Raw genomic sequence first — 54218 nt, forward strand, 5'->3', positions numbered from 1 at the left:
CATCCAGATGGCCTCGCCGTCCATGGCGTTGGGCAGCTGGTTGTCGCCGGCGGCCTTCTGGCCGCGCTGGCCGTCAAAACGCACCTCGTTGCTGCCGCTGCCGAACTCCTGCACGAACGGCACGGGCGAGCCGCCCAGTCCGCCGAAGAGGCTCTGCCCGGCGCTGTTCTGGCGGTTCACCGCCGCGAACAGCTGCTCGCGCAGCCCCTCGATTTCCTTGGCCAGGGCCTGGCGCTCGGTGGAGCCGTAGCCGGCGTTGCCGCCCGCGATGATCAGCTCGCGCACCCGCTGCACGAGGTCGCCCGCCTCACCCAGCGCGCTCTCGGCCTGCTGGATGCTGGTGCGCGAGGACTCCAGCGCGCGCTGGTCGGTCTGCACCCGCGAGAGCCGGGTCTGCACCGCTTCGGACAGGGCGGCGGCCACCGGGTCGTCGCTGGCGCGCAGCACCCGCTTGCCGCTGGAGATGCGCTCCTGCTGCGCGGCCAGCTCCGCCTGGCGCTTGGTGATCTGCGCAATGGTGGTGTCGTAGGTGTGGGCGGTGGCGACTCTCATGTCGGGGCTCCCCTGGGTCAGCGCATGGTGTGCAGCAGGGTGTCGAAGGTGCCCTGGGCGATTTGCATGTATTTGGCGGCGGCCTGGTAGGCCTGCTGGTACTGCAGCAGGCGCGCGGCTTCCTCGTCCAGGTTGACACCCGAGACCGCGGCGCGTGCGGCTTCGTTGCTGGCGGCCACCTGGCCGGAGTAGCTGGCGGCGAACTGCGCGCCCTGCACCCGTGTGCCGATGTCGGAGAGCACGGCGCTGTAGCCATTGGAGAGCGAGACGCCGTCGAAGGTGGCGAGGTCGCGCAGCGCCAGCATGCCGCCGGCGTTGCCGCCGTTCTGACCGTAGTTGGAGCTGGGCGCTGCGGTGATGGCGAAGCTGTCGCCGGCGGACGGGTTGCCGCGCAGCGTGAGACTCCAGCCATTGAGCACGATGGGCTGACCCGGCGTGTAGTTGTAGCTCGCGGGCGGACCCGCGTTGTCCGGCGGCGGGTTGCCCGGGCCCAGGCCGGTGGCGGTGAAGCTGCCGTCGGCCAGGAAGGTCAGGGTCACCGGGTCGGTGAGGTTGGCCGAGGGCTCCACCGGATACAGGCTGACGATGCCCATGCCGCTGGTGTTGCCGCTGCCGGGCGTGACCATCACCGGGCTGGCTGCGGCCAGGCGGTCGGCCGCGCTCACGGCCATCTGCATGTTGCGGGCCACCGCTGCGAACGGGCGCACGAGGAAGCCGTCGCCCGTGGCCGCGGCACCGCTGTCGATCTGGAAGCTCAGGCCGTCGAGCTCGGCGGGCAGGCCGGCGAAGGAACTGATCTGGCCGTCGGAGAGGCGCACGATGTCGACGCCGGTGGCCGTGAAGTTGACCTGGTAGTCCGACGGCTGGAGGGCCGTGGGGTCGCTGACCTCGGCGTGCATCGCCGCATTGCCCGTGTTGGTGGGCACGGGCAGGCCGGCCACATCGGCCGGCGGCACGAAGAAGGGCTCGCCGGTGCCACCCTGCAGGTTCACGCCGAGCGCGTGCTGGGTGTTCACCGTCGTGGCCAGCGCCAGCGCCATGCGGCCGATCTGGTTGGTGACATCCTTCAGGTCTTCGTCGATGAACTGCACGACGCCGCCCAGCTTGCCGCCCAGGGCGCTGCCGTCGAGCTCCATGGTGGAGCTGCCCTGCTGGAACTGGATGCGCTGCTGCGAGCCGTCGGTGCTGTCGGGCACCACCGCCAGGCGGGCGGCGCCGCTGCCCAACACCAGCGGCTGGCTGCCGGCGACGAACACATTGATGCGGCCGTCGTCGGCGTTCACCGTGCTCACCTGTACCAGCTTGCTGAGCTCGCCGATGAGCTGGTCGCGCTGGTCCAGCAGGTCGTTGGGTTCGCCGGCGCTGCCCTGGTTCTCCAGGATCTTCTGGTTGATCTTGGCAATGTCCTCGGCCAGCCGGTTGATGTTGTTCACCGTGTCGCCCACCTGCTGGCGGGCGCTGGTGGTGAGGATGTCCAGCTGGCCGGCGGTGTCGCGCAGGCGCGAGGCGATCTCCTCGCCTCGCCCGATCACCACCGAACGAGCGGCCATGTTGGTGGGCGACGAGGCCACGTCGGACCAGGCGTTGAGCAGGTCGTTCATCGCTGCGCCCAGACCGCCTTCACCGGTCGGGAAGATGTTTTCCAGCTGCGCCAGCCGCGCCAGGCGTTCGCTGTCGGCCGAAGCCACCGAGCTGGAGAGCTGGGCCTCGCGCGTGAGGTAGGCGTCGTGCATGCGGGCCACGGTGCCCAGCTCGACCCCTTTGCCGAGAAAGAAGCCGCCCAGCGGCTGGTAACCGGCGCTGCGCATCTCCACCGTCTGGCGCGAGTAGCCGGCGGTGTTGACGTTGGCGATGTTGTGCCCGATGACCTGCAGCGCCGAAAGATTGGCGGTGAGGGCCTGGCTGCCGATGTTGAGTGCGGATGACATGGCGGTGTTCCTGCGCTCAGTTCAGCGCCGACATCTGAGCGCGTTGCAGGCTCAGCGCCGTGTTGATCGACCGGCTGAGCTTGGCCGCGTACTGCGGATCGGTGGCGTAACCGGCGCGCTGCAGGCTGCTGGCAAAGCCGTTCACCGAGCCGATCTGGTCCATGGCCTTGTCGTAGCGCGGGCTGCGCGTGATCAGGCGCGCGTAGTCGCGGAAGGAGTCGGCGTAGGAGTCGTAGGCGCGAAAGCGTGCGGTGGTCTTGCGCGGCACGCCATTGACGTATTCGGTGGTGGTCACCTCGGCCACCTTGCCCTTCCACGAGGACGTGGCCTTGATGCCGAACAGGTTGTGGGACGGCGTGCCGTCGCGCATGCGGATCTCGCTCTTGCCCCAGCCGGTCTCGTGGCCGGCCTGGCCGATCATGTATCCGGCCGGGATGCCCGATTCGCGCGCCACGGTGGCGGCGGCCTGGTGGTGCTGCTGCACGAAGTCGGCCTGGCGCTGGCTGGGCGACATCGCGCGGCGGGCGGCGGCCGACGGCTGGGCAGCCGACGCCGCGGCCTCGGCCCCGGTGGTGGTCGCCGGTGGAGCGTACTTGAGCAGGTTGCGCAGGTCCGAGCGCTTGAGCGGCTTGAACTCCATGGCGTCGCCGGTGCCCGGGGTGCCGGTGCTGGTGGCCGACGGGTCGGCCGCGGCGGCCTTGCCGTCCGCGGTGGCGCCGGCCTTGGCCTGCGCCGCGTTCATCTGGCGGCTGAGCTGGCGCTCGATCGACTCGCTCAAGCCCCCGGGCAGGCCCGAGAGCTGCACCGCCAGCTGCTGGTCGAGCAGGTCGGTGCCCAGGTCGCTGCCCTCGCCTTCGAGCAGGCCGGACTTCTGGGTCGCGTCGCGCATGCTCTTGATCAGCTCGCGCATGAACAGCGACTCGAACTGCTTGGCCGCTTCCTTGAGCGCACCCTTGCCACCGTCGCCATCGCGCGCCGCGCCGTACTTCAGCGCGTTGAGCGCGCCCGGGTCGGCGGCCAGGCCTTGGGTGGTGGGCTGCAGCGAAGACATGGCGTCAGATCACTTCAAGCTCGGCGTTCATGGCGCCGGCGGCCTTGATCGCCTGCAGGATGGCGAGCAGGTCCTGCGGCGTGGCGCCCAGGCCGTTGAGCATGCGCACCAGGTCGGCGAGCTGCGGCGCGGCGTCCATCTTGATGAGCGCGCCGCCGTCCTGGCTGATCTTGATGTCGGTCTTCTCGGCCACCACGGTCTGGCCCTGCGACAGCGGGTTGGGCTGGCTGACCACCGGGGTCGAGCTGATGCTCACCGAGAGGTTGCCATGCGCCACCGCAACGGGACCGAGCGTGACGGCCTGGTTCATGACGATGGAGCCGGTGCGGGTGTTGATGATCACCTTGGCCACCGGCACCGTGGCCTCCAGCGGAATCTCTTCGATCTCGGCCATGAAGCTCACGCGGGCGTCGGGGTTGGCCGGCGCGCGCAGGCGCACCAGGCGACCGTCCACCGCGCTGGCCACGCCGGTGCCCATGCGGTCATTGATCGCCTGCGCCACGCGGCGCGCGGTCTGGAAATCGGCCGAGTTCAGGCCCAGGTCGATGGTGTCGCCGAAGGCGAACGCGGTCGGCACCGCGCGCTCGACCTGCGCCCCCGCGGGGATGCGGCCGGCGCTCAGGTGGTTGATCTGCACCTTGCTGCCGCCGCCCGAGGCGCCGGCGCCGCCGACCAGCAGGTTGCCCTGGGCCAGCGCGTAGATCTCGCCGTCGGCACCCTTGAGCGGCGTGGTGATGAGGGTGCCGCCGCGCAGCGACTTGGCATTGCCCATGGACGAGACGGTGACGTCGATCATCTGGCCCGGCTGGGCGAACGGCGGCAGCTGCGCGGTGACCATCACGGCCGCCACATTCTTCATCTGCACCTTGGCGTCGGCCGGCAGGGTCAGGCCCAGCTGCTGCAGGTAGTTGTTCATGCCCTGCGAGGTGTAGGGCATCTGCGTGGTCTGGTCGCCCGTGCCGTCCAGGCCCACCACCAGACCGAAGCCGGTGAGCTGGTTGCTGCGCACGCCCTGCACCGCCGCGATCTCCTTGATGCGCATGGCGTTCGCATTCAGCGGCCAGCCCAGCCAGACCAGCAGGCCGATGGCCAGCACGGACCAGGCCAGCAGGCGGTGCCAGCCGGCGTCGAGGGGGATGGAGCGGTGCTGCGGGTTCATGAGAACAATGCTAGGCAGCCTCAGAACGGGAAAACATTCAAAAAGAACCGTCCCAACCAGCCTATTGAGAGCGCTTCGTCCACGGCGCCTCGTCCTCGCGACTCGATGCGCGCGTTGGCCACCTGGGTCGATGCGACCGTGTTGCCCGGGCGGATGTGGCGCGGGTCGATGGTGCCGGAGAACTTGAGCACGTCGACGTTGCTGTTGATGCCGATCTGCTTCTCGCCCGCCACCAGCAGGTGGCCGTTGGGCAGCACTTCCTGCACCGTGACCGTGATGACACCCGAGAAGTCGTTCTTGTTGGCGTTGTCGCCCTTGCCCGCGAACTCGTTGCCCGACTCGCCGCCGAGGTTGAAGTTGCGGTCGCGCGTGAGTTCCTTGGCCACGATGCCGGGAATGGCCGTGACCGACCCCGAGGCGCTGCCGCTGCGGTTGATGTTGGCCGAGGACGACTGGCTGGCGCTGACCTTCTCGGTGATCTGGATGGTCAGCGTGTCGCCCGGCAGGCGCGCGCGCGGGTCCTCGAACGCGGGCCGGTAGCGCGCCGCCGAGAACAGGCTGCCGCCGGTCTGCGCGGGCGTGGTGGTCTGCGCATAGTTGATGGGCCGCACCGGCACCACGTCGACCGGTTTGGTCATGCAGCCGGTGAGCGCGACCGCGGCGAGCAACAGGAGGTGTTTCATGGCCGTCATCACAGCTGGCCCAGACGCTGCAGCATCTGGTCGGACGTCTGGATCGCCTTGGAGTTCATCTCGTAGGCGCGTTGGGTCTGGATCATGGTCACCAGCTCCTGCACCACGTTGACGTTGGAGGTTTCGACATAGCCCTGCATCAGAGTGCCCATGCCGGCCGTGCCGGGCGCACCCGTCACCGGGTTGCCCGAGGCCACGGTCTCGGTGTAGAGGTTCTGGCCCTTGGGCTCCAGGCCGGCCGGGTTGATGAAGGTGGCCAGCTCGATGTTGCCCAGCTGCTGCGGCTGGGCGTTGCCCGGCACCTTGGCGGTGACCACGCCGTCGCTGCCGATGGTCACGCTCTGCGCTTCGGCGGGCACGGTGATGTCGCCCGCGATCGCCAGGCCGCTGGAAGTCACCAGGCGGCCCTGCGAATCGACCTGCAGGCTGCCGTCGCGGGTGTAGCCGGTGGTGCCGTCGGGCAGCGCCACCTGCAGGAAGCCTTGGCCGTTGACGGCGATGTCCAGCTGGTTGCCCGACTGCTGCAGGCTGCCCTGGCTGAACTGGCGCGAGGTGGCCACGGTGCGCACGCCCAGGCCGATCTGCAGGCCGGTGGGCAGGTTGTTCTGCTCGGTGTCGGCGGCGCCGACCTGGCGCAGGTTCTGGTACATCAGGTCCTCGAACACGGCGCTGGCGCGCTTGAAGCCGTTCGTGGACACGTTGGCCATGTTGTTCGAGATCACGTCCAGCTGCGTCTGCTGGGCCTGCATGCCGGTCTTGGAAATCCAGAGGGAATTGATCATGGTGTTCTCCTGATGGCGTTCAGCCGTTCATGTTGAGCAGCCGCGACGCGGTCTGGTCGTTCTTTTCACCGTTCTGCAGCATGCGCATCTGCTGCTCGAACTGGCGCGAGACCGCGATCATTCCGACCATGGCCTCGATGGGGTTCACGTTGCTGCCTTCCAGGGCCCCGCCCTGCACGCGGGCGTTGGCATCGGCGTCCAGCGCCTCGCCCACCACCGGGCGGAACAGCCCGTCCTCGCTGCGCTTGAGGCGGTTCTCGTCGTTGGGCGTGACCAGCTTGAGCTTGGCCACGCGCTGCGGCGCCTGGTCGCCAACGCGGGCGGTGAGCGTGCCGTCGGCGCCGAAGGACAGCTGGGCGTTGGCCGGCACGCTGATGGGCGAGCCGCCGTCGTCGAGCACCGGCAGGCCGTGGGCGTTGACCAGGGCGCCGTCGGCGCTGACCTCGAAGGCGCCGCCGCGGGTGTAGGCCTCGGTGCCGTCCAGGCCCTGCACCGAAAACCAGGCGTTGCTGCGCGCGGCCACGTCCAGGCTGCGGCCGGTCGGGTTGATCGGGCCGGAGACCTCGGAGTGGCCGGCGCTGGCTTCGAGGGCGAACACCCGGGAGCTGGTGCCGTCGCCGCGCACCGGCACCGCGCGGAAGGTCGCCAGCTCGGCGCGGAAGCCCGGCGTGGACGCATTGGCCAGGTTGTTCGCCAGCAGCTGCTGCCGGTGGGCAGCGGCGTTGGCGCCGGTCATGGCGGTGTAGATCATGCGGTCCATGCAGGGCTCCTAGAGAGGTGGTGTCCGCCGATCAGCGCATGTTCAGCAGGGTCGACAGGACCTGGTCCTGCGTCTTGATGGTCTGCGCGTTGGCCTGGTAGGCGCGCTGCGCGGTCATCATGTTCACCAGCTCGGCGGTGAGGTCGACGTTGGAATCCTCCAGCGCGCCGGAGCGCAGCAGGCCCATGTTGCCCTCGCCCGGCGCGCCGCGCACCGGCTCGCCCGAGGCGAAGGTCTGGGTCCAGTTGCCACCGCCGTTGGGCTGAAGGCCCTGCACGTTGCGGAAGTTGACCAGCGCGATCTGGCCGGCCGCCTGCGACTGGCCGTTGGAGTACTTGGCCATGATCACGCCCGCGTCGCTGATGTTCAGGCTGGTGAGTTCGCCGGGGCGGTAGCCGTCCTGCGTGAGCTCGTTGACCGCGAAGTCGACACCGAACTGGGTGGTGGCGCCGAAATCGAGGTCGACCATGAAGGTCTGGGCCGGGTCGTTGGGCGAGGCCAGCTGCAGCTGCGGGATGACGGTGGCCGGGTCCAGGGTGCCATCGGGCATGAAGTTCAGCGCGAACGGCGCCGACAGCGCCGGGTCGGCGCCGTTGACGCCGGTGTAGACGTTCCACTGGTTGTTGCCGATCTTCTCGAACACCAGGCTGACCGGAATCTCCAGGCCCTGCTGGTCGTAGGCGATGACGGAGGTGCCGTAGGTGCCAAACGGCGTGGGCGGCACGGCGGCGGCGGCGATCGGCGCCCGCGCGTCCAGGTTCACTTCGGTCGCGATGCCGGTGGTCGCCCGGGCCGGGATCGGGCCACCGGTGGGCAAGGTCAGGGGCGCCGACTCGAAGCCCTGGCGCACGCCGTTGACATCGGTGGGATAACCCATGAGCTGGCCCCCGAGGTTGTTCACGATCTCGCCGTCGCGGTTGAGCTTGAACATGCCGGCGCGCGAGTAGGCCAGCGAGCCGTCGGGCATGGTGAGTTCGAAGAAGCCGTTGCCGTTGATGGCCACGTCCAGCGAGTTGCCCGTGACCGAGATGTTGCCCTGCGTGAACTGTTGCGCCACGGCGGACACCTGCACGCCGATGCCGGCGTTGACGCTGCCCGCCGCGTTGATGGAGCTGGCATAGATCTCGCCGAATTCGGCGCGGGAGGCCTTCATGCCGACGGTGTTGGCGTTGGCGATGTTGTGGCCGATCACGTCCAGGTTGCGGCTGGAGGCGTTCAGACCGGAGAGTCCTTGCTGGAATGCCATGGTGGTGTCCTTCGGGGTGGGAGTCGGGAATGGGGCTTACATGAAGCCGCGCACCTGGTCGTAGCCCAGGGAACGGCCGTTGCTCAGCTGGATGCTCATGGCGCCGTTGGACAGGCCCACGGAAGCGATGCGCACACGCTGCAGTTCGGTGTCGGTGACGGGGGTGCTGCCGTTGCTGGCGCGCACGGAGAACTTGGCCACCTGGTTCGGGTCGACCGAGCCGGCGGGCCATTCGAAGCCGTGCTGGCCGGCCTCGCGCGCGCCCAGGTCGAGGGTCTGCAGGGTCTCGCCGTTCTTGCCGATGATGTCGACCTTGACGCTGGTGGCGGCGCCGTCGAGCGTGAAGGCGCCCTTGCCCGTGCTGCCGGTGAAGGCCAGTGTGTCGCCCTCGATCAGCGCGTCCTTGCCGATCAGCGTGGTGCCCTGCATCGCCTGGGACGAGGCCATCTGGTCGGCCATGCCCTTGAGGGTCTGGTTGAGCTGCTGGATGCCGCTGACCGTGTTGATCTGCGCCATCTGCGTGGTCATCTGGGCGTTGTCCATCGGGTTGAGCGGGTCCTGGTTGTTGATCTGCGCGACCAGCAACTTGAGGAAACGGTCCTGCATCGCCTGCGGATCGTTGGTGGTGTTGCCACCGGCGCCGGTGGTGCTGCCCACGGTGGTGCCGAGGTTGGAGAGGTCCAGGGGGGACATCAGGCTCATGGTTCAGTTCCCTTTCACTGGCCCATCTGCAGGGTCTTGAGCAGCAGCGACTTGGCCGTGTTCATGACCTCGACGTTGTTCTGGTAGGCGCGCGAGGCGGAGATCATGTTGACCATCTCCTCCACCGGGTTCACGTTGGAGTGCGTCACATAGCCCTCGGCGTCGGCGCTGGGGTGGTGCGGGTTGTGCACCCGGCGGCCCGGCGCCTCGCTCTCGGTGATGTCCTTCACCTTCACGCCGGCCGTGGCCTGGTCGCCCATGGGCACGGTCTGGAACACCACCTGGCGCGCCTTGTAGCTCTGGCCGTCGGGGCCGGCCACGGCGTCGGCGTTGGCCAGGTTGCTGGCCACCACGTTGAGGCGCTGGGCCTGCGAGCTGATCGCACTGCCGGAGACGCCGAAGATCGAAAACATGGACATGAGGCTCTCCTTACTGGCCGGTGATGGCGGACAGCATGGTCTTCACGTTGGAGTTGATGAAGCGCAGCGTCGACTCGTAGCGGATGCTGTTGTCGACGAAGTTGGCACGCTCGCGGTCGAGGTCGACCGAGTTGCCGTCCTGGCTGGGCTGGGTCTGCACGGCATAGCCCATCTTCGGGTCGCCGGGCTGCGGGCCCGACAGGCGCATGTGGCCGGCCGCGGTCTGCGCCAGACCCTGGCGGTTCGTGCCCCCGGTGGCGTCCTTCAGCGCGGCGGCGAAATCGAAGTCGCGCGCGATGTAGCCCGGGGTGTCGGCGTTGGCGATGTTGCTGGCGATCACCTGCTGGCGGTGTGAACGCAGCATCAGCGACTGGCCATAGGCGTCGAGCCGGGCGGTCATCTGTTCGAGCATGTCGTTCTCCAGCGGGTTGAAGGAAGGCGGCGCCACAGGGGATGGCACCGGGTTGCGGACAAGTGTGCGAAAACTTGAGGGTCGGCAGCGCCGAAAGAAAGCGCGGGTTTGACCCGCATTTCGGTCCTTAGCAAGTCCGGTTCAGGACCTACAGTGGCCCTATGCGAAATTGCCTCCACCCCCTTTCACGCGCCCTCGGCTGGCTGCTGGCCGGCCTGATGGCCACCGGCCTGGCGCGCGCCCAGGCGGTGGCCTCGCAGAGCGAATTTGCACAGCTCGAACAGATGGCGCGCGAATGGGTGCAGCCCGCGCTGGCTTCGGTCACCGGACCGGACGGCGGCGGCGCTCTGCGCCCCGAGATCCTGTTCGGCTCGCTGGACGCGCGCCTGAAGCTCACGCCCTGCACCCACATCGAGCCCTACCTGCCGCCGGGCACGCGGCTGTGGGGCCGCAGCCGGATCGGCCTGCGCTGCCTGGACGGCCCGGTGCGCTGGAACGTGTTCATGCCGGTCACCGTCAAGGCCTGGGGGCCGGGCTGGGTGCTCAAGCGCCCGGTGCCGGCCGGCTCGGTGCTGGCTCAGGACGACGCCGAACTGGCCGATATGGACTGGGCGGAGCAGCCCTACGCGGTGCTGGCCAATCCGGACCGCTGGGTCGGCCAGCAGGCGGCCTACGCGCTGCAGCCCGGCCAGGCCATCCGCCAGAACATGGTGCGGCCGGTGCCCGCCTTCGGACCGGGCGCCCAGGTGCGGGTCAGCAGCGTCGGCGCCGGCTTCCAGGTGGTGGTCAGCGGCGAGGCCCTGACCGCCGGGATTCCGGGGCAGAGCGTGCGGGTGCGCCTCAACGGCGGCCGCATCGTGACGGGCACCGTGCGCGACGGCCAGACGGTCGACGTGCGTTTGTGAAACCTTTTTTATCCAGATTTCGCGGGGCTTTTGTGATGTACTCCACAAAAAAGGGCTCAAGTCCCCCCGCTTTTGAGCCGATAGTCATTCCACAACGCCCCGAATGCGGGGTCTGGAGAGTGAAATGAAAGTCGAATCTTCTGCACCGGATTCCTATATCGGCTCCGTGGCGGGCGGCCCCCAGAAGGCCGCCGAGAAGCCGAACGCGGGCGCTGAAGCGGCTGCGGCCGGAGGTCTGGCTGCGGCAACGGCCCAGCCCCAGGCCGGCGTGACCGTCACGCTCTCGTCGTCCGCCTCGCAGGCCCTGTCCAGCGGCGGTGGCAGCGACGTGTTCAACGCCGAGAAGGTGGAGGCCATGAAACAGGCCATCGCCGACGGCAGCTTCAAGGTCAACGCCGAAGCCATCGCCGACAAGATGTTGTCCAACGCCGCCGAAATGCTCAGCGCCAACACCGGCGCGCCACGCGGCTGATCGTTCCCCCAGGAGCCCGCCATGAACCAGCGCCCCGCCCTCCACCCCTGGATCGCCGCCCTGCAGGTCGGGCTGGACGGGCTGGAAAAGGCGCTGCTGCAGGGCGATGCCCCGGCCGTCGAGCGCGCCAGCCTGCATGTCCAGACGGTGCTGAAGAAGGCCCCCCGCACTGCGGACTTCAGCGTGCCGGGCAGCACCCTGCGCGAAGACATGCTCCAGGCCGCCCAGCGCTTCGGCCAGCTGCGCCAGGCCGTGCTGCGCGCCCAGGCACAGAGCCAGCGCGCCGTGCGCAGCCTGCTGCCCCAGCAGGTGCCCGGCACCTACGGCCGCCTCGCCGGCCAGAACCCGTCCACCGGCGGCGCCGGACAGGCCTACCTCTCGGCCTGAGGCGCATCTCCCCATCCGCCGCCACCCGGCGTGCGGATGACGAACACATCCCCCGGCTGCATGTTCACCTCCCCGATGTGTGAGAGGTCCGTCACCTTGCCGTCGGCCCGCTCCACCCAGTTGGCGCCGGGCCTGCCCGCCTGACCACCCGCGGCGCCGAAGGCGCCGTGGCGCCGGCCGTTGCTGAGGATCGAAGCGGTCATCGGCGCGAGGAAGCGGATGCGCCGCTCGCCGCCGTCACCGCCCCTCCAGCGCCCGGCCCCGCCAGTGCCCCGGGCGATCGAGTACTCGTCGACCCGCACCGGGAAGCGCCACTCCAGCACCTCGGGGTCGGTCATGCGCGAGTTGGTCATGTGGGTCTGCACCACCGACGTGCCGTCGAACCCCGGGCCGGCGCCGGAGCCTCCGGCGATGGTTTCGTAGTACTGACGCTCGTGGTCGCCGAAGGTGAAGTTGTTCATGGTGCACTGGCTGGCCGCCATCACGCCCAGGGCCCCGTAGAGCGCGTTGGTCACGCAGGACGACACTTCCACATTACCGGCCACCACCGCCGCCGGGTGGCGCGGATTGAGCAGGCAGCCCTCGGGCACGATCACCTCGATCGGCTTCAGGCACCCGGCGTTGAGCGGGATCGCGTCGTCGACCAGGGTGCGGAACACGTAGAGCACGGCCGCCATGGTGATCGAGCGCGGGGCGTTGAAGTTGCTCGGCTGCTGTTCGCTGGTGCCGCTGAAGTCGATCACCGCCGAGCGCCGGGCGCTGTCCACGCGCACCGCCACCCGGATGCGGGCGCCGTTGTCCATCGGCAGTTCGAACTGGCCGTCGCGCAGCGCGGTGATGGCCCGGCGCACGCACTCCTCGGCGTTGTCCTGCACGTGCTGCATGTAGGCCCGCACGGTGTCCTGGCCGTACTGGGCCACCATGGCCAGCAGTTCCTCCTGCCCCTTGCGGTTGGCGGCGATCTGGGCGCGCAGGTCGGCGATGTTCTGTTCGGGGTTGCGGCTGGGGTGCGGTCCCGAGCGCAGCAGCGACAGCAGGGCGCCCTCCTGCAGGCGGCCGGCGCGCACCAGCTTCATGTTGTCGATCAGCACCCCCTCGTCCTCGATGGTGCTCGAAAACGGTGGCATCGACCCGGGCGTGATGCCGCCGATGTCCGCATGGTGTCCGCGGCTGGCCACATAGAAGGCGGGACTGCGGTCCGCGACCGACAGGAACACCGGCGTCACCACCGTGATGTCGGGCAGGTGCGTGCCGCCGTGGTAGGGGTCGTTGAGCACGAACACGTCGTCGGGCCGCATGCCCGGGTTGCGCTCGATCACCGAGCGGATGGACTCGCTCATGGAGCCCAGGTGCACCGGCACGTGCGGTGCGTTGGCGATCAGCTGGCCCTGGCCGTCGAAGATCGCGCAGGAAAAATCCAGCCGCTCCTTGATGTTCACCGACTGCGCCGTGTTCTGCAGCCGCAGGCCCATCTGCTCGGCGATGTTCATGAACAGGTTGTTGAACACCTCCAGCATCACCGGGTCCACCTGCGTGCCCACCGCCGCCGCCTGCACACGCGGCCGTGTGCGCTGCAGCAGCAGGTTGCCGCGCCCGGTCATCACCGCCTGCCAGCCGGCATCGACCACGGTGGTGGCGTTGCGCTCGGCCACCACGGCCGGCCCGTCGATGGTGGCCCCCACCTGCAGCGCCTCGCGCTGGAACAGCTGTGCGTCGCGCCAGCCGGCGGGTTGTTCGTCGGCCAGGCAGTACATGCGGATGGTGGCCACCGGGTCGGGCCGGTGCGCGGTGCCCGCCGCTGTGGCCCCGCCGCCCTGCACCGGTTCGCCGGCGAGGCTGGCCTCCACGCTGACCGACTCGATCACCAGCGCTCGGTCCGCCATCAGGAAGGAAAAGCGCTGGCGGTAGGCGGTCTCGAAGGCATCGCGCAAGGCCGTCATCTCGTGCGCGGGCGCTTCGTGGAGTCCGAGCGCGCAGGGCAGCGCGGTGTCGGTGCCCTCGTAGCGGACCAGGGCCTTGAAGCCGGTGGTCACCGCCTGCGTGTCGATGCCCTGGGACCGCATCTCTTCCAGCGCGTCCTCGCGCAGCGCGAGCGCGCGCCCGCGCGCCGCGGCCAGGCCGGCCTCGTCCAGCGTGCGCTCCACCGAGCCCTCCCGCATCACCGTGCGGTCGGCCAGCCCCATGCCGTAGGCGCTGAGCACACCGGCCAGCGGGTGCGCCAGGATGCGCCCCATGCCCAGTGCGTCCGCCACCAGGCAGGCGGCCTGGCCACCGGCCCCGCCGAAGCACTGCAGCGCGTAGTCGGCCAGGTCGTAGCCCCGGGCCACGGAGATCTTCTTGACCGCATTGGCCATGCTGGCCACCGCGATCTGCAGCGCCCCGGCGGCCACCTCTTCGGCGGTCACCGCGGGCGTTCCCGCCTCGGTGCGGGCCGCATTCATTTCCCGGGCCAGGTCCGCGAAGCGGTCCACCACCACCTCCCGGTCCAGCGGCTGGTCGGCGCCAGGGCCGAACACCTTGGGAAAGTGCTCGGGCTGGATGCGGCCGAGCATCACATTGGCGTCGGTGGTGGCGAGCGGGCCGCCGCGGCGGTAGCTGGCCGGCCCCGGGTTCGCGCCGGCCGATTCGGGGCCGACGCGCAGCCGGTGCCCGTCGAAGCGGATGACCGATCCGCCCCCGGCGGCCACGGTGTGGATGCTCATCATCGGCGCGCGCATGCGCACGCCCGCCACCTCGGTGTCGAAGGCGCGCTCGAACTCGCCCGCGAAGTGGCTGACGTCGGTCGACGTGCCGCCCATGTCGAAGCCGATCACCTTGTGCAGGCCGGCGGCCTGGGCGGTGCGCACCATGCCGACGATGCCGCCGGCAGGGCCGCTGAGGATGGCGTCCTTGCCCTGGAAGTGGTCGGCCTGGGTGAGGCCGCCCGAGCTCTGCATGAACAGCAGCGGCACGCCGGGCATCTGCTCGGCCACCTGCTGCACGTAGCGCCGCAGGATCGGGCTGAGGTAGGCGTCCACCACGGTCGTGTCGCCGCGCGGCACGAACTTCATCAGCGGGCTGACCTCGTGCGACACCGAGATCTGGGTGAAACCGATGGCCCGCGCCATGATCCGGGCCGCCATCTCGTGCCCCGGCGAGCGCCAGCCGTGCAGGAACACGATGGCGCAGGCGCGGATGCCCTGGTCATAGGCCTTCTGCAGGTCCTCGCGCAGCGCGGCCTCGTTCAGTGGCGTCACGCAGACGCCGTCGGCGCCCACCCGCTCCTCGGCCTCGATGACCCGCTCATACAGCAGTTCGGGCAGCACGATGTGGCGGTCGAACAGGCGCGGCCGGGCCTGGGTCGCGATGCGCAGCGCGTCGCGGAAGCCCTGCGTCGTCACCAGCACGGTGCGGTCGCCCTTGCGTTCGAGCAGCGCGTTGGTGGCCACGGTGGTGCCCATCTTCACGCACTCCACCCACTCGGGCGTGATGGGCACGCCCGGCGCCAGACCGAGCAGGCGCCGGATGCCTTCGACCGCCGCGTCCTTGTACTGCTCGGGGTTTTCGGACAGCAGCTTGAGCGTGTGCAGGCCGCCGTCGGGCGCGCGGCCGACCAGGTCGGTGAAGGTGCCGCCCCGGTCGATCCAGAACTGCCAGCGGAGCGAAGGGGGAACGTGTGTCGGGTGCATGTCGGTCATGTCGGGATTCACTGTTGACTGAAATAGGGAATGAAGATCTGGTTGGCCTGCGGCCCCACCTCGCGCACCCATTCGCGCGCGAAGCGCTCGCCCATGCGGACCAGGGTGCCGCGCAGCAGGGTGGGCGTGGGTTCGACCTGGATGCCGTTGCGCGCCAGCGCTTGCGCGGACTGGAGCGCGGCCGTCTCCGCCGCGGCCCAGCCGCGCTGCTCGGCCTGCTGCGCCAGCTCGGCCAGCGTCTTGCGGACGGCGGGGTCGAGCGCCTGGTGGGCGCCGTGGTGGACCATGACCAGGTTCTTGGGCATCCAGGCGTTGAGGTCGTAGAAGTGGCGCATCCAGCGCCACACCTGTTGCTCCACACCGGTCACCGACGAGGTGATCATGCTGTCGATGCGGCCGCTCTCCAGCGCCTGGCCGACCTCGGCCATCGGCACCTCCACCGGTTCGGCCTCCAGCATCTCGGCGATGCGCCGCGTGGTGGCGTTGTAGGTGCGCATGCGACGGCCGCGGAAGTCCGAGGCGCTGCGCACGGGCTCGGTGCAGTACAGGCCCTGCCCCGGCCAGGGGGCGGTGTACAGCGGTACCAGGCCTGCCGGCGCCAGCGCCTTTTCAACCACCGGCCGCTGCACTTTCCACAGCCGGAGTGCATCGTTCATGTGGCGGGTCATGAACGGAATGGCGTCGGCACCGCACACCGGCCAGGTGCCGGCCATGGTGGTCATGATGCATTCGCCGGCCTCGGGCTGGCCGGCCGCCACGGCCTCGGGAATCTTGGCCAGCGGCACCCGCCTGCCCTCGGCCGCCACGGTCCAGCGCAGCGCGCCCCCGGTGGCCTGCTCGACCGCGGTGCCCAGCCACGCCAGCGTGGTGGCGTGGTAGCCGTCGGCCTTGTACCCGGTGGCCACGGTCCAGGCCGCCGGTGCGGCCGCGAGGGAACGGCGGGCGGTGCTCCACCCTGCCAGGGCGGCCGCGAGGGCCACCGGCATGTTGCGTCGGCGCATGGGAGTCTCCTGGGTCGGAACGGACGGGAGGGCGGCGGGGACTACTGCATCAGGCCGGGCAGCCAGGTCACGGTGCCGGGCACCAGGTACACGAACAGCACGAAGGCGCACATCAGCCAGAACAGCGGCATGGACACCCGGGCGATCCAGGTGATCTCGCGCTTGGTCAGCCCCTGGATCACGAACAGGTTGAAACCGACCGGGGGCGTGATCTGCGCCATCTCCACCACCAGCACGATGAAGATGCCGAACCAGATCAGGTCGAAACCGGCCGCCTCCACGGTGGGCAGCAGCACGGCCATGGTCAGCACCACCATGGAGATGCCGTCGAGGAAGCAGCCCAGCACGATGAAGAAGATCACCAGCATCACCATCAGCGCGAAGGGCGAGAGCCCCAGGCCGCCGATGAACTCGGCCAGGTGCCTGGGTAGGCCAATGAAGCCCATCGAGAGCGTCAGGAACGAGGCGCCCGCCAGGATCAGGCCGATCATGCAGTAGACCCGCGCGGCGGAGGCCAGGCCGTCGACGAGCGCCTGGCGCGAGAGCGACCCCTCAATGGCCGAGAGCGCCAGCGAGCCCGCCACGCCCAGTGCCGCCGCCTCGGTGGCGGTGGCCACGCCCGAATAGATCGAGCCCAGCACCAGCCCGATCAGGGCCACCACCGGCAGCAGGTGGCGCCCTTCGTAGAGCTTCTGCTTGAGTGTCAGCGCGGCATCGGCGGCCGGGATCTGATCGGGGTGCCGCAGCGCCCAGAACACGATGTAGCCCATGAACAGCAGCGCCAGCAGGATGCCCGGAATCACGCCCGCCATGAACAGCTTGGCGATCGAGACGTTGGCCGCCACCCCGTAGACGATCATGATGATGGACGGCGGGATCAGCAGGCCCAGGGTGGCCGCGCCCGAGAGCGTGCCGACCGCCAGCCGGTCCGGGTAGCCGCGCTTGTCCAGCTCGGGCAGGGTGATCTTGCCGATGGTGGCGCAGGTGGCGGCCGACGAGCCCGAGACGGCCGCGAAGATGGTGCAGCCGATCACGTTGACGTGCAGCAGGCGCCCGGGCAGGCGGTTGAGCCACGGTGCGAGACCGCGGAACATGCCCTCGGCCAGCCTGGAGCGGAACAGGATCTCGCCCATCCACAGGAACAGCGGCAAGGCGGTCAGTGTCCAGCTGGTGGTGCTGCCCCAGATGGTCAGCACCATGGCGTCGCCCACCGGGCGTTCGGTGAAGAACTGCATCGCGACCACCGCGACGCCGAGCAGGGACAGGCCGATCCACAGGCCGGAGCCCAGGACCACCAGCATGAAGACGATCAGGAGCAGCGCGATCAAGGCATCCATGGGCGCCTCCTCATTCGACCCGCGCCGCTTCGCCGGCCGGTGCGTGCCTGAAGAATGCCCGCCCGGCCAGATGGCTGGCGGTGGCGTCGAGACAGGCCAGCGCCAGCCCCGCAGCACCGATGGCCATGCTCAGCTGGGGCAACCACAGGGGCGTGGCGTCCATGGTCTGCGCGATGTCGTGGGTGGTGCGGGACAGCCACACCAGCCGCGCGCATGCCCAGGCCAGGAACAGGCTCAGGGCGCTGGCCGCGACCAGGCTCCAGACCTGCAGCGCACCCCGCCACCGTCCGGACACCTTCTCCATCAGCAGGGTGACGCGGATGTGTTCGTTGCGCTGGAAGGTGGCGGGAAGGGCCAGGAACAGCGCGGCGGCGATGGCATAGCCGGCGTAGCCGTCCAGCCCCTGCACGTCCCAGTGCAGCTGGCGGGCCAGCACCCCGAGCGCGATGATGCCGAAGGTCGCGGCCAGCCCGAGCATGGCCAGCCACGCCAGGGTGGCGTAAAACGAATCCAGAAGGCGTCTCATGGCGGTTCAGGGCTTCTGGAAAGCGTCGATGATGGCCTTGCCGTCGACTCCCGCCGTGGCCAGCCAGTCGGCGGTGAGCTTGTCGCCGATGGCCTTGAAGTCCTTCTTCAGCGTCGGGCTCGGGTCGGCCAGCTTCATGCCTTTGGCGGTCAGCGCCTTCTGGTACTCGGTGTCCTTGGCCTCGCTGAGTTTCCAGCCGCGTTCCTGGGCTTCGGCGGCGGCCTTGAGCAGCACCTCCTGCGTGGGTTTGTCCAGCGCGTCGAAGGTTTTGAGCGACACCACCACCGCGTTCTTGGGCAGCCAGGCGTTGACGCGGTAGAAGTACTTGACGCTTTCGTAGAGCTTGCTTTCCACGCCGCTGGCGCTGCTGGTGAGGAAGTTCTCCACCGTGCCCGTGGCGAGCGCCTGGCCGAGTTCGGCCAGCTGGATGGTGGTGGGCTGCGCGCCGGCCAGCTGGGCGATGCGCGAGGTGGCCGGGTTGTAGGCGCGCATCTTCGTGCCCTTGAGATCCGCCACCGACTCGACCGGCTTGGTGCTGTAGAGGCTCTGGCCCGGCCATGGGACGGTGTAGAGCAGCTTCAGGCCCTGGCTGGCCAGCAGCTTCTCCATGTAGGGGCGTTCGATCTGCGCGAGCCTGCGAGCCTCGGCGTAGCTGTCGGCCAGGAAGGGCAGCGAGTCGGTGCCGAACAGCGGGTTCTCGTTGCTGTGGCCCGAGAGGATGAACTCGCCGGCCTGCACCTGGCCGGTCTGCACCGCGCGCTTGATCTCGTTGGCCTTGTAGAGCGATGCACCCGGATGCAGGGTGATCTTGAGCTTGCCGCCGGTGGCCTTGTCCACCTCGTTGACAAAGGTCTGCAGGTTCTCGGTCTGGAAGCTGCCGACCCCGTAGGCGGTGGGCAGGTCCCATTTGGCGGACGACTGGGCCAGTGCGTGCGTGCCGGTGACCAGCAGCACCAGGGCGGCGCTGGCGCCGAGCAGGGTTCGTTTGGAGATGAGCATGTCGGTTCCTCGTGGGGGTGGGTTGAAAAGTGGCCGGGTCATCCCAGGCCGAGTTGGTCGTTGAGGCGGTCGGTCACCAACATGCAGCCGGGGGCATGGGTGACGCAGAACGCGGGCTTGGACGCCGCGATGGCGGCCTGGGGTGTGACGCCGCAGGCCCAGAACACCGGCAGCTCGTCGGGCATGACCTCGACCGCATCGCCGTAGTCCGGGCGGGACAGGTCGCTGATGCCGATCAGCGACGGGTCGCCGATGTGCACCGGTGCGCCGTGCACCTCCGGCACACGGGAGGTGATCTGCACCGCCCGGATCGCGTCCGCCGCCTTGAGCGGGCGCATCGTCACCACCATCGGCCCCTGGAACGGGCCGGCGCGGCGGGTCGGGATGTTGGTCCTGAACATCGCCACGTTGCGGCCCTGTTCGACATGGCGCAGGCGGATGCCGGCGGCCAGCAGACCGTGCTCGAACGAGAACGAACAGCCCAGGGCGAACACCACCAGGTCGTCCCGCCACACGGCGGCGAGATCGGTGGGCTCGTCGACCACCACGCCGCTCTGCCACACGCGGTAGCGGGGCAGGTCGGTGCGGATGTCCAGGTCGTGGCCCAGTTCGGTCAGGCGGTACTGGCCCGGCTCGCCCACGGCCAGCAGCGGACAGGGCTTGGGGTTGCGCTGGCAGTAGCGCAGGAAGTCGTCGGCCAGGGCCTTGGGCAGGATGGCGAGGTTGGCCTGCACATGGTGGCGGGCCAGACCGCTGGTGTGCCCGGTCAGTTGGCCCGAGCGCGCCGCCAGGCGCACGTCCAGCGCGCTGGAGTTCTCATGCAGGTGTGTCGGAACGGTGCTGGTCATGTTGGATGTCATCGGCCATGGGTGAATGGCGCGGATTCTGGGCATTGCGCCCGGATTCATCCAACGAGAAATTTGCGCGCGACATCATCGAAAAAATCGATGACCTGATCGAGTGCGCGTTTACCCTGTCAAGGTAAACCCTAGGCACCGGCACGGTGCATTCAGGGCTTTGTTCGGGTGCCTGAGGACCTCAGATGCGCGGTGGCCGAGGCCAGCAGCGACTCCGTCAGCGTGCTGGTGGGGTCCTCGCGGTAGCTGGCATGGATGGGCAGTGGCGCCAGCGCCGGCGCGCCCGGCAAGGCCCGCAGAGGCGAGCGGTGGGCGAGCGCGGTCAGCACCTCGCTGGGCAGGGTGGCCACCCCGAAGCCCGCCTCGACCAGCTGCACCATGGCGGAGATCGACGAGATGGTGTGGATGCGGGGCGTGGGCGTTTCGTCGCCCTGGAACAGCTCCAGCAGCGCCTGGTGGGGCTGCGATCCGCGCTGGAAGGTCAGCAGTTCCAGGCAGGCCAGGTCGTTGAGCCGGTAGCGCCGGGCCCGGTGCATCTCCTGGTTGCCGACAAAGGACATCTGCATGGCCGGCAAGGCCACCGAGCGCAGGCCCGCGTCGTTGGCGGGAATGGCCGCAAACACCAGATCCAGCGCGCCACGGCGCACCTGGTCGACCAGCACCGGCGAGGTTTCCACCGTGAGCTCGAACGCGAAGTCGGGTTGTTCGGCCCGCATCCGGACCAGCCACTGCGGCAGCCAGCTGTGCACCACCGACTCGATGGCGCCGATGCGCACCGTGACCATGCCACTGCTGTTGTGGCCCATGGCTTCCTTGATCTGGCGCTGCATCGCCAGCAGCTGCTGCGCCAGCGTGTGGAAGCGCTGCCCCGCGATGGTGAGGCGGAACTGCTTGTCGCGCCGGTCAACCAGCACCGTGCCCAGCTCCTCCTCCAGCGCCGAGATGCGGGCCGAGAGCGCGGACTGGGTGATGTGCAGCTTCTGGGCGGCCCGGGTCACGCTGCCCAGGGAGACGGCCCAGTGAAAGGCTTCGACGAATCGCAGGTTCATGGGGCCGGATCATGCGCCAACCGGCGCCCGCCCGCTCACTCCTTCTCGGACGGCGCGTGCATGTGGGTGCCGAAGTAGTGGCTCATGCGGAACAGGGTCTCGGTGCGCTTGTAGAAGATGATGTACTTCTTGCGCGGGCCGCCGCGCGTCAGGCCCACTTCGGGCGTGCGGAAGTCGACGAAGCAGCCGTGGTCGGCCGCCACCTTGATCAGCGACAGCGGCGTCCAGTAGGCCACGTGGCCGGGCACGAAGGGGTACTGGTGGAACGTGATATTGGTGCCGTCGTAGATGTTGGAGCTGCAGATCAGGATGCCGTCGTCCTTGACCAGGCGCAGCAGCGATTCGAAGTGCGCCACCGGTTCGGTGAAGTGTTCGATCACCTCGGAGGCGATGACCACGTCCGATGGCGTGGCCTCGGCGATGGGCTCGAAGTTCTCGGCTTCCTGCATGTTCTCCAGGTCCACCAGCTTGGTCTGCACCTCGGGATAAGCGCGCTTGACCCAGAGGTGGTCGGTGTTCAGGCCCGAGCCGAAGAAGCTGACGCTGGCGTTGTGCTTGCCCACGATCTCCATGCCCATCTCGGCCATGTAGAACTCGCGCCCCGGGCGCTCGTCGTTGGCGTTGCGCAGCTCGCGCAGTGTGGCCTCGGACGACTGCCGCGCGATGACCTTGGCGTAGTGGCCCAGGTTCTCGGGGTAGCGGATCAGGCCGCAGGAGCGGCACTGGTGGCCGCGCATGGTCTTGCCTTTGTACGGCTTGACGCTGCAGGTGTGGGCAACGATGTCTTCTTCACCGCCACAGACGGGGCATTGGCTCATGGGGTTCTCCACGGTTCAGGATGAGAGGTTGCGGTGTCAGACGCGGGCGATGACGCCCGTGTCGCTGGAGCTGAGCAGCTTGGCCGAGGCCAGCGCCACTTCGTAGGGGCTGAGCAGGGTGCGTTGGTCCTCGCCCGCGAAGTTGCTGCGGCGCATGCCGGTGTCGGTGCGGCCGGGCACGATGCAGTTGACGCGGATGCCGTCGTCCTTCCACTCGTCCGACAGCGCCTGCGTCAGGTTGACGATGGCCGCCTTGCAGGCCGAGTAGGCCGAGTAGTCGGCGCGGCCGCGGGTGAACGACGAGGAGGAAAACTGCAGCAGCATGCCTTGCGACTCCTTGAGCGGCGCGTGGGCGCACTGCGCGACGTTGAGCGAACCCAGCAGATTCACCGACACCTGCTGCGCCACGTCAGCGGGCGACTGCTGCTCCAGCGGGCTCTTGATCAGCAGGCCGGCGGCGTTGACCACGTGGTCGATGCGGCCCCACTCCTTCATCAGGCGCTCGAAGGTGTCCTCGACCTGGTCGTGGTCGGCGATGTCGCAGCCGGTGCGGCGCGAGACGCTGTGCACCGTGCTGCCGGCCTCTTCGAGGATCTGCACGATGGCCTTGCCGATGCCGGCGCTGCCGCCGAACACCACCGAATGCTTGCCCTTGAGGTCCAGGCCGTTGAGGTTGGGCGCCAGCTGCTGCTGGCGGATGCGGAACAGCTCGTCGGCCAGCACCAGGTCCACCGAGTCGGTGATCTTGATGTTCTCGGAACTGCCCTTGACGATGCGCACCTGGCCCATGGGGTGGCAGGCCATGTAGATGCCGCAGTCGTCGGTGAACTCGCCCATCTTCTCGGGGCCGATCTCTTCGTAGCTCTTGACCAGCGCGCCGTACCGGAAGCCCTGCGGCGTCTGGCCGCGGTAGATGTGGTCGCGCTTGGGAATGTTCTGGATGAAGCCGTCGCGCTCGACGATGATGGTGTCGCTGGTCTTGATGGCCACGTCCACCGCCTCGTGCGATTCGAGCGCGTCCACCACGTCGTGGATGATCTGGTGGCTCAGGAACGGGCGCGCCGAGTCGTGCAGGATCACGTTCTTCGGCGGGTCCGCGCGCAGGTACTTCAGGGCCGCCCAGGCCGAGGCCTGGCGCGAGGAACCACCCACGATCACTTCGGCCCGGGTGTCCCTGAACAGCTTGCGCGCCATCTCCAGCGCATCGGCCGGCACCGTGATGACGATGCGGGCCTCGGGCGCGTAGCTGTGCAGGGCGTCGAAGCTGTGCTCCACGATGGTCTTTCCGGCCACGCGGATGAACTGCTTGGGAATCGGGGAGTCGAGCCGGGTGCCGCTGCCACCGGCGAGCAGGACAAAAGCGAAGTCGTTCATCACGCCACCTCTTCAACGGGTCGTCTGTCGTATGCGGTTTTCAGCAGGTCCAGCGTGTGCGCCGACATGCCGCCGGGGCGGTGCTGGTGCTCGGTCATGATCTGGATCACGCGCGAGAGCTTCTCGAACTTGCCGGCCTTGATGGCTTCGAGCGCGCGGATGCGGCCGACGATCTGGAACACCTTGCCGCCGACATCGACCGTCGAGGGCGACTGCAGGTGCGAGATGTAGTCGGGGTCCGACTGGCGCCAGTGGCCGAAGTTCTCGGCCAGGTTCTTCTCGATGTCGTCGGGCACGTAGAACTCGATGCCCAGGAAGCCGGCCTTGTTCAGGCCGAAGGGCGTGAACGCGAACTTCTGCAGGTAGCCGAAGTAGGACTCGACGCCGGTCACCAGCATCCCGTCCTCCTCGTGGTACACGAAGATGTCGATGCTCACGCGGGTCTCGATGTGTCGCACCGGGATGTGGTAGGCCTTGCTGCCGCGCAGGCGCCGCGCGTCCAGCCCGAAGCGGCCGCTCTGCAGCAGCGCATTGGCCACCTCGTACTGGTCTTCCCAGCCGATGATGCCCACGTCGATGTCCTTGTCGTGTGCCAGCAGCTGGCCTTCGCGGTGGAAGCCCAGCAGCGTGCCGGAGACCAGGAAGGCCTTCTTGCCGATGGGCTCCAGCGCGTTCTGCAGGTCCAGCAGGGCCTTGGAGGCCTGGACCGGGTCGAAGCTGTTGCGCGCTTCCTTGTCGGGCTCGGGTTCGTCCGGGTTGCGCACCTGTGCGGCGGGCTGGGGCGCGTGGAGGGGGCCGTGGGCGCACATCAGCTCGACCAGGCGGTCCAGCCAGGCCAGGGTCTGGTCCAGGTCGCCCGAGAAGCAGTGCGAACGCGCGATGTCGAAGGCGGCGTGGATGCGGTCTTCCACCGTGGTGGCGCGCTGCGCCGCCTCGATGGCCGCCGGGTAGTTGCCCGAGTGGAAGTGGCAGTAGGTGGCGAACAGTGCCAGGCGGCTGCGCACCTTGTCGACAGCCGGCAGGCGCGCGATCAGGTGGTCGCGGATGCGGCCGTAGCAACGGCCCAGCGCATCGATGTCGATGCCTTTGGGCACAAAGCTGTGTCGGTTGAACAGCACCTTGGTGAAGCGCAGCCAGTCGGGGGCGTCGAGCTTGCGGCGCACCAGTTCGCGCACGATCTGCTCCAGCAGGTCGAAGCGCAGCTGGTCGATCGCCAGCTCGGCGGCGTGGAACCACTCATCCAGCGGGCCATGGCCCTTCTTCAGCGCCGCCGTGTCGATGTTGGTCTTGCGGACCACCGCCTCGGCGACCAGGCGCAGCGGCTGGCGGGCGGGCAGCGCGCCGAGCGCGGCGGTGGGCGCACCCTGCACAATGGACTGGTAGACCGCCAGCCAGGCCTGGAAGCGGAATGGCTTGGGCAGGTTCTCGACCGCCAGCGAGGCCAGGAAGATGACGGTGGCGTTCTCGCGCAGCACCCGGGCGACGTCCAGCGCCTCCTCGCTCAGCAGCTGCCGGGGCATCTCCTCGATGACCAGGGTTTCCAGCGCGGCGTAGTCGCGGCTCTGGAGCAGTTGCTCGATGCGGGCCAGGCGGGGGAATTCGGCTTCGAACATGGGGGTTCCTTGGCGGTGGCGACCGGTCGGCTCAGTGCTCGCGCAGCTTGGTGCGCAGGCGGGCGATCGACTGGCTGTGCAGCTGGCAGATGCGCGACTCGGTCACACCGAGCACGGCCGCGATCTCCTTGAGGTTCATGTCGTGCTCGTAGTACATGGACATGATCTGCTGCTCGCGCTCGGGCAGGTTCTTGATCGCCTCCACCAGGGCCATGCGCATGCGCTGGTCCTGCAGCAGCGCGGACGGGTCGGCCTCGTCGTCGCCCATGTGGCGGTCCAGGAAGCCTTCCTCGTCGTCGTCGCGGCCGCTGATGTCTTCCAGGTAGACCAGCTGGGTGCCGCGCACCTTGGCCAGCATGTGCTGGTAGTCGGCCAGGCTCATGCCCAGTTCCTGGGCGATCTCGCTCTCCATCGGCGCGCGGTGCAGCTTCTGCTGCAGGCGGTGCACGGCCTGCTCGATGTCCTTCTGGCTCTTGCGCGAACCGCGGCTCATCCAGTCGCCTTCGCGCAGCTCGTCGAGCATGGCACCGCGGATGCGCTGGCTGGCGAAGGTCTCGAACTGCACGCCCTGCGAGGGCTCGAAGCGCGCGATGGCTTCGGTCAGACCGATCATGCCGACCTGGATCAGGTCGTCGACCTCCACGCTGGGCGGCAGCTTGGCGATCATGTGGTGGGCCAGGCGGCGCACCAGCGGGCTGTACTTGCGCAACTGGTCGTCCCGGTTGAGGGTGCCTTTGGCGGTGTACATGTCGTTCAACTCCAGAGTGAGGGCATCGCGCCCACGGGGGACGGTCCGGTGGCGGCGAACCTGACGTCGCGCAGACCGTGGAAGGTGTCCGGGCGCTGGGGCCGGGTCATGGCGTGCTCCTGCGCGCAGGCGGCCCACACGGGCTCGCTCCAGAGCTCCATGTCCAGGCCCAGGTGCCGGTCGGCGCAGTCGCAGACCGTGGCCAGCACACTGTCCAGCACCTGGCCGGGGTCGTCGCTGGCCACGGGAGCGAGCACCGGGCGGGCGCCCGCCATGTGCAGCAGCTTGACCGCACCGTAAGCGTCCAGGGCGTCCCGGGGGTACTGCAGCACCGGCACCACCACGCGCGCCTGCAGGTCGCCGCACAGCGGCGAGAGCTCGTGGGCCGGCGCGAAGAACAGCAGCAGGTTGCCGTTGCCGAAGGGGGCGAGCAGGCGCGAGAGCGCCACGGCGCCGCCGGCGGTCAGCGCCGTCTGCTGCAGCGCCCGCAGGCCCCGGGCAGCCGGCATCACCAGCCATTCGTGGCCGTCGGCCGGATGACCCAGATCCGAGATCGCGGGGTCGTTCAGCGCGTGCAGCAGGCCCAGGGGGCTGCCGTCGCCGCTGCGGCGCTCGGCGGTTTCGGTGGCGGTGCCGTCCAGGATGACCGGCTGGCGGCCCTGGGCCTTGAGCTGGGCCGAGAGGTGGCACAGCAGTTCGTAGGCGCGGGAGGGTTGCGGCGGGCTGGCCACCGCCAGCAGGGCCGGGCCCTGGCGCTGGGGGTGGGCGCGCAGGCCGGCGGCCTGGTCGAAACCGGCTTCAAACATGGCCGGCCCCCAGCTGGATGCCGCGCGAGGAGGCCTGCGAGAAGTAGAAGCCCATGTCGGTGGCGACCGGGTCGTAGGCCGACTTGCCCTCGGTGCCCATGGCCACCCGCACCAGCGTGGCGGCGTCGGGGTTCTGCCAGTCCTCGGGCACGCGCTGGCCGTTGGCCACACCGCGCAGCACCACCTGGTGGCGGACCAGGGCGTCGATGGCGGGGCCGAGCTTGACGGCCTCGTCCACCTTGGAGAGCACCACACCGTGCAACCCGCTGGACTTGAACGAGGTCAGCACATCGTCCAGCGTGTCGCCATGAGAACCGGCGTTGAGCACCAGCACCTTCTTGACCGAGGGCATGTCCAGCACGTCCAGCATTTCCTGGATGCGCTGGTCGCGCTGGCCGAGGCCGGCGGTGTCGATGATGACCATGCGCTTGCCCGAGAGCAGGCCCAGCAGGTCCTTGAGCGCGGCGCGGTCGTGCGCCAGGTGGGCCACGACACCGAGCATGCGGCCGTAGGCGCGCAGCTGCTCGTAGCCCGAGACGCGGTAGGTGTCCAGCGTGATCAGGCCCACGCTGGAGGCGCCGTGCTGGCGCACGCACTGGGCGGCGAGCTTGGCGGCCGTGGTGGTCTTGCCGACGCCGGTGGCACCGATCAGGGCGACCACGCCGCCCTCGTCGCACAGACCGGCGCCCGGGGTGGCGGTGCGCAGGTTGCGGGTCAGGGTGTCCATCACCCAGCGCACGGCCTGGCTGGCATCGGTGTCGGCCGGCATGCGCTCGAGCACGGCGCGTGCGATGGCGGGCGAGTAGCCGGCGCGGATGAGCTTGAGCATCAGCGTGGACTGGATCGGGTTCTGCTTGGAGGAACCCAGCCAGGCCAGGGTGTTGAAGCGCTCCTCGATCATGTCCTTGAGCGCGGAGAGTTCCACCGCCATGCGGCCTTCGCTGGCCGACGCGGGGCGCTGCTGCGGGGCCTCGCTGTCGGCCCAGGCCGGGGCCGCCGCGGCCGGACGGGTGCGGATCGGGGCCGGCTCGGGCGTGGCCATGGGGGCCGGCGGCGTCGCCAGGCGCACCGGCGCGGGGCGCTCGGCCGGGGCCTGCGCGCGGGCCGCAGGGGCGCGCGGCGCGGCGGTCTCGCGGGCGGCCGGTGCGCTGTCCCCGGCGCCCTCGCCGTCCATGGCGGCGCGGCGCTTGCGCAGCATGCGCTCACGCACGTACTCCTGGAACGAGAGCGTGCTCATGGCCATCTGCTCGGTGTCTTCCTGCACCGAGTCGCGGAAGGCGGGCGGATCGGCGCGGCGGGTGCGGATGACCGGCATGCGCTCCTCGGCGCGGCTGGCCAGCGAACCGGGCTGGGCCACGGGCGCCAGGCTTTCTTCGGCGGCGGCCATCACTTCGAAGCCCCCGTCGGTGGCTCGGCTGGAGAGGATGACGGCGCTGTCGCCGAAGGCCTGGCGGGCCTTGGCCATGGCTTCGCGCGAGGTCGGGGCGGTGAATCGCTGGATGTTCATGCTGCAAGCTCCCCAAGAATCGGGCCGATACGGATGAGATGGGTTTCAGGAATCTCGCTGTGGGCGAGCACCTGCAGGCGCGGCGCGGCGCGGCGCAGCAGGCGGGCCATCGCGGTGCGGATGGCGTCGGGCACCAGCAGGCAGGCGGGCACGCCCCGCTCTTCCTGCCGGTTGGCGATTTCGGCGGCCGACTTCGAGAGCGTCTCGGCCACGCCGGGGTCCAGCGCGCCGGCGCCGTTGCCGGTCAGGGCCTGCATCAGCAGGCGCTCCAGGCCGGGTTCGATCGCGATGACCTCAAGTTCCTTGACCGAACCGCCGTAAATCTGTTGAACGATGGCTGGCGAGAGGGCGGTGCGCACACGGCGGGCCAGCTCGACCGGATCGGAGATGCTGCCGGCGTGTTCGGCCAGGGATTCGATGATGGTGCGGATGTCGCGCACGTGCACCGACTCTTCCAGCAGCAGCTGCAGCACTTTCTGGAAGGTGGCGACGGGAACCATTTTCGGCACGACCTCTTCGATCAGTTTCGGGGCCAGGCGGGTCACGTGTTCGACCAGGTCCTGGGTCTCCGTCCGGCTCAGCAGCTTGGCCGCCTGGACTTGCATCAAGTGTGAAAGATGGGTCGCCAGCACGGTCTCGGAATCAACCACCGTAAAACCGGCCATTTGCGCGTTCTCTTTCTGCTTCTCGTCGATCCAGTGCGCGGGCAGGCCGAACGCAGGGTCCTTGGTGGGGGTGCCGATCAGCGGCGTGCCCACGCCGCCCGGGTCGATGGCCAGGAACATGCCGGGGAAGACCTCGCCCTCGCCCACCACCACGCCGCGCAGGGTGATGCGGTAGCCGCTGGGGCGCAGTTCGAGGTTGTCGCGCACGTGCACGGCCGGCGGCAGGAAGCCCACCTCCTGCGCGAACTTCTTGCGCACGCCCTTGATGCGGGTGAGCAGGTCGCCCTGGCGGTTCTTGTCGACCATGGCGATCAGGCGGTAGCCCAGCTCCAGGCCCAGCAGGTCCACCGGTTGCAGGTCGTCCCAGGTGGCCTCGCCGTCGCTGGGCGGCGCGGCCGGCTGTTCGGCGGGCTTGGGCCGGCGCTCTTCCTGCAGCCGCCACCAGGCCAGGCCACCGATCATCGAGGCGAAGGCCAGGAACACCAGGTGCGGCATGCCGGGAATGACGCCCAGCAGGAACAGCACGCCCGCGGTGATGCCCAGCACACGCGAGGACATGAACATCTGCTCGACCATCTGCACGCCCAGGTCCTGTTCCTTGCCCACGCGCGAGACCACCATGGCGGCGGCCACCGAGATCAGCAGGCCCGGGATCTGCGCCACCAGCGCGTCGCCAACGGCCAGCAGGATGTAGCTGTCGGCCGCCTCGCCGGCCGACAGGCCGTGCTGGACCATGCCGATGACCAGGCCGCCGATGATGTTGATGAACAGGATCAGGATGCCGGCGATGGCGTCGCCGCGCACGAACTTGGAGGCACCGTCCATGGAGCCGAAGAACTCGGCCTCCTCGCCCACCTCGGCGCGGCGGCGCCTGGCCTCCTGCTCGTTGATCAGGCCCGCGCCCAGGTCGGCGTCGATGGCCATCTGCTTGCCGGGCATGGCGTCCAGGGTGAAGCGGGCCGAGACCTCGGCGATGCGCTCGGAGCCCTTGGTGATCACCACGAAGTTGATCACCACCAGGATGGCGAACACGATGAAGCCGACCGCGAAATTGCCACCGATCAGGAAGTGGCCGAAGGCCTCGATCACCGCGCCCGCGGCGCCGGGGCCGGTGTGGCCCTCCATCAGCACCACACGGGTGGAGGCCACGTTCAGCGACAGGCGCAGCAGCGTGGTCAGCAGCAGCACGGTGGGAAAGACCGAGAAGTCCAGCGGCGCGCGCATGTAGGCCGCCACCATCATCACCACCAGCGCGATCGCGATGTTCAGCGTGAAGAAGGTGTCCAGCACCCAGGGCGCCAGCGGCAGCACCATCATGGCCAGCACCAGCACCACCAGCAGCGGGGCGGCCAGGCCCTGGGCCAGGGCGGCGTGGCGGCCGAACCACTGTTGCAGGAATTTCAGTTGGGCGTTCATTCAGCGGCTCCCCGGGTCGGCGGTTGCTTCCAGTGCGGATCGAGTTCGGGCGGCACCTGCGGATTCGGCGCGGCGCCGGGCATGGCGCCACGGCCGGCCAGCGCGGCCTTGAGCTGGTAGACGTAGGCCAGCACCTGGGCCACCGCGGTGTAGAGGGCGGAGGGAATTTCCTGGTCGAGTTCGGCGTGGGCGTAGAGCGCGCGCGCCAGCATGGGCGACTGCAGCACCGGCACCTTGTGCTCCTTGGCCACATCGCGGATGCGCAGGGCCAGCAGGTCGGCGCCCTTGGCGATCACGCGCGGCGCGGCCATGGTGGCGTCGTCGTACTGGATCGCCACCGCGTAGTGGGTCGGGTTCATCACCACCAGGTCGGCCCTGGGCACGGCGCCGATGCTGATGCGGTGGGCCAGCTCGCGCTGGCGGCGGCGGCGCTGGCCCTTGACGTGCGGGTCGCCTTCGTTCTGCTTGTGCTCCTGCTTGACTTCTTCGCGCGACATGCGCAGGCGCTGGGCGTGCAGGAACTTCTGCATCGGGAAGTCGATGAGCGCAAACAGCGTCACCACCCCCAGCAGGATGCCCACGCCGGTGCGCATCCACAGCGCCAGCTGGCCCAGACCGCCCTCCAGCGGCTGCATCAGCAGGCTGGCGAAGCCGGCGATGTGGGAAGAGAGGAACTTCCAGCCGACGAAGCCGACGATGGCGGTCATCACGGCCAGCTTGGTGGTCTCGAACAGCTGCTGTTTGGAGAACAGGCGCCCGAGCCCGGCGATGGGGCTGAGCTTGCCCAGGTCCGGCTTCATGGTGTGGGTGGTGAGGGTCCAGCTGCCCGAGGCGAAGGCGGCGAATACGGCCAGCGCGAGCACGGCCACACCCAGCGGCAGGAACACCGTCAGGCCCAGACCCAGGCTGGCATGCAGGCGCTCGGTCAGCAGCTGGGGCTGCAGCAGCGCCGTGTGGTCAAAGCGCAGCTGGGAAGCCAGTGCCGTCTGCAGGTGGGCAAAGCCAAGAGGCAGCAGCAGCATCAGCAGCACCGCGCCCCCGCCCAGCACCGCCAGGTTGGACAGCTCCTTCGAACGCGGCAGCTGGCCTTCCTCGCGCGCCTTTTTCAGGCGGTGCGCGGTGGCCGGCAGGTTCTTGTCTTGGGAGGAGGACATCGGTCTGACTCAGGAAAACTTGAGTCAGATTGTGGAAGTCGGCCCCCGAAATGAATGCGTGAAAAGGCGGCGAAGCACCGCCCTATTCCCCCAGCGCGAAACCGGAAAGTTCAGAAGCCCAGAGACGCCAGGAGATCGTCCACGTCTTTCTGGTCGGCCACCACGTCGGTGCGGCCTTCGGGGTCGACCACCGGCCCCTGCAGACTGCTCATGTCGTAGGCCTTGTCCTGGCCCGGGGCGCCGGTGGGCGCCGACTGCAGCAGCAGGGCCAGCAACTGTTCCTCGATGGTGGCGGCCAGTTGCACCACCCGGTTGATCACCTGGCCGGTGAGGTCGTGGAAGTCCTGCGCCATCATGATCTCGGTCAGGCGCGCGTCGCTCTTCTCGCTGAGCTCGACCACGTCCCTGGACCAGTTCAGCAGCTCGGGCATGGCCCGGGCCAGGCCGGGCACCGCGGCGATGGTGGAGCTGAGCTGGCGCCCGCGCTCTGCGATGGTCTCCTGCTCGGTCTTGGCACCGTCCACATGGTTGAGCACCTTCTCGGCCGCCTCGCCGGTCAGTCGGGCGATGTAGGAGAGCCGGCTCTGGGCGTCGGGCAGCTGGTCGACCGTGCCCTTGAGCTTGTCGGCATACCCCAGTTCCTTGAGGGCGTCGTGCAGCTGGCGCGTGATGGAGCCCAGTTGCTGGAACATTTCCGGATTGCCCGGGCTGTTGCTCGTTGACATAGGAACTCCCGCAAGGCTCAGAGGCCGAGTTTCTTGAAGATGTTGGCGAGCTTGTCTTCCAGCGTGGCCTTGGTGAAAGGCTTGACGATGTAGCCGGCCGCGCCGCCCTGCGCGGCCATCACGATGTCTTCCTTGCGCGCCTCGGCGGTGACCATCAGGACCGGCAGGTGCTTGAGCGCCTCGTCCTTCTTGATCTCGGCCAGCAGCTGGAAGCCGTTCATGTTGGGCATGTTGATGTCGCTGACGACAAAGTTGAAGCTGCCGTTCTTCAGCTTGTTCAGCGCGATCACCCCGTCTTCTGCCTCGTCGGCGTCGGCGTGACCGATCTCCTTGAGCAGGTTGCGCACGATGCGGCGCATGGTGGAGAAGTCGTCAACGATCAGGAATTTCATCGGGGTGGACATGGTGAGGTCTCCTGTCAGGAAACAGTGGCGGTTCAGCGGGGCTTGACGGGCCCAGCCTCTTCCCGGGGTTTCGGCACTTCGGCCAGATTCTGAAGATCGGGCAGGCCCAGCGGCATCTTGCGCACGGGTGCGACCGGAGGGTCGACCTGGGGAGCGGCCGCTTCGGTGCCGGCCGGCGGCGGGACCTGCGGCGCCGGGGCGGCGGCTTCGGCAGGTGCTTCGACAATGGGCGGGCGCAGCGCGGTGCCGTCGCCGGTGGGCGCCATGCGTTCCTCGGCCTCGCGCGTCATGACCAGGATGCTGATGCGCCGGTTCATCGGTGCTTCGGGCTGGTTCGCGTCCAGCAGCCGGCTGGAGGCCAGGCCCTCGACGCGCGCCAGCTTGTTGTCGGGCAGGCCACCGGCCACCAGTTCGCGGCGCGAGGCGTTGGCCCGGTCGGCCGACAGCTCCCAGTTGCTGTACCCACGGTCACCGCTGCCATACGGCGTGGCGTCGGTGTGGCCGGAGAGCGCCAGCCGGTTCTCCATGTCGCCGATGGCCCCGCCGATCTCGCGCAGGATCTGGCGCATGTAGGGTTTGACCATGGCGCTGCCGACGTCGAACATGGGACGGTTCTGGTCGTCGACGATCTGGATCTGCAGCCCGTCGGCGGTCTTCTCCATGCGGATCTGCGACTTGAACTCGGAGAGCGTGGGGTTGTTCTCGACCAGCTCGTTGAGCTTGGTCTGCAGGGCGTCGATGCGCTGGGCGTCCTTGCGGGCCAGTTCGGCCCGCGCCATCTGCGCGCCCATGAGCTTGGCCGCCCGCTCGGCGTCGCCGGTGTCGACCTGGCCGGCCCGGCGCGAGAGGTCCTGGCCGCCACCGGGCAGCACCGAGTCGCTGTTGCCGGTGCCGTTGCCCCCCATCAGCGTGACCTTGACGGGGTTGGAGAAGTAGTCGGCGATGCCCTTGAGGTCGCCGGACGAGGTGGAGCCCAGCAGCCACATGAGCAGGAAGAAGGCCATCATGGCCGTCACGAAGTCGGCGTAGGCGATCTTCCACGCCCCGCCGTGCGCCGCGTGCCCGCCCTTCTTGACGCGCTTGACGATGATGGGCTGGAGCTTCTTGCCGTCGGCCATCACTTCTTCCCTTTGACGTGGCCTTCGAGCTCGGAGAAGCTGGGCCGCACGTCGGAGAACAGCACCTTGCGGCCGAACTCGATGGCGGTCGACGGCGCGTAGCCCTGCATCGAGGCCAGCAGCGTGGTCTTGATGCAGGCGAATTCCTTGGAGGCTTCTTCGGTCTTCTGTTCCAGCAGACCGCCCAGCGGTTCGAACACGCCGTAGGCCAGCAGGATGCCCAGGAAGGTGCCGACCAGGGCCGATCCGATCATGCCGCCCAGCACCGCCGGCGGCTGGCCCACCGAGCCCATGGTGTTCACCACACCCAGCACGGCGGCCACGATGCCGAAGGCGGGCAGCGCGCCGGCCAGCCGGGCAATGGCCGCCACGGGGGCATGGGCCTCCTGGTGGTGGGTCTCGATCTCGGCGTCCATCAGCGACTCGATCTCGTGGGCGTTGAGGTTGCCCGAGACCATCATGCGCAGGTAGTCGGTGATGAACTCCACCACGTGGTGGTCGGACGAGATCACCGGGTACTTCTTGAACAGCGGCGACTGCTCGGGGCTTTCCACGTCCTGTTCGATCGCCATCAGGCCTTCCTTGCGCGCCTTCTGCAGGATGTCGAACTGCAACGCCAGCAGCTCCATGTAGCGCGCCTTGGTGAAGCGGCTGCCCTTGAAGCACTGGCCGAAGCCCTTCATGGTCGCCTTGACCACCTTCATCTGGTTGTTGATGAGGAAGGAACCGAAGGCGGCGCCGAAGATGGTGATCATCTCGAACGGCAGCGCCGTGAGCACGACACCGATGTTGCCCCCGTGCATGATGAACACGCCGAAGATGCAGACCATCGAGATCACGAAGCCGATGACGACGAACATGGACGGAACCCTGAATGGAAGCTGGAGGAAGCCGAAGCGGAAGGCTCGCGACGCTTGACCTTCCTATCGGTCCAACTCTAGGGGGGATTGAGGGCCGCCAGAAACGCAAAAAGGACCCTCGCAAGGGTCCTTTTCAGGGTTTGAACGGAGCGCGCGTTCAGTGCAGGCGCAGGCCGCCGCTGGCGCTGCCCTTGCCGGCGCGGGCCGGCGGCTCGCACAGGCCGCAGACGAAGCTCTTGGCGTTCTCGTAGGGCTCGGTCACGAAGTGGCCACCGCAGCAGGAGCACTTGGTCAGGGTCAGCATGCCGCTGTCCACGAACTTCACCAGGCGCCAGGCGCGGGTGACGGACAGCAGGGGCTCGATGGCGCTGGCCTGCATCTGCTCGCTGTAGAGGCGGAAGGCCTTGATCACCGTGTCGATCTCTTCCAGGTCGCTGGTCTTGGAGAGGTACTCGTGGATGTTCAGGAACAGCGAGGCGTGGATGTTGGGCTGCCAGGTCAGGAACCAGTCGGTGGAGAACGGCAGCTGGCCCTTGGAGGGGCTCTTGCCGGCCACTTCCTTGTAGAGGCGCAGCAGACGCTCGTACGACAGGCTGGTCTCGTACTCCAGCACCTGCAGGCGGGCACCGAGCTGGATCAGGGCCACGGCGCGGGCGATGTCGCGCGACTCGTTGAGGATGCTTTTTGCGGTGGCCATGGCGTGCTCCGTGCAGGGGTGGGGGTCAGTGTGCCGTCATCGACTCGGCGAACTTGCCGGCCATCAGGATGCTGGCGTGCAGCTGGGTCGTGGTGGCGTTGTCGACCTTCTTCACGTTGTGGCTGGTCAGCAGGTTCCACACCAGGTCATCGTCCACACGGAAGCGGCACAGCAGCATGTTGGTCGACGCGATCTTGAGCAGCTGGGCGGTGGAGAGCATGCCCAGCAGGTCGGCGGCCTCTTCGGTCAGACCCAGGCGGTACAGCGCTTCGGCGCGGTCCTTGCGGATCAGGTTCTGGGCCAGCATCAGGTAGGTCAGGTTGGCTTCGCGGATTTCGGCCAAGAGTTGTTCGCTGTCCATGGTGTTACTCCTTCAGGTCGGGTCGGCGGTGCTGGCGGGTTGCTTACATCTGCTGACTTGATGTTTGTAATTGTGTCGACCGGTAAAAAAACTTGAATCGGTAAACGGCTGTTCGCACTGTCAGCGCCCACCCGACGCCGTGTCGGATTTCTTCCTACAACCTAGGTACTCATTCCGAGATTCACTGTGCACCCGCTGCCGGCCCACTCTGCCGCAGGGCTGCCGGTCACTAAGGCCGGAACAGGGCGGTGCATGCCTTGCTTATTTCTGTAATCCGGTGTAAGCGCGGGCTAAAGAATATGTCAGGGCCACCGAAAAGCATCTCAACGAACTTCTAAAAGGTTCGTCGTCCGGCAAGCAACGCGGCGAGACGGTCAGCGGCCCGAGGGCCAACCGGCTTGCGGCAACGAGCACCGGTCATGGCGGTCCGTCGAAAGACGGGCGTTGAGATCGGCAGCGATGCCGGATTACCTTAGTCCAACTTTAGGAGTTAACGATGAGCACCATCAACACCAACGTGCAGTCCCTGAATGCACAGCGCAACCTGGCCCAGTCCACCGGCTCGCTGTCCACCTCGATGCAGCGCCTGTCTTCGGGCCTGCGCGTGAACACTGCCAAGGACGACGCCGCTGGTCTGGCCATTGCCGAGCGCATGAACGCGCAGGTCAAGGGCATGAACGTGGCGATCCGCAACGCCAACGACGGCATCTCCCTGGCGCAGACCGCTGAAGGCGCGCTGGGCAAGGTGGGCGACGCGCTGCAGCGCATGCGCGAACTGGCCGTGCAGTCGGCCAACGGTTCGAACTCCGACGAAGACCGCGCCAACCTGGACGAGGAATACCAGGAACTGGCGGCCGAAGTCACCCGCGTGCTCACCGGCACCAAGTTCAACGGCACCAACCTGCTGAGCACGTCGGCCGGCCTGACCTTCCAGGTGGGCGCCGACAACGTGGGCACCGACCAGATCACCATCAACACGACCAACCTGACCGCCGGTTCGGGCATCACGGCCGTCGTGGCCGGCGGTGTGGGCACCCGTGCCAACGCGCTGACCGCCATGGACAACCTGGACACGGCCATCGACGAGATCACCACCGCCCGCGCCACCTTCGGCGCCAAGCAGAACCGCTTCGACTCGGTGATCGCCAACCTGCAGGTCTCGTCCGAGAACCTGGCCGCCTCCCGCGGCCGGATCATGGACGCGAACTTCGCGGTGGAAACCGCGAACCTCTCGCGCGCCCAGATCCTGCAACAGGCCGGCACCGCCATGGTCGCCCAGGCCAACCAGCTGCCCCAGGGCGTGCTGTCCCTGCTGCGCTGATCCACGGCACGTTTCGCCACACCCGCCCGGGTGTGGCGGGCGGCGACGGCGGCACCCCGGTGCCCCGTCGCCTCGTCTTTGGAGGCATGTACCGATCGCATGCGGACCGCGTGCGATGGGTACATCCCGTCGCGGATGACAAGGAGCGTCCATGGCCACCATCTCGTCACCAGGCATCGCCAGCGGCCTGGACATCCAGAGCATCGTCTCGCAGCTCGTCGCCCTGGAAAAGGCGCCGCTGACCCAGCTCAAGACGCAGGCCACCTCGCTGCAGACCAAGCTCTCGACCATGGGCACCATCAAGTCCCAGGTGTCGGCGCTGGGCGATGCGGCGGCCAAGCTGTCCAAGGACTCGGGCTGGAACCCTGTCAAGGCCACCTCCTCCAACCCGTCGGCCATCGGGGTCACGGTCAAGGCGGGTGCACCCGCCACCTCGATCACCATGGAGGTGCAGAACCTGGCCAAGGCCCAGTCCACCGCATCCGCCGCGGTGACCGCGGGCACCGCCATGGGCACCGGCAGCATGACCATCCAACTGGGCCAGTGGAGCGGCAGCAGCTTCACCGCCGGCAGCGGCACGCCGGTCACCATCGACATCGACGCAGGCCAGGACACGCTCTCCAGCATCGCGGCCAAGATCAACGAATCCGACGCGGGCGTGAGCGCCACCGTGCTGCGGGACGCCTCGGGCGAACGTCTGCTGGTGCGCTCCAAGGCCACCGGCGAGGAGAACGCCTTCCGCATCACGGTCGCCGACGACGACGGCGACGACACGGACGCCGCCGGCCTCTCGCGCCTGGCCTTCAGCGTGGGCAATGCCAACGGCATGTCGCGATCGCAGAGCGCGGAGAACGCACAGGCCACTATCAACAACGTGCCCATCGTCTCGGCCAGCAACACGCTCAGCGGCACCCTCACGGGGATGACGATCCAGCTCAGCCAGGAGACCACGGCACCGGTGACCATCGACGTCAGCAACGACACCGAGGCCATCCGCAGCAACATCAAGACCTTCGTCGACGCCTACAACACGCTCAACAGCACGCTGGCCAGTGCCCTGCGCTACGACGAGGCCACCAAGACCGCCGGCCCGCTGCAGGGCGACGCCACCACGGTGGGCTTGCAGAACGCCCTGCGCGGAATGATGCGATCGGTGTCCGCCAGCACGCCCTACAGCCGCCTCTCCGACGTCGGCATCGAAATCAAATCCGGCGGCAAGCTGGAGATCAACGCGACCAAGATGGACGCCGCGCTGGACAACCTGGACGACCTCAAGGCCCTGTTCACCTCCACCAGCAACGACGCCACGGCGACCGGCTTCGGCTGGAAGATCAAGACCTTCGCAGAAGGCCTGATCGACGCCGACGGCACGGTGACCAACAAGACCGACGCCCTGCAGGCCTCGATCAAGCGCAACACCCTCGACCAGGAGCGCGTCAACGACAAGGCCGCGCGCGCCGAGAAGCGCTTTCTGGCCCAGTACAACGCCATGGACGCGGCCGTCGGTTCGCTCAACGGCCTGAGTGCCTTTGTCAGCCAGCAGATCACCTTGTGGAACAAGGGTTGACAAAAATGAACACGTTAGTGACTACAGTCCCGGTCGCCGATGCCGATAAAAAAAGGCATCAGCAACAAGGAACCGACACCATGTTCACCTCTGCCAGCCACCGCGCCGCCTCTGCCTACAAACGCGTTGCCGTCGAGACCAGCGTGCAGGGCGCCGACCCCCACACCCTGGTGGGCCTGCTGTTCGACGCGCTGCTGCAGTCGATCGCCGAGGCCCGCGGTGCCATGGTCCGCGGCGACACCGTCACCAAAGGCGCCGCGCTCGGCAAGGCCGTGCGCATCCTGGAAGAAGGGCTCAAGGCCGGCCTGAACCTGCGCGAGGGCGGCGAGGTTGCCGCCAACCTGCGCGATCTCTACAACTACAGCACGCTGCGGCTGACGCAGGCCAACCTGCGCAACGACCCCAAGGCGCTCGAGGAAGTGAGCAAGCTCATCGAGCCCGTGGCCCAGTCGTGGAAACTCATCGGAGGCCCCGGCCCCGCCTACCTGCAGCCCATCGCGGGCCGGGGAGCCTGATCATGGAGCACAGCTTGCTGGACTACTACAAAGCCATCGAATCCGCGAGCCAGCGCATGCTGGAGGCCGCCCGTGTGGAAGACTGGGACCAGATCGTTCACCTGGAAGGCACCTGCGCGGTGCTGATCGCCCAGCTGCGCCACAAGTCTCGCAACCTGCAGCTGGCGCCCGACGAGCGCAGGGAAAAGGCCCGGATCATGCAGCGCATCCTGCGCGCCGACGCCGAGATCCGCTGCCTGGCCGAACCCTGGCTCGGAGACCTCGAACAGCTCATGGACGCAAAACAAGTCCATTGATCAACGAAGGGAAGTTCGTCGAGGATGCTGCGGAACCGGCTTCGCCGGGCCGCTCGCATCGCCCCCTGGGGGGTGACGCCGCAGGCGGCGCGGGGGGTCAAACGCTCATATTCATGATGTCTGTATAGGCTTGCACCATGCGATTTCTGACATGCATGGTGGCCTGAAAGCCGATCTGGGCCTTCTGCATCGCGAGCATGGTCTCTTCCAGGCTCACGTTGGGGTTGCCCTTCTGCACTTCGTTCTGCAGCTGGGTGGCCTCGTTCTGCGCCTTGCTCACCGACTGCAGGGCGGTCTTGAAGTTGTCGGCGAAGCCGCTGCCGACGCCGCCCACGCCACCGGCCGAAGCGCCGCCGCGCGCAGCCGCAGGGCGGCCGATGCCGGTGACGGCCTGGCTGTTCAGGGCATTGATTCGCAGGTCCATGGCGGTGTCCTTTCACTCTGACGGGTGCAGGACTGGATGCTAGTGATCGGCCCCCTTCCGCGCGCCGGGAATAGGGGGTCAAAGGCGGCCTTTTTCATGGCTATGCCGGGGTGATCGGAACCGGATACTCGGTCGCAACAGGGGAGATTCCCCCACTTGCCGACCCACTTCGAAGCCCCCCGCCATGAGCACTGCCGTCGCCGAAATGGACCTTCCGCCCGAGAACCGCAACGCCCTGAGCGCCGGTCTCTCACGCCTGGACCGGGCGCAGAAGATCAAGATGGGCCTGGGCGCCTTCGGCCTGCTGGCGATCGCCATCGCGCTGTTCTTCATGGGCCGCCAGCCCGACTGGAAGGTGCTCTACAACAACCTGGGCGACAAGGACGGCGGCGCCATCATTGCGCAGCTGACCACGATGAACGTGCCCTACAAGTACACCGAGGGTGGCGGCGCCATCATGGTGCCGGCCGACAAGGTGCACGACACCCGCCTGCGCCTGGCCTCGCAGGGTCTGCCCAAGGGCTCGGTCAGCGGCTTCGAGCTGATGGAGGCCAACCGTTTCGGCATGACGCAGTTCCAGGAACGCCTGACCTTCCAGCGCGGCCTGGAGGGCGAGCTGACCCGTTCGATCCAGTCGCTGTCCTCGGTGCAGGCCGCGCGCGTGCACCTGGCCCTGCCCAACCAGAACGGGTTCTTCCGGGAGCAGCAGAAGCCCAGCGCCTCGGTGCTGCTGACCCTGCACCCCGGCCGCACTCTGGACAAGGCCCAGATCGCCGGCATCGTGCACCTGGTGGCCTCCAGCGTGCCCGAGATGAACCCCAAGGCGGTCAGCATCGTGGACGACGCCGGCACCCTGCTCTCGGCGGCCCCCGACGGCATGGCGCAGGGCGCCGACACCCAGAAACTGCAGTACACCCAGCAGATCGAACAGCTCTACACCCGCCGCATCCTGGACATGATCGAGCCCCTGGTGGGCGTGGGCAACGTCAAGGCGCAGGTCAGTGCCGACGTCGATTTCTCGCTGGCCGAGTCCACGTCCGAGCAGCACCGGCCCAACCAGGGCAGTGAGCCCGGCGCGGTGCGCAGCCAGCAGATCGTCGAGGACGGCACACCCGCCCAGGCGCAGCCCGCGGGCGTGCCCGGCGCCACCACCAACCAGCCACCGGCCACCGGCACCGCCCCCATCAACGGCGCCGCCGCCCCGCTGGGCGTGGCCAGCAACGCCGACAAGGCCGGTACGCAGCGCCGCGAGTCGGTCATCAACTACGAGATCGACAAGACCGTGCGCACCGTGCGCGAGGCCAGCGGCACCGTGCGCCGCCTGACCGCCGCCGTGGTGGTGAACCACCGCAGCGTCGCCGACAAGACGGGCAAGGTCGTCACCACCGCCATCCCGCCCGAGCAGCTGGAGCAGATGACCGCCCTGGTGCGCGAGACCATCGGCTTCAAGCAGGAACGGGGCGACTCGGTCAACGTGGTCAACGCCGTGTTCAGCATTCCCAAGCCGGCCGAGGAAGTGCCGGTGGCCTGGTGGAAGCAGCCCGAGAACATGGAACTGGCCCGCAGCCTGGCCTGGCCGGTGGGCGCCCTGGGCGTGGCCCTGCTGATCCTCATGGGCATGGTGCGCCCGGGCATGAAGATGATGCGCCAGCCCGTGGTCACCAAGACCGAGGACAAGACCAAGACCAACGCACCGCAGCTGGACGCCGTGCTCGACGAAACACCCGAGCGCCCGGGCCTGCCGATGCCCGAGGAAAACCGCCGCCTGGTCGACGCGAAGCGGCTGGCGCTGGAAAACCCGATGGCCGTGGCGAACATCGTCAAGAGCTGGGTCAACGGCGAAGCGCCCGCGTAAGCACGCCAAGGAAACACGATCATGGAAGACCAGGGAATCCAGGACGCCGCGATCTTCCTCATGACACTGGGTGAGGAAGAGGCGGCCGAGGTGTTCAAGCACCTCAGCCCCAAGGAAGTGCAGAAGCTGGGTGAGGCCATTGCCAAGACGCGGGCCGTGTCGCATGAGCGGGTCGACCAGGTGATGCAGAAGTTCACCGCCGTGGCTTCCTCGCAGAGCCTGCTGGTGTCCGACACCGACAACTACGTGCGATCGGTGCTGCGGCGCGCCCTCGGCGACGACAAGGCCGCGCTGCTGATCGACCGCATCCTGCAGGGCGGCGACGTCTCGGGCATCGAAAGCCTGAAGTGGATGGACCCGCTGTCCATCGCCGAACTGCTGCGCAACGAGCACCCGCAGATCGTCGCGGCCATCCTGGTGCACCTCGAATCGGACCAGACCGCCGACGTGCTGAAGAACTTCGCCGAGCGCACCCGCAACGAGGTGATGCTGCGCATCGCCACGCTCGAAGGCATTCAGCCGACCGCGCTCAAGGACCTCAACGAGGTGCTCTACAAGGTGCTGGCCGGCGGCGACAAGATCCGCAAGACCTCGATGGGCGGCGTCAAGACGGCGGCCGAGATCATCAACATGATGGGCAACCAGATCGAGACCTCGGTCATCGAATCCATCCGCAACTTCGATGCCGATCTGGCGCAGAAGATCATGGACAAGATGTTCACCTTCGAGGACCTGATCAAGCTCGACGGCAAGTCCATCCAGCTGGTGCTCAAGGAAGTGGCGTCGGAATCGCTGGTGATCGCGCTCAAGGGCGCGTCCTCGGAACTGCGCGAACTGGTCTTCGCCAACATGTCCTCGCGCGCCGCCGAAGGCCTGCGCGACGACCTGGAATCGCGCGGCCCGGTGCGGCTGTCCGAGGTGGAGACCCAGCAGAAGGACATTCTCAAGATCGTGCGCCGCCTGTCGGAGGAGGGCCAGATCGTGATCGGCGGAGGCGACGATGAAGGCTTCGTCTAAGCCCAGCACGCACACCCGCTTCATCCCGCGCGAGGAAATCGACGGCGTGTCGGCCTGGCACTTCTCGTCGATCGACGGCAGCGACGCGCTCCAGGTCGCCGCGGCGGTGGAGGCCGAACCCGAGCCGGACAAGGCGCTGGAGGAAGCGCTGCACGAAGCGCGCCAGCAGGCCTACGCCGACGGCTTCGCCCACGGCCACGACGCCGGCAGCAAGGAGGTGCGTGACGCGCTTGAGGCGGCCATGCGCCGCTCCATCGAGGAAACCGGTGTGCGCATGGGCCAGCTGCTGCACGGCATGGCCGAGCAGCTGATCGCCGCCGAGCAGAAGATCGGCCGCCAGATCCTGGACCTGGCCTGCGACATTGCGCGCCAGGTGGTGCGCCAGGAGCTGCAGAGCAACACCGGCCAGCTGCGCGCCGTGATCGGCGAGGCGCTGGAACAGATCGTCGAGGACGGTCTGCCCGCCACCGTGCGCATGCACCCGGACGACCTCGCGCTGATGCGCGGCGCGCTGATGGAGACCCTGGGCGAAAACGCCCCCGACTTCGTGGCCGATGTCACCATCACCCCGGGCGGCTGCCTGCTGCAGACCCCGGGCGCCACGGTGGACGCCACCATCGAGAAGCGCTGGACCCGCGCCCTGGGCAACCTGGGCATGGACGAACCCTGGAACCCGGAGGCGGGCGATGTCTGAACCCGACGGCCGCTGGGCCCAGTACATGGACGACCTGCGCACCGGCGCCAACGTGCACACGCCGCTGGAGGTGCGCGGCACGCTGACGCGCCTGGCCGGCCTGGTGCTCGAGGCCGTGGGCCTGCGCGTGCCGGTCGGCTCGCAGTGCCTGATCGCCAACGGCAAGCGCGAACCCGTGCTGGCCGAGGTGGTGGGCTTTGCCAACAACCGCGCCTTCCTGATGCCCGCGGGCGACACCCGCGGCCTGGCCAGCGGTGCCAGCGTGACCCCGCTGGCGCCCTACCGCCCGGTGCCGCGCATGGGCCAGGTCAACAAGCCGCCTTCGGCCGGCGACCGCGGGCTGCTGCGCCTGCCGCTGGGCCGCGGCCTGCTGGGCCGGGTGGTGGACTCGCACGGCCACCCCATGGACCACATGGGGCCGATCACCGAGGTCGACATCGAGCCCATGAACCAGGCGCCGCTGAACGCGATGGACCGCGACCCGGTGCGCGAGCCGCTGGACACCGGCGTGCGCGCCATCAACGCCCTGCTCACCGTCGGCCGCGGCCAGCGCCTGGGCCTGTTCGCCGGCTCCGGCGTCGGCAAGTCGGTGCTGCTGGGCATGATGGCCCGCTACACCAAGGCCGACGTGATCGTGGTCGGCCTGATCGGCGAGCGCGGCCGCGAAGTGAAGGAATTCATCGAGGACATCCTGGGCGAAGACGGACGCAAGCGTTCGGTCGTGGTGGCCGCGCCGGCCGACGCGCCGCCGCTGGTGCGCATGCAGGGCGCGGCCTACGCCACCGCCATTGCCGAGCGCTTCCGCGACGACGGTCTGCACGTGCTGCTGCTGATGGACTCGCTCACCCGCTACGCCATGGCGCAGCGCGAGATCGCGCTGGCCATCGGCGAACCGCCGGCCACCAAGGGCTACCCGCCGTCCTGCTTCGCCAAGCTGCCCCAGCTGGTGGAGCGCAGCGGCAACGGGCTCAACGGCCGCGGCTCCATCACCGCCTTCTACACCGTGCTCTCGGAGGGCGACGACCAGCAGGACCCGATCGCCGACGCGGCGCGCGCCATCCTGGACGGGCACATCGTGCTCTCGCGCGCGCTGGCCGAGTCGGGCCACTACCCCGCCATCGACGTCGAGGCCTCGGCCTCGCGCGTGATGCACAACGTGGCCAGCCCGCAGCACCTGGAGCTGGCGCGCAAGTTCCGCAACTACTACTCGCGCTACATGAAGAGTCGCGACCTGATCCAGCTGGGCGCCTATGCGGCCGGCAGCGACCCCGAGACCGACCGCGCCATCGTGCTCTACCCCGGCCTGCAGCGCTTCCTGATGCAGGACATGCGCGAGGCCGCGACCATGGAGCACAGCCTCCAGCAGTTGGCCGTGGCGCTGCAGGAAGACCAGCCTGCACGCAACGGCCGGGGCACGCCGCGCGGCCACGCGAACCACAACCTGTATGAAGGAACCCACGCATGAGCAACCTGCAGACCCTGCACAAGGTGGTGGACCTGGCCACCCGGCGCCGCGACGACGCGCTCACCGCGCTCGGTCAGGCCCAGCGTGAACTGCAGGCGGCGCAGGCCCAGATGAACCAGCTGCGCAACTACGCCGACGAGGCGCTGCAGCGCTGGGCACAGCGCAGCACCACCGGCGGCGTGGACGCCAACCTGCTGCACCACCACCGCCAGTTCATGGAAAAGATCACCCACGCCATCGAGTTCCAGCAGGCGGTGCAGCGCAGCCGGGAAGAGGTGGTCGAGCGCGCCCAGGCCCAGGTCTACGCCGCCGAGCGCGACGTCGCCGGCCTGCGCAAATACGCCGAGCGCAAGCAGCAGGCCATCGAGCACCGCGCCATGCGCCAGGAACAGAAAGCCACCGACGAGATGGCCCTGACCATCCACCTGCGCCAGAGCCTCGCGGCCGCCCACGGAGCCCGTTCATGAGCAGCAGCCCCGCCCCCACCTCTTCGCACACCGCATCCAGCGGGTCGACCCAGGCGGCGCAGGCCACGGGCCGCAGCGGTGCCCAGGGCGCCCGCAAGCCCGGCGGCCCGGAGAGCGCCGCCGACCAGTTCGCCCAACTGCTGTCGCTGCTGAGCGCCAGCAGCGACCCGCTGCCCCAGACCGACGGTTTGCCGGCCGATCTGCTGCAGGACACCCCTGCCGAGACACCGACCGCCGATTCCGGCGAGGCCCAGCTGGAGGCCATGATGGCCTGGGCGGCCCTGCCCACCTCGGGCGCGCCGGCGACCGGCCTCCCCGCCGCCGCGGCCGGCGGCGCCGACCCGGCCAGCCGCGGTCTGCCGGGCGCCACCACGGACACCGGTTCGGCCCCGGCGGCAGCCACCGGCGAGGCGCCGGCCGACAGCCTGCAGGGCCTGCAGGTGCTGGACCAGCCCGAGGCGCTGGACGAACAGACCCTGGCCCAGCTCCAGGCCGGTACCGCCGCCGAGCCATCCAGCACCAACACCGGCACACCGGCCGCGGTCAACGGCGCCCCGGCCGCCCCGGCCCGACCGGCCGCCTGGCGCAGCACCACCCAGATGGCGGGCACCAGCGCGCTCCAGCAGTGGCACCACACACAGGCCCAGGCGCAGTCGACCCCCGGCGCCGAACGCTCCGCGGTGCGCATCGACGCCGGACCGGCCCTGTCCCTGCGCAGCACGATCGCGCTCGATCAGCGCTTCGCGCAGGCCAGCAGCGACGAGGCCTCCCTCGACACGCCGCTGGCGGCGGCCCCGCTGCAGGGCGCGCTGCCCTCGGCCCTGGGCGCGGACCAGCCCGGCCACGCCGGCACCGGCGGCGACGCCGGTGCGGAGGGCGGCGACGCCTCCGACACCCGCGACGGTCTGCGCAGCGAGGGCCGGGACGAGACCTACGAGGACGCACTGGCCGAGGCCGACGCCCAGGCCGAAGAACGGCTCGACAGTTTCGCTTCGCCGCACCTGCGCCAGGCCAGCCTGCGCATCGGCGAAGACAGCGACAACGCCATCGACGTGCGCCTCTCGCTCACCGGCCAGGAACTGGACCTGAGCTTCCGCACCGACAGCGCCGAGGCCCGCGCCGAGCTGCGCCAGGGCGCCGAGGGCGCGCTGGCCGACCTGCTGCAGCGCGGCGGCATCCAGCTGGGCGACGTGAGCGTGAGCGACCAGCGCGGCCAGCAGGGACAGCAAGGCCCGGCGACGCCGCCCGCCCGCCCGGGCATGCCTTCGGGCCGTGCCGAGGCTGCGGCGGCACCGGCCGGCAGCGCCATGCCCGCCCCGCCACGGCCGCGCAGCGACGGCAGCCGCCCGCTGGACCTGTTCGTCTGAGATCGCCAAACCGGCCGCGCGGAGCCGGCGAATAGCGGGGTTTTCAGGCGCTATTCAGGGCTACGCCCGGGGGGGGTGGCTCCAATAATTCCTCCACAGCCCGCCAGTCTTGTCGGCGGGCACCGCCCCCCCGCGGGGCGCCCTTCCGGAGGATGTCCATGTCTGCTGCTGCTGCCCCCGCCAATGGCGATGCCCCAGCCAAACCCAAGAGCAAGAAACTGCTGTTCATCATCATCGGTGTGGTGGTGCTGGCGCTGGTCGGCGCGGGCGCTGCATTCTTCCTGCTGAAGAAGTCGCACAGCGAAGACGAGGAGGACGGCACCGAGGTCTCGGCCCAGGAAGAGGAACACGGCACGCCCCTGCGCGACCCCAAGACCCCGCCGACCTTCCTGCCGCTGGACAGCATGGTGGTCAACCTGGCCGATCCGGGCGGCAACCGCTTCGCCCAGCTGGGCATCACGCTGCAGCTGGCCGACGCCAAGACCGGCGAGGACATGAAGACCTACATGCCCAGCATCCGCAACGGGATCCTGATCCTGGTCTCGCAGCGCACCGCCGAACAGATGCTGCGCGCCGACGGCAAGGAAGCCCTGACGCAGGACATCATGGCCGAGATCTCCAACGTCATGGGCTACGACTACGAGCACCCGGACGCCGCACCCGAGCCCGCGCCCAAGGGCAAGAAGAAAAAGAAAAAGGCCGCTCCGAACCCCATCGAGGGCGTGCTCTTCTCCAGCTTCATCGTGCAGTGACCCAAGGGAGCTCACGCCATGGCCGATTCGTTTCTGTCCCAGGAAGAAGTCGATGCCCTTCTGGAAGGGGTCACCGGCGAGAGCCAGAAGCTTGAGAAGGACGACACGCCCTCCGACGGCGTCCGCGTCTACAACCTCTCCAGCCAGGAGCGCATCGTCCGGGGGCGCATGCCGACGATGGAGATCGTCAACGAGCGCTTCTCCCGAAACCTGCGCCTGGGGCTGTTCAACTTCATCCGCCGCAGCCCGGAAATCTCGGTCGGCGGCGTGCAGGTGCAGAAGTACAGCGCCTTCCTGCGCGAACTGGCCGTGCCCACCAATTTCAACATCATGGCCGTGCGTCCGCTGCGCGGCAATGGCCTGGTGGTGTGCGAGCCCAACCTGCTGTTCGGCGTGATCGACAGCCTCTACGGCGGCAACGGCAAGTTCCACACCCGCATCGAGGGGCGCGACTTCTCGCCCACCGAGCAGCGCGTGATCGACCGCCTGGTGGAAGTGGTGGCCGAGGAATACAAGAAGGCCTGGCGCGGCGTGTACCCGATCGAGCTGGCCTACCAGCGCTCGGAGATGCAACCCCAGTTCGCCACCATCGCCACCCCCAGCGAGATCGTGGTCTCCACCAGCTTCACGCTGGAGATCGGCGACATCACCGGTTCGCTGCACATCTGCATTCCCTACGCCACGCTGGAGCCGATCCGCGACGTGCTGTATTCGAGCGTGCAGGGCGATGCCATCGAGGTCGACCGCCGCTGGGTCAAGCTGCTGGGCCAGGAGATCCAGGCAGCCGAGGTCACCATGGTGGCCGAACTGGCCCAGACCGACGCCACCGTCGAGCAACTGCTGGCGATGCAGGTCGGCGACTTCATCGAACTGGACCGCAACCCCGCCATCAAGGCCCACGTCGACGGTGTGCCGCTGTTCGAGTGCCAGTACGGCACACACAAAGGCAAGTACGCGCTGCGCATCGACCGCAAGCTCAGCAGCTCCGACAAGACCTGGCAAGGAGATCCCTATGTCAACTGAGACCCCCGACACCATGAACGATTCCGTTGCCGACGACTGGGCCCAGGCCCTCGAAGAACAGGCCGTCGCCAGCGCCGGCCACAGCGCCCCCGACAGCGCCCCGGCGTTCGACGACCACCGCACCGCGCCCGCCACCAACAGCGGCAACGTGATGCAGGACATCCAGATGGTGCTGGACATTCCGGTGCAGCTGACGGTGGAACTCGGCCGGGTGAAGGTGCCGATCAAATACATCCTGCAGCTGGCACAGGGCTCCATCGTCGAACTCGATGCGCTGGCCGGCGAACCCATGGACGTGCTGGTCAACGGCTACCTCATCGCCCAGGGCGAGGTGGTGGTGGTGAACGACAAGTTCGGCATCCGCCTGACCGACATCGTCACGCCGTCCGAGCGCATGCGCCGTCTCTCCAAGGGTTGAAGGCCGCCATGCTCCAGAACGCCGCCCCGGCCATCGTGCTGCTCATCGTCATGGTGGGCATCGCCTGGCTGCTGCAACGCTACCGCCGCCATTTGCCCGGCGCCGCGCACCGCGCCGGCCCGATCCTGCAGGTGCTCGGAGGTGTCGCGCTCGGCCCGCAGCAGCGCGTGGTCACGCTGCAGGTCGGCCAGGGCGAGCAGGCCATCTGCCTGGTGCTCGGCGTCTCGCCGGGCAGCGTCACCGCGCTGCACCAGATGCCCCTGCCGCCCGAAGCGCCTCCCGCCACCGCCAGGCCGGGCGATGCGCCCGCTCCCGCCGGCTTCGCCGCGCGGCTGGCCCTGTTCCGCAAGGACGGTGATGCGAACCGCTGAACCCCTCCACCGCGCCCGCCTGCTCGGCCTGGCGCTCCTGCTGCTGGCCGCCGCCGCACCCGCCTGGGCGCAGCAGACCGGCAACGCCGCCCTGCCCATCGTGGTGGGCCAGGGCGCGGGCGGCACCAGCTACTCGGTGCCGATCCAGACCCTGCTGTTCTTCACCGCGCTGAGCTTCCTGCCCGCGGTGCTGCTGCTGATGACGGGCTTCACCCGCATCGTCATCGTGCTGTCTCTGCTGCGCCAGGCCCTGGGCACGCAGTCCGCGCCGCCCAACCAGGTGATCATCGGCCTCTCGCTGTTCCTCACCCTGTTCGTCATGGGGCCGACGCTGGACAAGGTCTACAACGAGGCCTACCAGCCCTACACCAGCAACCAGATCCCGTTCGACCAGGCGCTGGACCGCGCGCAGGGCCCGATGCGCGAGTTCATGCTCAAGCAGACCCGGCAGAGCGACTTCGAACTGTTCGCCCGCCTGGCCAAGCTGCCCGAGGACGTGAAGGCCGAGACCGCGCCCTTCCGCGTCATCGTGCCGGCCTTCGTCACCAGCGAACTCAAGACCGCGTTCCAGATCGGCTTCATGATCTTCATCCCCTTCCTGGTGATCGACATGGTGGTCGCCAGCGTGCTGATGTCGCTGGGGATGATGATGCTCTCGCCGGTGCTGGTCGCCCTGCCCTTCAAGCTCATGCTGTTCGTGCTGGCCGACGGCTGGAACCTGCTGCTCGGTTCGCTGGCCGCCTCGTTCGCCACGTAGTCAAGGAAACCCCATGGACCCCCAAGCCGCCCTCACGATGGGCCAGAACGCCCTCTTCATGGTGCTCATGGTGGCCGCGCCGGTGCTGGCCGTGGTGCTCGGCGTGGGCCTGCTGGTCAGCCTGTTCCAGGCCATCACCCAGATCCACGAAGCCACCCTCTCCTTCGTGCCCAAGCTGATCGCCGCCATCGCCGTGTTCGCGATCGCCGGCCCGTGGATGATGACCACCCTGGTCGAGTTCATCCGCAACACCATCCTGGCCATTCCCAACCACGCGATCTGAACGCTCGCGCGGCGCCATGTTCTCGTTCACTGAAGCGGACATCATGTCGCTGGTGGCGCCGGTGTTCTGGCCCTTCCTGCGCATCCTCGCCGTGTTCTCCAGCGCGCCCATCTTCTCGGCGCGCTCGGTGCCCATGCGCGCCCGCGTCGCACTGGCCATGCTGGTGGCCATCTGCGCCCAGGCCGCGCTGGCCGACCAGCCCGTGGTCGGCCTGACCGACCCGCGGGCCATGGGCGTGGTGGTGCAGCAGGTGGTGATCGGTCTGGCCATCGGCCTGGCGGTGCGCATCGTGTTCGCGGCGGTGGAACTGGCGGGCGAAATCATCGGCCTGCAGATGGGCCTGAACTTCGCCGGCTTCTTCGACCCCACCACCAACCAGCAGACCAGCGCCGTCGGCCGCTTCTACGGCAACAGCACCATGCTGCTGTTCGTGGTGCTCAACGGCCACCTCATGGTGCTGCAGGCCGTGGTGGCCAGCTTCGAGACCTTCCCGGTGGGCACCGGCGCGTTCGAAGCCATCGAACGCATGCGCTTGCACGAGCTGGGCTCGGTCGTCTTCCGCTACGGCCTGTGGATCGCGCTGCCCATGGTCGGCATGCTGCTGTTCGTCAACATCGTGCTGGGCTTCATCTCGCGTGTGGCGCCGCAGATGAACGCCTTCGCCATCGGCTTCCCGCTCACCCTCACCACCGGTCTGCTGGGCATCGCCGTCACCCTGCCCATGCTCGAAGGCCCGGTGGTGGCGCTGATGAAACTCGCCACCGGCATGTTCACCGGAAACTGAGCCCGCGGCTCACTCCCAGCGCAGGTCGCGCAGCTTCCAGTCCGACCCGTCCAGCGCCCACTGCAGCTGCACCGAATAGGGCGAAGCCCGCTCGGGGATCAGGCCCTGCGCCCCGGTGAACAGCACCTGCGCCTCGGTGATGCCGATGCTCGAACCCGGCGGGTCGATGCGGCTGTTGCGCGTGACCGCGATCACCTTCACGTTGGCATAGCGCAGGAACATCAGCGCCATGGTCTTGCGCGCCCACTCGGCGTCGTACTCGTCCTGCGCTCTGAACCGCGCATCCAGCATCCCCAGCACGGCTTTGCTGTCCTTGGCTTCGAGATGATCCTGCAACTGCTGCACCGCGATTTCCAGCGCGGTCTGCGGATCGGGTTTGCTGCAAGCGGTGAGCAGCCCCGCGGCGGTGACGAGCAGGGTGAGAGAGGCGGTGCGGCGGAGCATGGGTGGGGTTGAACAGGGTGCTTCGTGCCGATTCACACCAAACTGTTCCGAATCGCATACACCGTCAGCTCCGCGTTGTTCGACAGGTGCAGCTTCTCCAGCACCCGCGCGCGGTAGACGCTCACTGTCTTGGGGCTGAGCATGAGTTCGTCGGCGATCTCGGAGAGCTTCTTGCCCGAGGCGATCTTCTGCAGGGTCTGCAGCTCGCGTTCGGACAGGCTGGCGTGCAACTCCTCGGTCTCTGGCGCGTTCAGGTTGTCCACCAGCATCTGTGCCACATCGGGCGTGACGTACTTGCGGCCCTGGTGCACGGTGCGGATGGCGGCGATCATCTCGCCCGGCTCGCCCGCCTTGTTCAGGTAACCGCGTGCCCCGGCGCGCAGGCAGCGGATGGCGTACTGGTCTTCCGGGTACATGGAGACCACCAGGGTCTTGACGGGAGAGCCCTCCTCGCGCAGCGCGGCCAGCACCTCCAGCCCGCCGCGGCCGGGCATGTTGAGGTCCAGCACCAGCACGTCGCAGGGCGTCTTGCGCATCTGCTCGCGCAGCTCGGGGTAGCTGCCGGCCTCGCCGACGACCTGGATGTCGACCGCTTCCGAAATCGTGTCGCGGATGCCGCGACGGACGACCGCGTGGTCGTCGCACAAGATGACCTTGATCATTGTTCTTCGTCCCTGTGGTGGTGGTTCCCGTCCTCGCCATCGAGCGGCACCGAGAGGATCACGGACGTGCCCCGCGGTGAACTGCTGATGTCGAGCCAGCCGCCGACCTTGGCGGCGCGTTCCTTGAGCCCGAGCAGACCAAAGGACTTGGCCTTGCGCAGTGCCTCGGCGCTCAGGCCCTGCCCGTTGTCGCTGACTTCGAGCGTGAGCACGCCTTCGCGGTCGCTCAGGTCGATGTCGACGGCCGTGGCCCGGGCGTGTTTGGCGACGTTGGTCAGCGCCTCCTGCGCGGTGCGGTAGGCCACCAGCTGCACGGCGCGCGGCACGTCGATGTGCTCGGACGAACGGCGCACGGTGACACGGGTGCCGTTGCGTTTCTCGAAGCCGGAGGCCATCCACAGCACCGCGGCCACCAGACCCTGGTCGAGGATGGGCGGGCGCAGGTTCATCATGATGCGCTGGCTGGCGCCCAGGGCGTGCTGCAGCATCTCCAGCGCGGTGTCCATGTGCTGGCGCACCTCGGGGTCGAGCGCCGGGCGGCGGGCGATCCAGGCCAGGTCGAGCTTGACGGCGGCCAGCGAACCTCCGATGTCGTCGTGGATTTCGCGGGCGATGTCGGCGCGTTCCTGCTCGATGCTGGTCTGAAGGTGCTCGGCCAGTTCGGCCAGGCGGCGCTGCGAATCCGCCAGTTCGGCGTCGGCCCGTGCCTTGGCGCGCCGGGTCTCGGACACCTCGATGGCGCGCTGGATGACGTGCGCCACCCGGGTCATGCTGTCCTTGAGCAGGTAGTCGCTGACGCCGCGGTGCATGGCCTCGACGGCGGCGGCCTCGCCGATGGCGCCCGAGAGGATGACGAACGGCAGGTCCAGCCCGATCTCCCGCAGCCGCTCCCAGGCGTCCAGCCCGGAGAAGCCGGGCAGGTGGTAGTCGGCCAGCACGATGTCGTAGCGGTTCTCGCGCAGCTCCCGCTCGAAGTCGTCCAGGGTGTCGACCAGCTGGATGTCGTGGCTCAGGCCGCTTTTCTGCAGCGCGAACTTGACCAGGGCGTGGTCGACGCGGGAGTCCTCGAGGTGGAGGATGCGGACCGGACGGGATTCGGTGGTATCGGGCATGCCGCTCGCAGTGGTCGAAATGGCGCTGAATTCGGGCCGTTTTCTGCCGATACAGCCAGTCACAGTTCCCGAAAATTGTACTGCCCCGACCCCCTGGAGCGGCCTCGAGAACAACCCGCAGCCCGACCAAAAGGACCCGCCGATGACGCCCCAGCCCTCGCCATCCGTCAATCTGCCAGTGAACCTGGTCGCCGACCTTCAGGACTCCCTGCTCATGGCGATGACCGACCTCAAGCGCCTGGAAGGCTTGCTGGACCACGCCACCGGCAATCTGATGGAGCGGTTTTCCACCGCCAACCACGCCCTGGCGCACCTGGCCGGCAACGAGAACGACGACCTGCTGAACATCCGCCGCAGCCTGCACCAGGCCGTGACGGAGTTGCAGTTCCACGACATGGCCACGCAGCTGATCGTGCACACCGGCAAGGTGCTGCAGGGCTGTGCCTGGAAGCTGGCCGAAGAGGCCATGGAGCCGGAGGAGGACGAGCTGCCGGTCTGCATCGATCCCACCCCCGACCGCCCCAGCCCGGTGACCCAGAACGAGATGGACGCCGGGTCCATCGAGCTGTTCTAAAGACACCCCCCTGTTTGCCGATATCCGAACGAACCACGGAGAACCCTCATGCAATCCATTCTTGCCGTCGACGACTCGGCATCCATGCGAAAGATGGTGTCTTTCACCCTCACCGGCGCCGGCTTTCATGTCGTGGAGGCGGTCGATGGACAGGATGCGCTGGAAAAGGCGCAGACCCACCACATCGATCTGGTGCTGACCGACCAGAACATGCCCCGCCTGGACGGCCTGGGCCTGACCAAGAAACTGCGCGAGAGCGCCAAGTTCAAGGCCACGCCGATCCTGATTCTGACCACCGAGTCCAGCGACCAGATGAAGCAGGCCGGCCGCGCCGCAGGCGCCACCGGCTGGCTGGTCAAACCGTTCGATCCGGGCCGCCTGATCGAGGTGATCCAGAAAGTGATCCGCTGAGGAGCGCCCCATGGCTGAATCAATGCATGAAAGCTCGTCGGCCGGTGGCAACATCGATCTGAGCCAGTTCTATCAGATCTTCTTCGAGGAAGCCGGCGAAAACCTGGAGCAGATGGAGCAGATGCTGCTCGCGCTGGACCTGGAACATGCCGACGACGAGGAACTCAACGCGATCTTCCGCTGCGCCCACTCCATCAAGGGTGGTGCCGCCACCTTCGGCTTCGCAGACGTGGCCGAACTGACGCACCAGATGGAGTCGCTGCTGGACAAGCTGCGCCGCCACGAACTGCAGCCCACGCCGCCCATGGTGGACGTGCTGCTGGAATCGTCGGACGCCCTCAAGCTGCTGCTCGCCCGCCACCAGGGCCAGGGTGTCGAGCCGCCGCCCACGGGCGAGCTGGTGGCGCGCATCAGCGCCCTGGCCCATGGCACCGCCGTGGCGCCCACCCCCGTTGCCGCC

General features: G+C 68.4%; 59 protein-coding genes (2 of these 59 running past the window's edge). 23 read left to right on the top strand and 36 right to left on the bottom strand.

Features of this window, described 5'->3' with window-relative positions:
- The 11 genes in view from flgL to flgB are tightly spaced (at most 36 nt apart) and all read right to left on the bottom strand, a layout consistent with a single transcriptional unit that may run on beyond the window.
- On the bottom strand, window positions 1–552 hold the beginning of the coding sequence (flgL, locus tag RCO38_RS04220; RefSeq protein WP_308327035.1) for a flagellar hook-associated protein FlgL. The gene continues 672 nt to the left of window position 1, outside the view; only the first 552 of its 1224 coding nucleotides appear in the window; it begins with the start codon at window positions 550–552; the stop codon falls past the left edge of the window.
- Window positions 553–569: 17 nt separating this feature from the next.
- Window positions 570–2480 carry a flagellar hook-associated protein FlgK gene (gene flgK, locus RCO38_RS04225; RefSeq protein ID WP_308327036.1) on the bottom strand — a complete coding sequence of 637 codons (1911 nt, stop codon included), beginning with the start codon at window positions 2478–2480 and terminating at the stop codon, window positions 570–572.
- Between the two features lie 16 nt (window positions 2481–2496).
- Complete coding sequence (gene flgJ, locus RCO38_RS04230; protein WP_308327037.1) at window positions 2497–3531, bottom strand: flagellar assembly peptidoglycan hydrolase FlgJ; 1035 nt, start codon at window positions 3529–3531, stop codon at window positions 2497–2499.
- A gap of 4 nt (window positions 3532–3535) precedes the next feature.
- Window positions 3536–4690 carry a flagellar basal body P-ring protein FlgI gene (locus RCO38_RS04235; RefSeq protein ID WP_308327038.1) on the bottom strand — a complete coding sequence of 385 codons (1155 nt, stop codon included), beginning with the start codon at window positions 4688–4690 and terminating at the stop codon, window positions 3536–3538.
- A 20-nt stretch (window positions 4691–4710) separates the two neighbouring features.
- Complete coding sequence (locus RCO38_RS04240) at window positions 4711–5382, bottom strand: flagellar basal body L-ring protein FlgH (RefSeq protein WP_374694504.1); 672 nt, start codon at window positions 5380–5382, stop codon at window positions 4711–4713.
- Window positions 5382–6164: a flagellar basal-body rod protein FlgG gene (flgG, locus tag RCO38_RS04245; RefSeq protein ID WP_308327040.1), complete on the bottom strand. Its 783-nt coding sequence runs from the start codon at window positions 6162–6164 to the stop codon at window positions 5382–5384. The genes RCO38_RS04240 and flgG overlap by 1 nt, the downstream gene beginning before the upstream one ends.
- Before the next feature lie 19 nt (window positions 6165–6183).
- Window positions 6184–6924 (bottom strand): flagellar basal-body rod protein FlgF, encoded by a 741-nt coding sequence (flgF, locus tag RCO38_RS04250; protein ID WP_308327042.1) that lies wholly within the window; start codon window positions 6922–6924, stop codon window positions 6184–6186.
- 31 nt (window positions 6925–6955) lie between these two features.
- Window positions 6956–8170 (bottom strand): flagellar hook protein FlgE, encoded by a 1215-nt coding sequence (flgE, locus tag RCO38_RS04255; RefSeq protein ID WP_308327043.1) that lies wholly within the window; start codon window positions 8168–8170, stop codon window positions 6956–6958.
- 36 nt (window positions 8171–8206) lie between these two features.
- Window positions 8207–8872 (bottom strand): flagellar hook assembly protein FlgD, encoded by a 666-nt coding sequence (locus tag RCO38_RS04260; RefSeq protein WP_308327044.1) that lies wholly within the window; start codon window positions 8870–8872, stop codon window positions 8207–8209.
- 14 nt (window positions 8873–8886) lie between these two features.
- Window positions 8887–9291 carry a flagellar basal body rod protein FlgC gene (gene flgC / locus RCO38_RS04265; protein ID WP_308327045.1) on the bottom strand — a complete coding sequence of 135 codons (405 nt, stop codon included), beginning with the start codon at window positions 9289–9291 and terminating at the stop codon, window positions 8887–8889.
- Between the two features lie 10 nt (window positions 9292–9301).
- Window positions 9302–9703 carry a flagellar basal body rod protein FlgB gene (gene flgB / locus RCO38_RS04270; RefSeq protein ID WP_308327325.1) on the bottom strand — a complete coding sequence of 134 codons (402 nt, stop codon included), beginning with the start codon at window positions 9701–9703 and terminating at the stop codon, window positions 9302–9304.
- Between the two features lie 161 nt (window positions 9704–9864).
- On the opposite strand from flgB, the gene flgA reads away from it, so the two are divergent.
- The 3 genes from flgA to RCO38_RS04285 all read left to right on the top strand — a co-directional run bounded on the left by flgA (window position 9865) and on the right by RCO38_RS04285 (window position 11467).
- Window positions 9865–10608 (top strand): flagellar basal body P-ring formation chaperone FlgA, encoded by a 744-nt coding sequence (gene flgA, locus RCO38_RS04275; protein ID WP_308327046.1) that lies wholly within the window; start codon window positions 9865–9867, stop codon window positions 10606–10608.
- A 124-nt stretch (window positions 10609–10732) separates the two neighbouring features.
- Complete coding sequence (gene flgM / locus RCO38_RS04280) at window positions 10733–11080, top strand: flagellar biosynthesis anti-sigma factor FlgM (RefSeq protein WP_308327047.1); 348 nt, start codon at window positions 10733–10735, stop codon at window positions 11078–11080.
- A gap of 21 nt (window positions 11081–11101) precedes the next feature.
- Window positions 11102–11467 carry a hypothetical protein gene (locus RCO38_RS04285; RefSeq protein WP_308327048.1) on the top strand — a complete coding sequence of 122 codons (366 nt, stop codon included), beginning with the start codon at window positions 11102–11104 and terminating at the stop codon, window positions 11465–11467.
- Here RCO38_RS04285 and RCO38_RS04290 read toward each other — a convergent pair.
- The 21 genes from RCO38_RS04290 to flhD form a co-directional block, all read right to left on the bottom strand.
- Window positions 11452–15135: a hydantoinase B/oxoprolinase family protein gene (locus tag RCO38_RS04290; RefSeq protein WP_308327326.1), complete on the bottom strand. Its 3684-nt coding sequence runs from the start codon at window positions 15133–15135 to the stop codon at window positions 11452–11454. The two genes, RCO38_RS04285 and RCO38_RS04290, sit on opposite strands and share 16 nt — an antisense overlap.
- 17 nt (window positions 15136–15152) lie before the next feature.
- Entirely contained in the window at window positions 15153–16145 is a 993-nt protein-coding gene (locus RCO38_RS04295) for a TRAP transporter substrate-binding protein (protein WP_308327049.1), read from the bottom strand.
- Window positions 16146–16186: 41 nt separating this feature from the next.
- Window positions 16187–17482, bottom strand: coding sequence for a TRAP transporter large permease (locus RCO38_RS04300; RefSeq protein WP_308327050.1), 1296 nt, complete (start codon window positions 17480–17482; stop codon window positions 16187–16189).
- A 10-nt stretch (window positions 17483–17492) separates the two neighbouring features.
- On the bottom strand, window positions 17493–18008 hold the full coding sequence (locus tag RCO38_RS04305; protein ID WP_308327051.1) for a TRAP transporter small permease: 516 nt from the start codon (window positions 18006–18008) through the stop codon (window positions 17493–17495).
- A gap of 6 nt (window positions 18009–18014) precedes the next feature.
- A complete protein-coding gene (locus RCO38_RS04310; RefSeq protein WP_308327052.1) occupies window positions 18015–19007 on the bottom strand; it encodes a TRAP transporter substrate-binding protein in 993 nt (330 codons plus the stop codon).
- 38 nt (window positions 19008–19045) lie between these two features.
- Window positions 19046–19855, bottom strand: coding sequence for a putative hydro-lyase (locus RCO38_RS04315; RefSeq protein WP_308327053.1), 810 nt, complete (start codon window positions 19853–19855; stop codon window positions 19046–19048).
- A 161-nt stretch (window positions 19856–20016) separates the two neighbouring features.
- Window positions 20017–20913 carry a LysR family transcriptional regulator gene (locus RCO38_RS04320; protein ID WP_308327054.1) on the bottom strand — a complete coding sequence of 299 codons (897 nt, stop codon included), beginning with the start codon at window positions 20911–20913 and terminating at the stop codon, window positions 20017–20019.
- Window positions 20914–20948: 35 nt separating this feature from the next.
- Window positions 20949–21731 (bottom strand): class I SAM-dependent methyltransferase, encoded by a 783-nt coding sequence (locus tag RCO38_RS04325; RefSeq protein ID WP_308327055.1) that lies wholly within the window; start codon window positions 21729–21731, stop codon window positions 20949–20951.
- A gap of 36 nt (window positions 21732–21767) precedes the next feature.
- Complete coding sequence (locus RCO38_RS04330) at window positions 21768–23105, bottom strand: bifunctional cytidylyltransferase/SDR family oxidoreductase (RefSeq protein WP_308327056.1); 1338 nt, start codon at window positions 23103–23105, stop codon at window positions 21768–21770.
- Window positions 23105–24718 (bottom strand): hypothetical protein, encoded by a 1614-nt coding sequence (locus RCO38_RS04335; RefSeq protein ID WP_308327057.1) that lies wholly within the window; start codon window positions 24716–24718, stop codon window positions 23105–23107. The genes RCO38_RS04330 and RCO38_RS04335 overlap by 1 nt, the downstream gene beginning before the upstream one ends.
- Window positions 24719–24749: 31 nt before the next feature.
- Window positions 24750–25466, bottom strand: coding sequence for an RNA polymerase sigma factor FliA (locus RCO38_RS04340; protein ID WP_308327058.1), 717 nt, complete (start codon window positions 25464–25466; stop codon window positions 24750–24752).
- A gap of 5 nt (window positions 25467–25471) precedes the next feature.
- Window positions 25472–26272 carry a hypothetical protein gene (locus tag RCO38_RS04345; RefSeq protein WP_308327059.1) on the bottom strand — a complete coding sequence of 267 codons (801 nt, stop codon included), beginning with the start codon at window positions 26270–26272 and terminating at the stop codon, window positions 25472–25474.
- Entirely contained in the window at window positions 26265–27779 is a 1515-nt protein-coding gene (gene flhF / locus RCO38_RS04350) for a flagellar biosynthesis protein FlhF (RefSeq protein WP_308327060.1), read from the bottom strand. The genes RCO38_RS04345 and flhF overlap by 8 nt, the downstream gene beginning before the upstream one ends.
- On the bottom strand, window positions 27776–29860 hold the full coding sequence (gene flhA / locus RCO38_RS04355) for a flagellar biosynthesis protein FlhA (RefSeq protein WP_308327061.1): 2085 nt from the start codon (window positions 29858–29860) through the stop codon (window positions 27776–27778). Before flhA ends, flhF begins: the two co-directional genes overlap by 4 nt.
- Window positions 29857–31014: an EscU/YscU/HrcU family type III secretion system export apparatus switch protein gene (locus RCO38_RS04360; protein WP_308327062.1), complete on the bottom strand. Its 1158-nt coding sequence runs from the start codon at window positions 31012–31014 to the stop codon at window positions 29857–29859. Before RCO38_RS04360 ends, flhA begins: the two co-directional genes overlap by 4 nt.
- Window positions 31015–31124: 110 nt before the next feature.
- Window positions 31125–31739 carry a protein phosphatase CheZ gene (locus RCO38_RS04365; protein WP_308327063.1) on the bottom strand — a complete coding sequence of 205 codons (615 nt, stop codon included), beginning with the start codon at window positions 31737–31739 and terminating at the stop codon, window positions 31125–31127.
- 17 nt (window positions 31740–31756) lie between these two features.
- The gene (gene cheY / locus RCO38_RS04370) at window positions 31757–32143 is read right to left on the bottom strand and encodes a chemotaxis response regulator CheY (protein WP_308327064.1); all 387 of its coding nucleotides are present in this window, start codon (window positions 32141–32143) and stop codon (window positions 31757–31759) included.
- Between the two features lie 32 nt (window positions 32144–32175).
- Entirely contained in the window at window positions 32176–33261 is a 1086-nt protein-coding gene (gene motB, locus RCO38_RS04375) for a flagellar motor protein MotB (RefSeq protein WP_308327065.1), read from the bottom strand.
- A complete protein-coding gene (motA, locus tag RCO38_RS04380) occupies window positions 33261–34121 on the bottom strand; it encodes a flagellar motor stator protein MotA (RefSeq protein ID WP_308327066.1) in 861 nt (286 codons plus the stop codon). The genes motB and motA overlap by 1 nt, the downstream gene beginning before the upstream one ends.
- A gap of 157 nt (window positions 34122–34278) precedes the next feature.
- A complete protein-coding gene (gene flhC / locus RCO38_RS04385; RefSeq protein WP_308327067.1) occupies window positions 34279–34818 on the bottom strand; it encodes a flagellar transcriptional regulator FlhC in 540 nt (179 codons plus the stop codon).
- 25 nt (window positions 34819–34843) lie between these two features.
- Window positions 34844–35179 (bottom strand): flagellar transcriptional regulator FlhD, encoded by a 336-nt coding sequence (flhD, locus tag RCO38_RS04390; protein ID WP_308327068.1) that lies wholly within the window; start codon window positions 35177–35179, stop codon window positions 34844–34846.
- A 496-nt stretch (window positions 35180–35675) separates the two neighbouring features.
- Here flhD and RCO38_RS04395 point away from each other — a divergent pair, with 496 nt between their 5' ends.
- The 4 genes from RCO38_RS04395 to RCO38_RS04410 all read left to right on the top strand — a co-directional run bounded on the left by RCO38_RS04395 (window position 35676) and on the right by RCO38_RS04410 (window position 38878).
- Window positions 35676–36500 carry a flagellin N-terminal helical domain-containing protein gene (locus tag RCO38_RS04395; protein WP_308327069.1) on the top strand — a complete coding sequence of 275 codons (825 nt, stop codon included), beginning with the start codon at window positions 35676–35678 and terminating at the stop codon, window positions 36498–36500.
- Between the two features lie 151 nt (window positions 36501–36651).
- The gene (fliD, locus tag RCO38_RS04400) at window positions 36652–38067 is read left to right on the top strand and encodes a flagellar filament capping protein FliD (RefSeq protein WP_308327070.1); all 1416 of its coding nucleotides are present in this window, start codon (window positions 36652–36654) and stop codon (window positions 38065–38067) included.
- 80 nt (window positions 38068–38147) lie between these two features.
- Entirely contained in the window at window positions 38148–38582 is a 435-nt protein-coding gene (fliS, locus tag RCO38_RS04405; RefSeq protein ID WP_308327071.1) for a flagellar export chaperone FliS, read from the top strand.
- A 2-nt stretch (window positions 38583–38584) separates the two neighbouring features.
- On the top strand, window positions 38585–38878 hold the full coding sequence (locus tag RCO38_RS04410; RefSeq protein ID WP_308327072.1) for a flagellar protein FliT: 294 nt from the start codon (window positions 38585–38587) through the stop codon (window positions 38876–38878).
- Between the two features lie 97 nt (window positions 38879–38975).
- Here RCO38_RS04410 and fliE read toward each other — a convergent pair whose 3' ends face one another.
- On the bottom strand, window positions 38976–39302 hold the full coding sequence (fliE, locus tag RCO38_RS04415) for a flagellar hook-basal body complex protein FliE (protein WP_308327073.1): 327 nt from the start codon (window positions 39300–39302) through the stop codon (window positions 38976–38978).
- Between the two features lie 184 nt (window positions 39303–39486).
- Between fliE and fliF the strand changes: the two genes are divergently transcribed.
- The 13 genes from fliF to fliR all read left to right on the top strand — a co-directional run bounded on the left by fliF (window position 39487) and on the right by fliR (window position 50555).
- A complete protein-coding gene (fliF, locus tag RCO38_RS04420) occupies window positions 39487–41157 on the top strand; it encodes a flagellar basal-body MS-ring/collar protein FliF (RefSeq protein WP_308327074.1) in 1671 nt (556 codons plus the stop codon).
- Window positions 41158–41178: 21 nt separating this feature from the next.
- A complete protein-coding gene (gene fliG / locus RCO38_RS04425; RefSeq protein WP_308327075.1) occupies window positions 41179–42174 on the top strand; it encodes a flagellar motor switch protein FliG in 996 nt (331 codons plus the stop codon).
- Window positions 42158–42868, top strand: a complete 711-nt coding sequence (locus RCO38_RS04430) for a FliH/SctL family protein (protein ID WP_308327076.1) — start codon at window positions 42158–42160, stop codon at window positions 42866–42868. The genes fliG and RCO38_RS04430 overlap by 17 nt, the downstream gene beginning before the upstream one ends.
- A complete protein-coding gene (gene fliI, locus RCO38_RS04435; RefSeq protein ID WP_374694505.1) occupies window positions 42861–44333 on the top strand; it encodes a flagellar protein export ATPase FliI in 1473 nt (490 codons plus the stop codon). The genes RCO38_RS04430 and fliI overlap by 8 nt, the downstream gene beginning before the upstream one ends.
- The gene (gene fliJ, locus RCO38_RS04440; RefSeq protein WP_308327077.1) at window positions 44330–44800 is read left to right on the top strand and encodes a flagellar export protein FliJ; all 471 of its coding nucleotides are present in this window, start codon (window positions 44330–44332) and stop codon (window positions 44798–44800) included. Before fliI ends, fliJ begins: the two co-directional genes overlap by 4 nt.
- A complete protein-coding gene (locus RCO38_RS04445) occupies window positions 44797–46167 on the top strand; it encodes a flagellar hook-length control protein FliK (protein WP_308327078.1) in 1371 nt (456 codons plus the stop codon). Before fliJ ends, RCO38_RS04445 begins: the two co-directional genes overlap by 4 nt.
- Window positions 46168–46325: 158 nt before the next feature.
- Window positions 46326–46919: a flagellar basal body-associated FliL family protein gene (locus RCO38_RS04450; RefSeq protein WP_308327079.1), complete on the top strand. Its 594-nt coding sequence runs from the start codon at window positions 46326–46328 to the stop codon at window positions 46917–46919.
- An 18-nt stretch (window positions 46920–46937) separates the two neighbouring features.
- Complete coding sequence (gene fliM, locus RCO38_RS04455; RefSeq protein ID WP_308327080.1) at window positions 46938–47942, top strand: flagellar motor switch protein FliM; 1005 nt, start codon at window positions 46938–46940, stop codon at window positions 47940–47942.
- Window positions 47932–48360, top strand: coding sequence for a flagellar motor switch protein FliN (gene fliN / locus RCO38_RS04460; RefSeq protein WP_308327081.1), 429 nt, complete (start codon window positions 47932–47934; stop codon window positions 48358–48360). The genes fliM and fliN overlap by 11 nt, the downstream gene beginning before the upstream one ends.
- 8 nt (window positions 48361–48368) lie before the next feature.
- Window positions 48369–48731 (top strand): FliO/MopB family protein, encoded by a 363-nt coding sequence (locus RCO38_RS04465; protein ID WP_308327082.1) that lies wholly within the window; start codon window positions 48369–48371, stop codon window positions 48729–48731.
- Window positions 48718–49488, top strand: coding sequence for a flagellar type III secretion system pore protein FliP (gene fliP, locus RCO38_RS04470; RefSeq protein ID WP_308327083.1), 771 nt, complete (start codon window positions 48718–48720; stop codon window positions 49486–49488). The genes RCO38_RS04465 and fliP overlap by 14 nt, the downstream gene beginning before the upstream one ends.
- A gap of 13 nt (window positions 49489–49501) precedes the next feature.
- Window positions 49502–49771 carry a flagellar biosynthesis protein FliQ gene (gene fliQ / locus RCO38_RS04475; RefSeq protein WP_066154898.1) on the top strand — a complete coding sequence of 90 codons (270 nt, stop codon included), beginning with the start codon at window positions 49502–49504 and terminating at the stop codon, window positions 49769–49771.
- Window positions 49772–49787: 16 nt separating this feature from the next.
- Window positions 49788–50555 carry a flagellar biosynthetic protein FliR gene (gene fliR / locus RCO38_RS04480; protein ID WP_308327084.1) on the top strand — a complete coding sequence of 256 codons (768 nt, stop codon included), beginning with the start codon at window positions 49788–49790 and terminating at the stop codon, window positions 50553–50555.
- 9 nt (window positions 50556–50564) lie between these two features.
- Here fliR and RCO38_RS04485 read toward each other — a convergent pair whose 3' ends face one another.
- Genes RCO38_RS04485 through RCO38_RS04495 form a run of 3 tightly spaced genes read right to left on the bottom strand, consistent with a single transcriptional unit; the run spans window position 50565 to window position 52773 of the window.
- On the bottom strand, window positions 50565–50999 hold the full coding sequence (locus RCO38_RS04485) for a hypothetical protein (protein WP_308327085.1): 435 nt from the start codon (window positions 50997–50999) through the stop codon (window positions 50565–50567).
- 32 nt (window positions 51000–51031) lie between these two features.
- Complete coding sequence (locus tag RCO38_RS04490) at window positions 51032–51661, bottom strand: response regulator transcription factor (protein ID WP_308327086.1); 630 nt, start codon at window positions 51659–51661, stop codon at window positions 51032–51034.
- A complete protein-coding gene (locus RCO38_RS04495) occupies window positions 51658–52773 on the bottom strand; it encodes a hybrid sensor histidine kinase/response regulator (RefSeq protein ID WP_308327087.1) in 1116 nt (371 codons plus the stop codon). Before RCO38_RS04495 ends, RCO38_RS04490 begins: the two co-directional genes overlap by 4 nt.
- A 142-nt stretch (window positions 52774–52915) precedes the next feature.
- Here RCO38_RS04495 and RCO38_RS04500 point away from each other — a divergent pair, with 142 nt between their 5' ends.
- The 3 genes in view from RCO38_RS04500 to RCO38_RS04510 are tightly spaced (at most 48 nt apart) and all read left to right on the top strand, a layout consistent with a single transcriptional unit that may run on beyond the window.
- The gene (locus RCO38_RS04500) at window positions 52916–53347 is read left to right on the top strand and encodes a hypothetical protein (protein ID WP_308327088.1); all 432 of its coding nucleotides are present in this window, start codon (window positions 52916–52918) and stop codon (window positions 53345–53347) included.
- 48 nt (window positions 53348–53395) lie between these two features.
- Window positions 53396–53758, top strand: a complete 363-nt coding sequence (locus RCO38_RS04505; RefSeq protein ID WP_308327089.1) for a response regulator — start codon at window positions 53396–53398, stop codon at window positions 53756–53758.
- 10 nt (window positions 53759–53768) lie between these two features.
- A protein-coding gene (locus RCO38_RS04510) for a chemotaxis protein CheA (protein WP_308327090.1) crosses the window boundary here: on the top strand, window positions 53769–54218 show its 5' portion. The gene runs 1680 nt beyond the window's last position; the window shows 450 of its 2130 coding nt (coding positions 1–450); the start codon lies at window positions 53769–53771; its stop codon lies beyond the right edge, outside the window.

This window comes from Hydrogenophaga pseudoflava, from assembly GCF_031020795.1.
Taxonomy (GTDB): domain Bacteria; phylum Pseudomonadota; class Gammaproteobacteria; order Burkholderiales; family Burkholderiaceae_C; genus Hydrogenophaga; species Hydrogenophaga pseudoflava_A.

Bases quoted from the DNA above. Each gene is read 5' to 3' on its own strand.
- RCO38_RS04430 (WP_308327076.1), top strand. From the start codon at position 42,158: ATGAAGGCTTCGTCTAAGCCCAGCACGCACACCCGCTTCATCCCGCGC.
- fliE (WP_308327073.1), bottom strand. From the start codon at position 39,302: ATGGACCTGCGAATCAATGCCCTGAACAGCCAGGCCGTCACCGGCATC.
- RCO38_RS04295 (WP_308327049.1), bottom strand. From the start codon at position 16,145: ATGCGCCGACGCAACATGCCGGTGGCCCTCGCGGCCGCCCTGGCAGGG.
- flgF (WP_308327042.1), bottom strand. From the start codon at position 6,924: ATGGACCGCATGATCTACACCGCCATGACCGGCGCCAACGCCGCTGCC.
- motA (WP_308327066.1), bottom strand. From the start codon at position 34,121: ATGTTCGTCGTCATCGGCTTCGTGATCTCGATGGTCTGCATCTTCGGC.
- flhD (WP_308327068.1), bottom strand. From the start codon at position 35,179: ATGGACAGCGAACAACTCTTGGCCGAAATCCGCGAAGCCAACCTGACC.
- RCO38_RS04290 (WP_308327326.1), bottom strand. From the start codon at position 15,135: ATGCACCCGACACACGTTCCCCCTTCGCTCCGCTGGCAGTTCTGGATC.
- RCO38_RS04500 (WP_308327088.1), top strand. From the start codon at position 52,916: ATGACGCCCCAGCCCTCGCCATCCGTCAATCTGCCAGTGAACCTGGTC.
- fliG (WP_308327075.1), top strand. From the start codon at position 41,179: ATGGAAGACCAGGGAATCCAGGACGCCGCGATCTTCCTCATGACACTG.
- RCO38_RS04330 (WP_308327056.1), bottom strand. From the start codon at position 23,105: ATGAACGACTTCGCTTTTGTCCTGCTCGCCGGTGGCAGCGGCACCCGG.
- RCO38_RS04310 (WP_308327052.1), bottom strand. From the start codon at position 19,007: ATGCTCATCTCCAAACGAACCCTGCTCGGCGCCAGCGCCGCCCTGGTG.
- RCO38_RS04240 (WP_374694504.1), bottom strand. From the start codon at position 5,382: ATGACGGCCATGAAACACCTCCTGTTGCTCGCCGCGGTCGCGCTCACC.
- RCO38_RS04365 (WP_308327063.1), bottom strand. From the start codon at position 31,739: ATGTCAACGAGCAACAGCCCGGGCAATCCGGAAATGTTCCAGCAACTG.
- RCO38_RS04260 (WP_308327044.1), bottom strand. From the start codon at position 8,872: ATGAGCCTGATGTCCCCCCTGGACCTCTCCAACCTCGGCACCACCGTG.
- fliQ (WP_066154898.1), top strand. From the start codon at position 49,502: ATGGACCCCCAAGCCGCCCTCACGATGGGCCAGAACGCCCTCTTCATG.
- motB (WP_308327065.1), bottom strand. From the start codon at position 33,261: ATGGCCGACGGCAAGAAGCTCCAGCCCATCATCGTCAAGCGCGTCAAG.
- flhF (WP_308327060.1), bottom strand. From the start codon at position 27,779: ATGAACATCCAGCGATTCACCGCCCCGACCTCGCGCGAAGCCATGGCC.
- RCO38_RS04305 (WP_308327051.1), bottom strand. From the start codon at position 18,008: ATGAGACGCCTTCTGGATTCGTTTTACGCCACCCTGGCGTGGCTGGCC.
- fliP (WP_308327083.1), top strand. From the start codon at position 48,718: ATGCGAACCGCTGAACCCCTCCACCGCGCCCGCCTGCTCGGCCTGGCG.
- flhA (WP_308327061.1), bottom strand. From the start codon at position 29,860: ATGAACGCCCAACTGAAATTCCTGCAACAGTGGTTCGGCCGCCACGCC.
- RCO38_RS04340 (WP_308327058.1), bottom strand. From the start codon at position 25,466: ATGTACACCGCCAAAGGCACCCTCAACCGGGACGACCAGTTGCGCAAG.
- flgM (WP_308327047.1), top strand. From the start codon at position 10,733: ATGAAAGTCGAATCTTCTGCACCGGATTCCTATATCGGCTCCGTGGCG.
- fliI (WP_374694505.1), top strand. From the start codon at position 42,861: ATGTCTGAACCCGACGGCCGCTGGGCCCAGTACATGGACGACCTGCGC.
- flgB (WP_308327325.1), bottom strand. From the start codon at position 9,703: ATGCTCGAACAGATGACCGCCCGGCTCGACGCCTATGGCCAGTCGCTG.
- RCO38_RS04395 (WP_308327069.1), top strand. From the start codon at position 35,676: ATGAGCACCATCAACACCAACGTGCAGTCCCTGAATGCACAGCGCAAC.
- RCO38_RS04315 (WP_308327053.1), bottom strand. From the start codon at position 19,855: ATGACCAGCACCGTTCCGACACACCTGCATGAGAACTCCAGCGCGCTG.
- RCO38_RS04345 (WP_308327059.1), bottom strand. From the start codon at position 26,272: ATGTTTGAAGCCGGTTTCGACCAGGCCGCCGGCCTGCGCGCCCACCCC.
- RCO38_RS04300 (WP_308327050.1), bottom strand. From the start codon at position 17,482: ATGGATGCCTTGATCGCGCTGCTCCTGATCGTCTTCATGCTGGTGGTC.
- flgE (WP_308327043.1), bottom strand. From the start codon at position 8,170: ATGGCATTCCAGCAAGGACTCTCCGGTCTGAACGCCTCCAGCCGCAAC.
- RCO38_RS04465 (WP_308327082.1), top strand. From the start codon at position 48,369: ATGCTCCAGAACGCCGCCCCGGCCATCGTGCTGCTCATCGTCATGGTG.
- fliD (WP_308327070.1), top strand. From the start codon at position 36,652: ATGGCCACCATCTCGTCACCAGGCATCGCCAGCGGCCTGGACATCCAG.
- RCO38_RS04450 (WP_308327079.1), top strand. From the start codon at position 46,326: ATGTCTGCTGCTGCTGCCCCCGCCAATGGCGATGCCCCAGCCAAACCC.
- RCO38_RS04360 (WP_308327062.1), bottom strand. From the start codon at position 31,014: ATGTCCTCCTCCCAAGACAAGAACCTGCCGGCCACCGCGCACCGCCTG.
- flgG (WP_308327040.1), bottom strand. From the start codon at position 6,164: ATGATCAATTCCCTCTGGATTTCCAAGACCGGCATGCAGGCCCAGCAG.
- RCO38_RS04495 (WP_308327087.1), bottom strand. From the start codon at position 52,773: ATGCCCGATACCACCGAATCCCGTCCGGTCCGCATCCTCCACCTCGAG.
- RCO38_RS04490 (WP_308327086.1), bottom strand. From the start codon at position 51,661: ATGATCAAGGTCATCTTGTGCGACGACCACGCGGTCGTCCGTCGCGGC.
- cheY (WP_308327064.1), bottom strand. From the start codon at position 32,143: ATGTCCACCCCGATGAAATTCCTGATCGTTGACGACTTCTCCACCATG.
- RCO38_RS04325 (WP_308327055.1), bottom strand. From the start codon at position 21,731: ATGAGCCAATGCCCCGTCTGTGGCGGTGAAGAAGACATCGTTGCCCAC.
- RCO38_RS04235 (WP_308327038.1), bottom strand. From the start codon at position 4,690: ATGAACCCGCAGCACCGCTCCATCCCCCTCGACGCCGGCTGGCACCGC.
- fliF (WP_308327074.1), top strand. From the start codon at position 39,487: ATGAGCACTGCCGTCGCCGAAATGGACCTTCCGCCCGAGAACCGCAAC.
- flgA (WP_308327046.1), top strand. From the start codon at position 9,865: ATGCGAAATTGCCTCCACCCCCTTTCACGCGCCCTCGGCTGGCTGCTG.
- RCO38_RS04410 (WP_308327072.1), top strand. From the start codon at position 38,585: ATGGAGCACAGCTTGCTGGACTACTACAAAGCCATCGAATCCGCGAGC.
- fliN (WP_308327081.1), top strand. From the start codon at position 47,932: ATGTCAACTGAGACCCCCGACACCATGAACGATTCCGTTGCCGACGAC.
- fliM (WP_308327080.1), top strand. From the start codon at position 46,938: ATGGCCGATTCGTTTCTGTCCCAGGAAGAAGTCGATGCCCTTCTGGAA.
- flgJ (WP_308327037.1), bottom strand. From the start codon at position 3,531: ATGTCTTCGCTGCAGCCCACCACCCAAGGCCTGGCCGCCGACCCGGGC.
- RCO38_RS04485 (WP_308327085.1), bottom strand. From the start codon at position 50,999: ATGCTCCGCCGCACCGCCTCTCTCACCCTGCTCGTCACCGCCGCGGGG.
- RCO38_RS04445 (WP_308327078.1), top strand. From the start codon at position 44,797: ATGAGCAGCAGCCCCGCCCCCACCTCTTCGCACACCGCATCCAGCGGG.
- flgC (WP_308327045.1), bottom strand. From the start codon at position 9,291: ATGTCCATGTTTTCGATCTTCGGCGTCTCCGGCAGTGCGATCAGCTCG.
- fliJ (WP_308327077.1), top strand. From the start codon at position 44,330: ATGAGCAACCTGCAGACCCTGCACAAGGTGGTGGACCTGGCCACCCGG.
- fliS (WP_308327071.1), top strand. From the start codon at position 38,148: ATGTTCACCTCTGCCAGCCACCGCGCCGCCTCTGCCTACAAACGCGTT.
- RCO38_RS04285 (WP_308327048.1), top strand. From the start codon at position 11,102: ATGAACCAGCGCCCCGCCCTCCACCCCTGGATCGCCGCCCTGCAGGTC.
- fliR (WP_308327084.1), top strand. From the start codon at position 49,788: ATGTTCTCGTTCACTGAAGCGGACATCATGTCGCTGGTGGCGCCGGTG.
- flhC (WP_308327067.1), bottom strand. From the start codon at position 34,818: ATGGCCACCGCAAAAAGCATCCTCAACGAGTCGCGCGACATCGCCCGC.
- RCO38_RS04505 (WP_308327089.1), top strand. From the start codon at position 53,396: ATGCAATCCATTCTTGCCGTCGACGACTCGGCATCCATGCGAAAGATG.
- flgK (WP_308327036.1), bottom strand. From the start codon at position 2,480: ATGTCATCCGCACTCAACATCGGCAGCCAGGCCCTCACCGCCAATCTT.
- RCO38_RS04320 (WP_308327054.1), bottom strand. From the start codon at position 20,913: ATGAACCTGCGATTCGTCGAAGCCTTTCACTGGGCCGTCTCCCTGGGC.
- RCO38_RS04335 (WP_308327057.1), bottom strand. From the start codon at position 24,718: ATGTTCGAAGCCGAATTCCCCCGCCTGGCCCGCATCGAGCAACTGCTC.